Annotated in this window: 49 protein-coding genes and 1 riboswitch (2 of these 50 running past the window's edge); of the genes, 32 read left to right on the top strand and 17 right to left on the bottom strand. The window is 66.0% G+C overall.

Annotated elements, in window-relative coordinates:
• The 3 genes in view from AABF56_RS25510 to AABF56_RS25500 are tightly spaced (at most 59 nt apart) and all read left to right on the top strand, a layout consistent with a single transcriptional unit that may run on beyond the window.
• Positions 1–2,427, top strand: partial view of a 2Fe-2S iron-sulfur cluster-binding protein gene (locus AABF56_RS25510; RefSeq protein WP_272807650.1) — the 3' portion only. The gene continues 381 nt to the left of window position 1, outside the view; 2,427 of the gene's 2,808 nt are visible here — the last part of the coding sequence; its start codon lies beyond the left edge, outside the window; it ends in the stop codon at positions 2,425–2,427.
• Positions 2,420–2,950, top strand: coding sequence for a sarcosine oxidase subunit gamma family protein (locus AABF56_RS25505; RefSeq protein WP_272807651.1), 531 nt, complete (start codon positions 2,420–2,422; stop codon positions 2,948–2,950). Before AABF56_RS25510 ends, AABF56_RS25505 begins: the two co-directional genes overlap by 8 nt.
• A gap of 59 nt (positions 2,951–3,009) precedes the next feature.
• Positions 3,010–4,125 carry an ABC transporter substrate-binding protein gene (locus tag AABF56_RS25500; protein WP_244766277.1) on the top strand — a complete coding sequence of 372 codons (1,116 nt, stop codon included), beginning with the start codon at positions 3,010–3,012 and terminating at the stop codon, positions 4,123–4,125.
• Between the two features lie 206 nt (positions 4,126–4,331).
• Here the strand turns inward: AABF56_RS25500 and AABF56_RS25495 are convergent, their stop codons facing one another.
• On the bottom strand, positions 4,332–5,360 hold the full coding sequence (locus tag AABF56_RS25495; RefSeq protein WP_244766278.1) for a LacI family DNA-binding transcriptional regulator: 1,029 nt from the start codon (positions 5,358–5,360) through the stop codon (positions 4,332–4,334).
• A gap of 210 nt (positions 5,361–5,570) precedes the next feature.
• Between AABF56_RS25495 and AABF56_RS25490 the strand changes: the two genes are divergently transcribed.
• The 11 genes from AABF56_RS25490 (at position 5,571) to AABF56_RS25440 (ending at position 16,891) form a co-directional block, all read left to right on the top strand.
• Positions 5,571–6,863 (top strand): ABC transporter substrate-binding protein, encoded by a 1,293-nt coding sequence (locus AABF56_RS25490; RefSeq protein ID WP_244766279.1) that lies wholly within the window; start codon positions 5,571–5,573, stop codon positions 6,861–6,863.
• Between the two features lie 70 nt (positions 6,864–6,933).
• Positions 6,934–7,809, top strand: a complete 876-nt coding sequence (locus AABF56_RS25485; RefSeq protein ID WP_244766280.1) for a carbohydrate ABC transporter permease — start codon at positions 6,934–6,936, stop codon at positions 7,807–7,809.
• A gap of 10 nt (positions 7,810–7,819) precedes the next feature.
• Positions 7,820–8,644, top strand: coding sequence for a carbohydrate ABC transporter permease (locus AABF56_RS25480; protein ID WP_064333952.1), 825 nt, complete (start codon positions 7,820–7,822; stop codon positions 8,642–8,644).
• A gap of 5 nt (positions 8,645–8,649) precedes the next feature.
• Positions 8,650–9,648: an alcohol dehydrogenase catalytic domain-containing protein gene (locus AABF56_RS25475; protein WP_245507835.1), complete on the top strand. Its 999-nt coding sequence runs from the start codon at positions 8,650–8,652 to the stop codon at positions 9,646–9,648.
• Positions 9,649–9,652: 4 nt separating this feature from the next.
• On the top strand, positions 9,653–10,729 hold the full coding sequence (locus tag AABF56_RS25470; RefSeq protein ID WP_272807652.1) for an ABC transporter ATP-binding protein: 1,077 nt from the start codon (positions 9,653–9,655) through the stop codon (positions 10,727–10,729).
• The gene (locus AABF56_RS25465) at positions 10,726–11,637 is read left to right on the top strand and encodes a sugar kinase (protein WP_272807653.1); all 912 of its coding nucleotides are present in this window, start codon (positions 10,726–10,728) and stop codon (positions 11,635–11,637) included. The genes AABF56_RS25470 and AABF56_RS25465 overlap by 4 nt, the downstream gene beginning before the upstream one ends.
• 11 nt (positions 11,638–11,648) lie before the next feature.
• Positions 11,649–12,695, top strand: a complete 1,047-nt coding sequence (locus AABF56_RS25460) for a tagatose 1,6-diphosphate aldolase (RefSeq protein ID WP_272807654.1) — start codon at positions 11,649–11,651, stop codon at positions 12,693–12,695.
• Positions 12,696–12,722: 27 nt separating this feature from the next.
• Positions 12,723–14,201: an NAD-dependent succinate-semialdehyde dehydrogenase gene (locus AABF56_RS25455; protein ID WP_272807655.1), complete on the top strand. Its 1,479-nt coding sequence runs from the start codon at positions 12,723–12,725 to the stop codon at positions 14,199–14,201.
• A gap of 8 nt (positions 14,202–14,209) precedes the next feature.
• Positions 14,210–14,944, top strand: a complete 735-nt coding sequence (locus tag AABF56_RS25450; RefSeq protein ID WP_272808137.1) for an SDR family NAD(P)-dependent oxidoreductase — start codon at positions 14,210–14,212, stop codon at positions 14,942–14,944.
• A 7-nt stretch (positions 14,945–14,951) separates the two neighbouring features.
• Positions 14,952–16,121: a mandelate racemase/muconate lactonizing enzyme family protein gene (locus AABF56_RS25445; RefSeq protein WP_272807656.1), complete on the top strand. Its 1,170-nt coding sequence runs from the start codon at positions 14,952–14,954 to the stop codon at positions 16,119–16,121.
• Complete coding sequence (locus AABF56_RS25440; protein ID WP_272807657.1) at positions 16,118–16,891, top strand: TSUP family transporter; 774 nt, start codon at positions 16,118–16,120, stop codon at positions 16,889–16,891. The genes AABF56_RS25445 and AABF56_RS25440 overlap by 4 nt, the downstream gene beginning before the upstream one ends.
• A gap of 28 nt (positions 16,892–16,919) precedes the next feature.
• Here the strand turns inward: AABF56_RS25440 and AABF56_RS25435 are convergent, their stop codons facing one another.
• From AABF56_RS25435 to AABF56_RS25420, 4 genes are all read right to left on the bottom strand, one after another.
• Entirely contained in the window at positions 16,920–17,618 is a 699-nt protein-coding gene (locus tag AABF56_RS25435; protein ID WP_272807658.1) for a methyltransferase family protein, read from the bottom strand.
• 117 nt (positions 17,619–17,735) lie between these two features.
• Positions 17,736–18,842 (bottom strand): siderophore-interacting protein, encoded by a 1,107-nt coding sequence (locus AABF56_RS25430; protein WP_272807659.1) that lies wholly within the window; start codon positions 18,840–18,842, stop codon positions 17,736–17,738.
• A gap of 28 nt (positions 18,843–18,870) precedes the next feature.
• Positions 18,871–19,977 carry an ABC transporter substrate-binding protein gene (locus tag AABF56_RS25425; RefSeq protein WP_272807660.1) on the bottom strand — a complete coding sequence of 369 codons (1,107 nt, stop codon included), beginning with the start codon at positions 19,975–19,977 and terminating at the stop codon, positions 18,871–18,873.
• 11 nt (positions 19,978–19,988) lie between these two features.
• The gene (locus AABF56_RS25420) at positions 19,989–22,139 is read right to left on the bottom strand and encodes a TonB-dependent siderophore receptor (RefSeq protein WP_272807661.1); all 2,151 of its coding nucleotides are present in this window, start codon (positions 22,137–22,139) and stop codon (positions 19,989–19,991) included.
• Positions 22,140–22,392: 253 nt separating this feature from the next.
• Between AABF56_RS25420 and AABF56_RS25415 the strand changes: the two genes are divergently transcribed.
• Positions 22,393–23,094: a TetR/AcrR family transcriptional regulator gene (locus AABF56_RS25415; RefSeq protein WP_272807662.1), complete on the top strand. Its 702-nt coding sequence runs from the start codon at positions 22,393–22,395 to the stop codon at positions 23,092–23,094.
• A 66-nt stretch (positions 23,095–23,160) separates the two neighbouring features.
• Here the strand turns inward: AABF56_RS25415 and rtcR are convergent, their stop codons facing one another.
• Positions 23,161–24,768: an RNA repair transcriptional activator RtcR gene (gene rtcR / locus AABF56_RS25410; protein WP_272807663.1), complete on the bottom strand. Its 1,608-nt coding sequence runs from the start codon at positions 24,766–24,768 to the stop codon at positions 23,161–23,163.
• Positions 24,769–24,978: 210 nt separating this feature from the next.
• Between rtcR and AABF56_RS25405 the strand changes: the two genes are divergently transcribed.
• From AABF56_RS25405 to prfH, 4 genes are all read left to right on the top strand, one after another.
• A complete protein-coding gene (locus AABF56_RS25405) occupies positions 24,979–26,535 on the top strand; it encodes an RNA-binding protein (protein ID WP_272807664.1) in 1,557 nt (518 codons plus the stop codon).
• A gap of 659 nt (positions 26,536–27,194) precedes the next feature.
• On the top strand, positions 27,195–28,619 hold the full coding sequence (locus tag AABF56_RS25400; protein WP_272807665.1) for an RtcB family protein: 1,425 nt from the start codon (positions 27,195–27,197) through the stop codon (positions 28,617–28,619).
• 231 nt (positions 28,620–28,850) lie between these two features.
• Positions 28,851–30,068 (top strand): RNA ligase RtcB family protein, encoded by a 1,218-nt coding sequence (locus tag AABF56_RS25395; protein ID WP_272807666.1) that lies wholly within the window; start codon positions 28,851–28,853, stop codon positions 30,066–30,068.
• The gene (prfH, locus tag AABF56_RS25390; protein ID WP_272807667.1) at positions 30,055–30,675 is read left to right on the top strand and encodes a peptide chain release factor H; all 621 of its coding nucleotides are present in this window, start codon (positions 30,055–30,057) and stop codon (positions 30,673–30,675) included. Before AABF56_RS25395 ends, prfH begins: the two co-directional genes overlap by 14 nt.
• 96 nt (positions 30,676–30,771) lie before the next feature.
• On the opposite strand, the gene AABF56_RS25385 is transcribed toward prfH, so the two are convergent.
• From AABF56_RS25385 to AABF56_RS25365, 5 genes are all read right to left on the bottom strand, one after another.
• Positions 30,772–31,557 (bottom strand): SDR family oxidoreductase, encoded by a 786-nt coding sequence (locus tag AABF56_RS25385; RefSeq protein ID WP_272807668.1) that lies wholly within the window; start codon positions 31,555–31,557, stop codon positions 30,772–30,774.
• 49 nt (positions 31,558–31,606) lie between these two features.
• The gene (locus AABF56_RS25380) at positions 31,607–32,557 is read right to left on the bottom strand and encodes a sugar-binding transcriptional regulator (protein ID WP_272807669.1); all 951 of its coding nucleotides are present in this window, start codon (positions 32,555–32,557) and stop codon (positions 31,607–31,609) included.
• A gap of 22 nt (positions 32,558–32,579) precedes the next feature.
• Entirely contained in the window at positions 32,580–34,049 is a 1,470-nt protein-coding gene (locus AABF56_RS25375; RefSeq protein ID WP_272807670.1) for an FGGY family carbohydrate kinase, read from the bottom strand.
• Between the two features lie 83 nt (positions 34,050–34,132).
• On the bottom strand, positions 34,133–35,101 hold the full coding sequence (locus AABF56_RS25370; protein ID WP_272807671.1) for a transketolase family protein: 969 nt from the start codon (positions 35,099–35,101) through the stop codon (positions 34,133–34,135).
• Positions 35,101–35,910 (bottom strand): transketolase, encoded by an 810-nt coding sequence (locus AABF56_RS25365; RefSeq protein ID WP_272807672.1) that lies wholly within the window; start codon positions 35,908–35,910, stop codon positions 35,101–35,103. The genes AABF56_RS25370 and AABF56_RS25365 overlap by 1 nt, the downstream gene beginning before the upstream one ends.
• Positions 35,911–36,119: 209 nt before the next feature.
• Here AABF56_RS25365 and AABF56_RS25360 point away from each other — a divergent pair, with 209 nt between their 5' ends.
• The 5 genes from AABF56_RS25360 to ribB all read left to right on the top strand — a co-directional run bounded on the left by AABF56_RS25360 (position 36,120) and on the right by ribB (position 41,389).
• Positions 36,120–37,094, top strand: coding sequence for an ABC transporter permease (locus AABF56_RS25360; RefSeq protein ID WP_244766304.1), 975 nt, complete (start codon positions 36,120–36,122; stop codon positions 37,092–37,094).
• Between the two features lie 118 nt (positions 37,095–37,212).
• Positions 37,213–38,145 (top strand): substrate-binding domain-containing protein, encoded by a 933-nt coding sequence (locus AABF56_RS25355; protein ID WP_244766305.1) that lies wholly within the window; start codon positions 37,213–37,215, stop codon positions 38,143–38,145.
• 21 nt (positions 38,146–38,166) lie between these two features.
• Positions 38,167–39,654 (top strand): sugar ABC transporter ATP-binding protein, encoded by a 1,488-nt coding sequence (locus AABF56_RS25350; RefSeq protein WP_272807673.1) that lies wholly within the window; start codon positions 38,167–38,169, stop codon positions 39,652–39,654.
• A 14-nt stretch (positions 39,655–39,668) separates the two neighbouring features.
• Positions 39,669–40,457: an SDR family oxidoreductase gene (locus AABF56_RS25345; RefSeq protein ID WP_272807674.1), complete on the top strand. Its 789-nt coding sequence runs from the start codon at positions 39,669–39,671 to the stop codon at positions 40,455–40,457.
• A 60-nt stretch (positions 40,458–40,517) separates the two neighbouring features.
• A riboswitch (FMN riboswitch) is annotated at positions 40,518–40,664 on the top strand.
• Between the two features lie 89 nt (positions 40,665–40,753).
• Complete coding sequence (gene ribB, locus AABF56_RS25340) at positions 40,754–41,389, top strand: 3,4-dihydroxy-2-butanone-4-phosphate synthase (RefSeq protein ID WP_272807675.1); 636 nt, start codon at positions 40,754–40,756, stop codon at positions 41,387–41,389.
• An 81-nt stretch (positions 41,390–41,470) separates the two neighbouring features.
• Here the strand turns inward: ribB and AABF56_RS25335 are convergent, their stop codons facing one another.
• The 4 genes from AABF56_RS25335 to glyA all read right to left on the bottom strand — a co-directional run bounded on the left by AABF56_RS25335 (position 41,471) and on the right by glyA (position 46,139).
• The gene (locus AABF56_RS25335) at positions 41,471–42,802 is read right to left on the bottom strand and encodes a D-serine ammonia-lyase (protein ID WP_272807676.1); all 1,332 of its coding nucleotides are present in this window, start codon (positions 42,800–42,802) and stop codon (positions 41,471–41,473) included.
• A gap of 150 nt (positions 42,803–42,952) precedes the next feature.
• Positions 42,953–43,849, bottom strand: a complete 897-nt coding sequence (purU, locus tag AABF56_RS25330; RefSeq protein ID WP_244766310.1) for a formyltetrahydrofolate deformylase — start codon at positions 43,847–43,849, stop codon at positions 42,953–42,955.
• A 20-nt stretch (positions 43,850–43,869) separates the two neighbouring features.
• Positions 43,870–44,766, bottom strand: coding sequence for a bifunctional methylenetetrahydrofolate dehydrogenase/methenyltetrahydrofolate cyclohydrolase FolD (folD, locus tag AABF56_RS25325; protein WP_272807677.1), 897 nt, complete (start codon positions 44,764–44,766; stop codon positions 43,870–43,872).
• 95 nt (positions 44,767–44,861) lie between these two features.
• The gene (gene glyA / locus AABF56_RS25320) at positions 44,862–46,139 is read right to left on the bottom strand and encodes a serine hydroxymethyltransferase (RefSeq protein WP_272807678.1); all 1,278 of its coding nucleotides are present in this window, start codon (positions 46,137–46,139) and stop codon (positions 44,862–44,864) included.
• A gap of 131 nt (positions 46,140–46,270) precedes the next feature.
• Between glyA and AABF56_RS25315 the strand changes: the two genes are divergently transcribed.
• The 5 genes from AABF56_RS25315 to AABF56_RS25295 all read left to right on the top strand — a co-directional run bounded on the left by AABF56_RS25315 (position 46,271) and on the right by AABF56_RS25295 (position 51,718).
• On the top strand, positions 46,271–47,239 hold the full coding sequence (locus AABF56_RS25315) for a LysR family transcriptional regulator (protein WP_272807679.1): 969 nt from the start codon (positions 46,271–46,273) through the stop codon (positions 47,237–47,239).
• Positions 47,240–47,494: 255 nt separating this feature from the next.
• The gene (locus tag AABF56_RS25310; protein ID WP_272807680.1) at positions 47,495–48,526 is read left to right on the top strand and encodes a transporter substrate-binding domain-containing protein; all 1,032 of its coding nucleotides are present in this window, start codon (positions 47,495–47,497) and stop codon (positions 48,524–48,526) included.
• A gap of 101 nt (positions 48,527–48,627) precedes the next feature.
• A complete protein-coding gene (locus AABF56_RS25305) occupies positions 48,628–49,803 on the top strand; it encodes an ABC transporter permease subunit (protein WP_272807681.1) in 1,176 nt (391 codons plus the stop codon).
• A complete protein-coding gene (locus AABF56_RS25300; protein ID WP_272807682.1) occupies positions 49,800–50,930 on the top strand; it encodes an amino acid ABC transporter permease in 1,131 nt (376 codons plus the stop codon). Before AABF56_RS25305 ends, AABF56_RS25300 begins: the two co-directional genes overlap by 4 nt.
• A gap of 29 nt (positions 50,931–50,959) precedes the next feature.
• Positions 50,960–51,718: an amino acid ABC transporter ATP-binding protein gene (locus tag AABF56_RS25295; protein ID WP_272807683.1), complete on the top strand. Its 759-nt coding sequence runs from the start codon at positions 50,960–50,962 to the stop codon at positions 51,716–51,718.
• A 45-nt stretch (positions 51,719–51,763) separates the two neighbouring features.
• Here AABF56_RS25295 and AABF56_RS25290 read toward each other — a convergent pair whose 3' ends face one another.
• The gene (locus AABF56_RS25290) at positions 51,764–52,012 is read right to left on the bottom strand and encodes a hypothetical protein (protein WP_272807684.1); all 249 of its coding nucleotides are present in this window, start codon (positions 52,010–52,012) and stop codon (positions 51,764–51,766) included.
• Between the two features lie 174 nt (positions 52,013–52,186).
• Positions 52,187–53,065 carry a LysR family transcriptional regulator gene (locus tag AABF56_RS25285; protein WP_272807685.1) on the bottom strand — a complete coding sequence of 293 codons (879 nt, stop codon included), beginning with the start codon at positions 53,063–53,065 and terminating at the stop codon, positions 52,187–52,189.
• Between the two features lie 33 nt (positions 53,066–53,098).
• Here AABF56_RS25285 and AABF56_RS25280 point away from each other — a divergent pair, with 33 nt between their 5' ends.
• From AABF56_RS25280 to AABF56_RS25270, 3 genes are all read left to right on the top strand, one after another.
• On the top strand, positions 53,099–54,070 hold the full coding sequence (locus AABF56_RS25280) for a DMT family transporter (RefSeq protein WP_272807686.1): 972 nt from the start codon (positions 53,099–53,101) through the stop codon (positions 54,068–54,070).
• A 339-nt stretch (positions 54,071–54,409) separates the two neighbouring features.
• Entirely contained in the window at positions 54,410–56,491 is a 2,082-nt protein-coding gene (locus AABF56_RS25275; RefSeq protein ID WP_272808138.1) for a hydantoinase/oxoprolinase family protein, read from the top strand.
• Between the two features lie 15 nt (positions 56,492–56,506).
• Positions 56,507–56,786, top strand: partial view of a hydantoinase B/oxoprolinase family protein gene (locus tag AABF56_RS25270; RefSeq protein ID WP_272807687.1) — the 5' end (the start) only. 1,379 nt of this gene lie beyond the right edge of the window; the window shows 280 of its 1,659 coding nt (coding positions 1–280); its start codon is at positions 56,507–56,509; its stop codon lies beyond the right edge, outside the window.

Genomic DNA, 56,786 nt, shown 5'->3' with positions numbered 1-56,786 from the left:
TTCCCGGACTGGCATCTCTTCGAGCCGCGGATCCGGCAGATGGCCGGCCTCGGAACATTGGATGAAGCGACGAAAGGACCTGCCTTCGCGGAGCAGGTGAACCAGCATTGCGACGTGCTGGTGGTCGGCGCAGGGCCTTCCGGCCTGCTTGCCGCGCGCAAGGCGGCCCGCGCCGGCAAACGTGTCGTGCTCTGCGACGATGGCCGGCAGGTCGGCGGCAGCCTGCTTTTCCGGGCGGCGGCCATCGAGGGAAAACCCGGTGCCGAATGGGCGGCGGACGTCGCCGCGGAGCTGGAACGGGCCGGCGTGCGTGTCCTGACCGGGACCACGGCTTTCGGCATCTACGACCACCATCTCGTCGGCCTCCACCAGAAAGCCGCGGACGGCGCGCCGGACCGGTTGTGGCGCATCCGTGCCGGGTCGATCGTCCTTGCCGCCGGTGCCATCGAACGGCCACTGCCCTTCGGCAACAACGACCTGCCGGGCGTCATGTCCGCCGAGGCCGCGTTGGTCTACCTTCGCCGCTTCGGCGTTGCCGCGGGCCGCAAGGTCGTCATCGCAGCGAACAACGGGCTTGCCTATGAGACGGCGGAAGCCTTGGCGGCGGCCGGTGCGGATGTCACCGTCGTCGACTATCGCGCCGATGCCGCATCGCCCTCCGGGCTGCGCGTGCTGAAGGGCCTAGCCGTCGTGACCGCGGTCGGCCGCAGCGCCGTGACCGCCGTCAAGCTTTCCGACGGCACGGTGCTGGAAGCAGACGCGCTGCTCGCCTCCGGCGGCTTCACGCCGACGGTGCATCTCTATTGCCAGGCGCAGGGCAAGCTCGACTGGCGCGACGATATCCTCGCCTTTGTTCCCGGCCGGGCGGTCGACGGCGTGGAGGTGGTCGGCGCTGCCGCGGGCAATTTCGGCCTTCCGGCCGAGCTTGCGGGAGGGTCGGAGCGGGACTTCCGCATCGTTGCAGCCTGGCCGAAGCCCGGTGCAAGGGAGCGGGTCTGGATCGACCTCCAGAACGATGTCACGGCCAAGGACGTGGAACTGGCCGTGCGGGAGAACTTTGTCTCCGTCGAACATCTCAAGCGCTACACCACGCTCGGCATGGCGACCGATCAGGGCAAGACCTCGAACGTCAACGGACTTGCGCTGATGGCGGAGCTCACCGGGCGTCGCATTCCCGAGGTCGGTACGACGACCTATCGCCCGCCCTTCACGCCGGTGCCGCTCGCCTCTTTCGCCGGTGCCCGCTCCGGCACGCGCATGAACCCGCTCCGCCGCCTGCCGCTGGAAGCACAGCACCGGGCCGACGGCGCGGTGTTCCGCGAATATGGCGGCTGGTTGCGCCCGGCCTTCTATGGCGCCGGTGCACCGGAGGAGCGCATCCAGGCGGAAGCGCAGGCCGCGCGCGAGGGCGTTGCGCTCTTCGACGGTTCCCCGCTCGGCAAGATCGAGGTGATGGGGCCGGATGCCGCGCCGTTCCTCGATTTCATCTATTACAACACCGTGTCGACGCTGGCGCCCGGACGCTGCCGCTACGGCTTCATCCTCACGGAGGCGGGCAACATCTACGATGACGGCGTGCTGATGCGGCTCGATGAGAACCGCTTCGTCGTCTCGTGCTCGTCTTCGCATGTGGCGGGCGTGCACGGACTTCTGGAGGAATGGCGGCAGGACCGTTTCGACAAGCGGCGCGTCTTCATCCACAATGTGACGGCCGAGATGGCAACGCTGACCGTCACAGGCCCGAGGGCGCGGGCGCTTGTCGAAAGCGCTGGCCTTTCCATCGCGCTCGACGATGCGGCATTGCCGCATATGGCCGTGGTGTCCGGCCTGTTCGACGGCATTGCGGTGCGGATCGCCCGTGTCAGCTTCACCGGCGATCGCTCCTACGAAATCTCCGTATCGGCCGACCAGGCCCGGGCGCTCTGGGCACGGCTGCGGCAGGCGGGCGAGGCGTGCGGCGCAACGCTGCTCGGCCTTGAGGCCTTGATGATCCTTCGCGCGGAAAAAGGTTATATTGTCATCGGCAAGGATACGGACGGCACGAGCCGCCCGATGGATTTCGGCCTGACCGCGCCGCTGGAGCGCAAGAAGGTCGCGTTCATCGGCCGTCGCTCGCTGATCACGGAGGATGCGGCCGCGCCGGACCGCCGCCAGTTCGTCGGGCTCGAAGCGGTTGACGGCAAGGGCGTGCTGCCGACGGGGGCGCACGGCATCGAGCGCAAGGCCGGTGCCACGCGCAGCCTCGGCTATGTCACGTCCAGCTATTTCAGCCCGGTGCTGCGAAAGCCGATCGCGCTCGGGCTGATTGAACGTGGCCTTTCCCGCATGGGCGACATCATCGAGCTGCAGCACCTCAGAGACGTGAGGCAAGCGCGCATCGTCCCGTCCTGTGCTTTCGACGAGGAAGGAGCGCGTCTCCATGCTTGATGTCGCGCGCAAATGGCGGCCCGAGCCGGATTGGGCGAACGCCCGCCTGAAGGGCCGGACCATCGAGGTCGGGGCGATCATGGGGGTGACGCAGCGCCTCGTCAGCGGCGATGCCGGGCGCTTCCTCGCCCGCTACGGCCTCGGTAAGGACGTCGGCGCGCTTGGGCTTGCCCTCGGCGCGCGCTATGCGGTGCGTGTTGCCCGCGACCGGCTGCTCGTCATCGGGCTTTCATCCGCCGATCTGCCCGACGGATGGCATGAGGAGGGCTATGCGGTCTCGAGCGTCGATTCCGCCTTGCGTGTCTTCGAGGTGAAGGGAGAGGGCATCCGCGATCTCCTCGCCCGGGCGACGACGATCGATCCGGACAATCCGGGACCCTGTGCTGCGATGCCGTTCGGCGGGGTGATGGGCACGGTATACCGGCACGCCGACGCCGAAACGCTGCGCATCCATGTCGACAGGGGGCTTGCCGCCTACCTCTGGGAGTGGTTCGAATGCCAGCCACTCTTTCTGCAAGCATAAAACTTCATTTCTGGAAGGAGCGACCCGCGCTGGTGCGGGCACAAAAGGGAGTTGAGACAATGCGAAAAATCCTGATCCTCGGCACGGCGCTCGGCCTGCTCATGGGCACCGCCGCGCAGGCGGAAGACCTGACCTTCGCCGTCGCCGGTCCGCTGACCGGTCCGCTCGCCACGATCGGCGACCAGTTCAAGCAGGGCGCGCAGGCGGCGGCCGACGCCATCAACGCCAAGGGCGGTGTGATGGGACGCCAGATCAAGCTGCAGTTCGAGGACGACCAGTGCGATCCGAAGCAGGCCGTCTCCGTCGCCAACCGCATTGCCGCAAGCGGCATCCGGTTCGTCGATGGCCATGCCTGCTCCGGCTCCAGCATACCGGCCTCGGCGGTCTATGCCGAAAACGGCACGCTGATGATGAGCCCGGCCTCGTCGAACCCGGTCATGACGGACGATGCCGCCGCCAAGGGCTGGACGAACATCATGCGCCTCTACACGCGCGACGACGCACAGGGGGCCTTCATCGGTCCTTGGATCGCCAAGGAATATGCCGGCAAGAATGTCGCGGTGCTGCATGACAAGACGGCCTACGGCCAGGGCGTCGCCGACGCGGTGCGCACGACGATGAACGCAAACGGCCTCAACGAGGTGCTTTCCGAAGGCATCAATGCCGGCGAGAAGGACTATAACGCGCTCGTGACGAAGTTGAAGGATGCCAAGGTGGATGTCGTCTATTTCGGCGGCTATCACCCGGAGGCGGGCCTCATCCTGCGCCAGGCCGCCGAGCAGGACTACAAGTTCCAGCTGATCATGCCCGATTCCATCGCCTCGCCGGAATTCTGGCAGGTCGCCGGTCCCGCCGGTGAAGGCACGATGTTCGTCTTCCCGTCCGATCCGCAGGCCAAGCCCGAGGCGAAGGAGGCCGTCGAGAAGATTCAGGCCGGCGGCTTCAAGCCGGAAGGCTTCACGCTCTTTTCCTATGCCGTGATCCAGGCCTTCGCGCAGGGCATCGAGCGCGCCGGCTCGGATGATCCGGCCAAGGTTGCCGAAGCGCTGAAGAACGGCCAGCCGATCGACACGGTCGTCGGAACCGTTACCTTCGACGAGAAGGGCGACCTGAAGGACGCCAGCTACGACATCAACCGCTGGAGCAACGGCAGCTACGCGCCGATCGCGAAGTAAGAGGCGAAAACGGAAAGCCCGGCCATGTGCTGGGCTTTCCACCTCACGCCATATGGTCCTGTCGGCTCTCTCCAACCGCCCAGGCGGCGGGCTTGCGGCCGAGATCGTGCTGCCCTGAAAAGCACGGCGACGTCGGGCCGCTACGTTTCGATACATTTGCGCGCGTTCCGGAACATGCCGGATACGGGGGGCTCCCGCCAGCAACCCTATGCGGTGCTCGCCGGCGGGGCGGTCGATTCGCGCACGACGAGCGCGTAATCCACCTCGTAGTGCGTGGGAACCTTGTGGCCGTCGAGGCGGGCGAGGATATATTCGCCGGCGCCCTTCCAGGTCAGGTCCGTCGGAACGTGGAGCGTCGTCAGGGCGGGACGCAGGTGGCGGCTCCATTCGAGGTCGTCGAAGCCGACGACCGAAAGGTCGGCGGGGATCTTCAGGCCTCTACGCTCCGCTTCCAGCATGACGCCGTAAGCGAGTACGTCATTGCCGCAGGCGATGGCCGTCGGGACGCTCGAGCCCATGAGGATCTGCCGCGCGGCTTCCCGCGCATCGTCCAGCGTGTATCGCACCTCGACGTGCCACGCCTCCGGCAGGTCCAGCCCGTGTTCGGCAAGGGCACGGCGGAACCCCCTTATTCGCGCGCTGGCGCGGTCGTTGTTGCGCTGGAGCGCGCTGACCACGCCGATGCGGCGGTGGCCGATCTCGATGAGGTGCATCATGGCGCGGTGCGCGGCCGCCTCGTTGTCGACGCCGATGCTTGGATGCGGCTGGCTCGGATTGTAGATGCCGACATTAATGAAGGGCACGTCGCGGGCCGCCAGCAGGTCGCGCAGCGCCTGATGGTGACAGTCGCCGCGCAGGATGAGCCCGTCGACGCCGCGGCTGATCAGGTTGCGTGCCTGCTCCAGCTCCACATCGATGTCGTAGCCGTTCGTCGAGAGAATGAGCATGTAGCCGCGCGAGGAGAGGAACTTCTGCAGCGATTCGATCCCGCGGGCGAACATGGCATTGTCGATGGTGGGGATGATGGCGCCGATCGTGCGCGTCCTGTTGCTGGACAAAGCCCGTGCCATGCCGTGCGGCACGTAGCCTGTCTCGTCTATCACCCGCTGGATGCGGGCGCGCAGGTCTTCGCTCACGCTCTGCGGATTGTTGAGGGCGCGCGAGACCGTTGCCGTCGAGACGCCCGAAAGCTTCGCGACCGCCCGGATGCCTGTCTTTTCCTTCTCACTGGTCATGCAGCCGCCTGGATTATGTAACGTTACATTGTTGTGTGACGATCAGCTTGCGAATGTCAAATGGAAATAGCCTTGCAATGCAGCATTATTTTCATGCCAGTCGAGTGTTGACAGCCATACCCGCAACATAATATGTAACCGGTTACATAGAGATTGCGCTCGGGAGAAGCGCTCGGTCTGCCGCCGGAGAGCGGCCTTGTGGAGGAAGATATGCTGAAAAATCGTTCTATCCCTGCTGTTGTCCTGTCTGTGCTCCTGGCCGGAACGGCGACCTCCGCCTTTGCCTTCGACTGGAAGGCGCATGAAGGTGAAACGGTTTCATTCCTGGCCAACAACAATCCCTGGTCCCAGGCGGTCTTGTCCTACAAGGATGAATTCACCGCGCTGACCGGCATCAACCTGCGGGTTGACTCCTACCAGGAGCAGCAGATGCGCCAGCGCCTCGTCACGGTGCTCAACTCCGGCAGCGACGAGATCGATGTGTTCATGACCCTCGCCTCCCGCGAAGGGCAGCAGTTCGCGGCCTCCGGCTGGTATGCCGACCTTTCGGCCTATACGCAGGGCTCGGTGGCTCCGGAATACGATTTTTCAGGCGTGAGCCCCGCTCTCGTGAAGGCTGCGACATTCGATGGCAAGCTGACCAGCATCCCGCTCAACCTCGAAGGCCCGCTGCTCTACTACCGGACGGATATCTTCGAGAAATGCGGCCTTGCCAAGCCGGCTTCGCTCGACGACGTGCGGGCTGCGGCCGAGAAGATCAAGGCATGCGACGCCAGCGTCACGCCCTTCGCCTCGCGCGGCCTGAAGCCGGCGATCGCCTACACGTTCAGCAACGTCCTGCACAATATGGGCGGCACCTACATCGTCGACGGCAAGTCGGCGCTCTGCGCCCCGGCGGGCCAGAAGGCCATCGCCTGGTACGGCGACCTGATGCGCGAATACGGGCCGCCCGGCGCGGCGAACTACAGCTTCTACCAGATTTCCGCGCTCTATCGCAGCGGCCGTGCGGCGATGGCCTTCGAATCCTCCAACGAACTGCGCACCATCATGGAGGGCGGCGAGCGCCTGAACGATACGGATGTGATTCCGCTGCCGGCCGGCGAGGCGGGAACCGTCCCGACGGCGATCGGCTGGGGCCTTGCGATTTCCAGCCGCAGCGCCAGGAAGGATGCGGCCTGGTACTTCGTGCAGTGGGCCTCCAGCCCGGAAATGCAGAAACGCCTGGCGCTTCAGGGCGTCGCCTCGCCGCGCGCCTCCGTCGCCGCCGATGAGGAGTACAAGGCCTGGATCGCCGAGGCGCCCGTGCGGGCGAGCTGGCAGGCGGCGCTCGGCGTGCTGGCGTCCGACGGGTCTTCCGAAGTCGGCTACCCCATCATCGCCAATCCGGAATCGCGGGACTATATCGGCCAGGCCGTGCAGGACGTGCTTCTCGGGCAGCGGTCGGTCGAGGAGGCGTGCGCCGCCGCCGACAGCGCGCTCGACGGCCTGATCGCCCGCAAGTAGCGCATCTGCCGGGTCCTGCCTCGGCGGGACCCGGTATCCGACGCAAATCGCCCACTGGAAGGACCGGACAATGATTCCAGGCTCGACCAACAGCCAGGGACGGCAGCTTGCCGCGCTCTCCGCACCGGCGGTCCTCTTCACCGTCGCCATGATCGCCTTTCCGGTGGTCTACACGATCTGGCTCGGCTTCCACGCGTTCTCGTCGACGGGGGAGGCAAGCTTTGCAGGCGGAGCCAACTATGCGGCGCTCGTTGCCGACGGCGAGTTCTGGAACGGCCTCTACGTCACCTTCGCGCTCTATGCCCTGTCCATGGTCCTGCAGCTCGTCGCCGGCATCTATCTCGCCATGCTGCTGTTTCATTCCAAGCGCTTGTCCGGCCTCTTGCGTTCGCTCCTGATCTCGCCCTTCATGATGCCGCCCGTGGTGGCCGGCATGATGTGGCTCGTCATTCTCGATCCGTCGCTGGGCGCGGCCAACTACATCCTGGTGTCGCTCGGTCTTCCGGCCTCCGAATGGCTGGCCTCTCCGACCTGGGTGATCCCGACCATCGCCCTGATCGATACCTGGCAATGGGCGCCCTATGTCGCGCTGATCGTTCTCGGCGGGCTGCAGTCCTTGCCGCCCAGCGTCTACGAGGCCGCCCAGATCGACGGCGCCTCTCCGTTCCGCATCTTCCGGCGCATCACCCTGCCGCTGCTGCTGCCGACCATTGTCACGGCTGCCGTGCTGCGGAGCGTCGATCTGCTGCGCTTCTTCGACATCATCTACATCACCACCCAGGGCGGGCCGGGCAATGCCTCGAACACGCTCAACATCTACGGGTTCCGGGTCGGCTTCGAGTTCTTCAACATCGGCTATGCCAGCGCGCTCATGATCACGCTCTCGGCCATCGTGCTGGCCGCCGTGCTCGTGCTCAACCGCCTGCGCAACGCGGTCGCCTGGTAAGGAGACGACGATGAACGACCATTCGAGCCCCCGCTGGGTCCACTGGCTGAACACGCTGCAGCTGACCGTCGCGGGCATCCTTATCCTGGCGCCGACCGTCTGGATGGTGCTTTCGTCCTTCAAGCCGTCCTTCGAGGTGACGGCCTATCCGCCGACGCTGTTCTTCCAGCCGACCTTCGAGAACTACGTTACGCTGTGGCAGACGACGCCGTTCCTGTCCTATGCGGTCAACAGCTTCGTGGTGACCATCGGCTCGACGCTGCTTGGCCTTGCCTTCGGCATCCCGGCCGCCTTCGCCGTCTCCTGGTCGCGCATCACCTGGCCGGCCGTCCTGACGCTTGCCGCGCGGATGGCGCCGGGCACGCTGTTCCTGCTGCCCTGGTACATCATGTTCCGCGAGGTCGGGCTGATCGGCTCCTACACGGCGCTGATCCTCAGCCACGCGGTGATCACCATGCCGATCGTCATCTGGGTGCTGCTTCCCTTCTTCGACAACATTCCGCGCAGCGTCTTCGAGGCGGCGCAGATGGACGGCTGCTCGGTGACCCGCATTCTCTGGCGGATCGCCCTGCCGCTTGTCGGCTCCGGCGTCGCGGTCGCCTCGATCCTCGCCTTCGTCTTCTCGTGGAACTTCTTCCTCTTCTCGCTGATCCTGTCGAATTCCGACACGAAGACGCTGATTGCCGCTGCCTTCAACTTCGTCGGCGAAGGTTCCACCCAGTGGGGCTCGCTGATGGCGGCCGCCACGCTCATCGCGCTGCCGCCGCTCGCGCTCGCGATCCTTGTCCAGCGTTGGCTCGTCGCAGGGCTGACCCTCGGTGCCGTCAAGGGATGATCAGGATGACAGACAGAAAGAATGCCCGCATGCGTGCCTCCGTCTTCCACGGCGACCGCAGGATCACCATCGAAACCCGGGACCTGCCGCCCGTCGGGCAGGGCGAGGTGCTGGTCAAGGTGCTGCGCACCGCGCTCTGCGGCTCGGACTTCAAGCTCTGGTACAAGGGGGCGGAGTTCACCGCCGGCCACGAGATCTTCGGCGTCGTCGAACAGCCGGGCCATCCGCGCCACGGACAGCGCTGCGCAGTCTATATCCCGGTGCATTGCGGCCATTGCGATGCCTGCCGTGCGGGCGACACGCAGATGTGCCTGGAAGTATCGAGCCTGATCGGTTGGAACCGGCCGGGCGGCTATGCCGAATATGTGCCAGTTCCGGAAAACTGCCTGTTGCCCGTCCCCGACGACATCGAGGACGACCTCGCGCCGCTGCTGCTCGACACGATCGGGACGTCCGCCCACGCCGTTCGCTTCGCCATGCCGCTGGTTCCTCCCGAAGGGTCTGTGCCGGTCCTCGTGACCGGTGCAGGCCCGGTCGGGCTCGGCGTGGTGCTGGCGCTATCGAGCCTTGGCTATGAGGATATCCATGTCAGCGATCCGAACGAGGAGCGGCTGGCGATCGCCGTTTCCTTCGGTGCGAAGGCCCATCCCGTCGGCGCGCGCGACAAGCGCTTCAAGCTGATCTTCGAGTGCTCCGGCGCGCATGTGGCGCGCAATCTCGGCATAGAGCTGGTCCTGCCGCGCGGGGCCCTGATGCTGGTCGGGGAGAACGCCGCGCCCTGGACCATCGAGGAAGGCAAGATCTTCCGCCGCAAGGACTTCTACATGATCCGCACCTTCTATTTCCCGGTCGGCGACTTCGCGCCGAATGTCGAACTGCTGCGCGCCAACAAGGAGCGCTATCGCCGGCTCGTCGATGCCGCCTTCGGTCTCGACGACCTGCCGGAGAATTTCGCCCGCTTCGCCGAAGGCAAGCTCATCAAGCCCGTCCTTTCGTTTGGGTGACACCATGGCCTCGATCACGATCAGGAACATCGCCAAGAAGTTCGGCGAGCTCACCATCATCCCCGGCCTCGACCTGGAGATCGCCGACGAGGAGTTCGTCGTCTTCGTCGGGCCGTCCGGCTGCGGCAAGTCCACGCTGCTGCGCATCATCGCCGGGCTCGAACCGTGCACCTCGGGCGAGCTCTTCATCGGCGAGACGAAGGTCAACGACGTGCCGGCCTCCAAGCGCGACATCGCCATGGTCTTCCAGGACTATGCGCTCTACCCGCACATGACCGTCTACGACAACATGGCCTTCGCGCTGGAATTGCGCGGCATGAGCAAGGCGGAGATCGACCAGCGCGTGCGCCGTGCGGCCGGCCTCCTGCATATCGAACCCTTCCTGGAGCGCAAGCCGAAGGCGCTGTCCGGCGGCCAGCGCCAGCGTGTCGCCATGGGGCGGGCGATCGTCCGCGACCCGAAGGTCTTCCTGTTCGACGAGCCGCTCTCCAACCTCGACGCCAAGCTGCGCGGCCAGGTGCGCACCGAGATCAAGGCGCTGTCGCAGGAGCTGAAGACCACCATGATCTTCGTCACCCACGACCAGGTGGAGGCGATGACGATGGCGGATCGCATCGTGGTCCTGAAAGGCGGCGAGATCCAGCAGTTCGGCCGGCCGGAAGACGTCTACGAGACGCCCGCGAACCAGTTCGTCGCCGGCTTCATCGGCTCCCCGGCGATGAACTTCTTCCCGATCCGGCGTGCGGGCGATGCCTTCGTCTTCGAAGGCGCGCCGCATCTGGCCGCCCCCGTGCCGGCCGCGCTGAACACCGCGCTCGGTGGCAGGAGCGAGGCGGTGCTCGGCATCCGGCCGGAACATCTCGTTCCTGCCGACGACGTCGCCGGCGCGCTGCCCGTCACGATCGACCTCGTCGAGCCGCTTGGCTCCGACACGCTCACGCATTTCGATCTTGCGGGCGTACGGACCGTTGCCCGGGTCAACCCCGAAATGAGACCGAAGGTCGGAGACAGGCTGGCCTTCGCCGCGCAGGCCGGCAAGGCGCATCTCTTCGACAGCGCGGATGGAAAGGCCATCCGATGATCCGCCCGCCGATCATACCCGAGGGGGCTGCACCATCGATCATCTGCCTCGGGCTGTCCGCGCTCGACCGCATCTGGCGGGTAGAGACGCCGTTCACCGGCGGCAGCGAAAAGATCCGCGCGGGCGAGCACCTGACCGAAGCAGGCGGCATGGCGGCGAATGCCGCGGTGACCGTCGCAAGGCTTGGTGGCCGGGCTTCGTTCTGGGGCAGGGCGGGCGACGACGATGCAGGCCGCCTCATGGCGGAGGCCTTTGCTGCCGAGGGTGTCGATATCGGCCAGTTCCGGCTCTTCGAGGGCGGGGCATCGTCCGTCTCGGGCATCATCGTCGATGCGCGCGGCGAGCGGCAGATCGTCAATTTCCGCGGCCGCTATCCGGTCGATCCCGCCTGGCTTTCGCTTGCCGGCCTTTCTGCCGATTGCGTGCTGGCGGATCCGCGCTGGCCGGAGGGCGCGGAGGCGCTTTTCACCGAGGCGCGGCGCCGCGGTATCCCGACGGTTCTCGACGGTGACGTGGCCGACGCCGATATCTTCGAACGCCTGCTTCCGTTGACCGACCACGCCGTCTTCTCCGAGCCGGGCCTGCGCGGCTTCGGCGGAGAGGACCTGGACGCGGCGCTGGCGCTGGCGGCGGGCTTCGGCTGCCGCATGGTCGCGGTCACCCGCGGTGGCGACGGCCTCGTCTGGCAGGACGCTTCCGGCAGGCACGACATGCCGGCACCGGCCGTCCAAGCCGTCGACACCACGGCCGCCGGCGATGTCTTCCACGGCGCCTATGCCTTCGCGATCGGGGCGAACTTCGGCATTGCCGATGCACTCGCCTTCGCCAGCGCGGTCGCCGCCCTGAAATGCACACGGCCCGGCGGCCGTGCCGCCATTCCCTCCCTCGACGATCTGAAGTCATCCTGAAAGGAAACGTCATGCTCACACTCGGAAAAACCCGCGGCCTTGCCCGTCTCGCCAACAAGGACGGCCACTTCTGCATGGTGGCGCTCGACCAGCGTCCGCCGCTCTTCGAAGCGCTCGCGGCGGCGCGCGGCATCGACAAGTCGGACGTCACCTTCTCCGACATGATCACGGCAAAGCGGCTTCTGGTCGAAAATCTCGCCCCGCATTGCAGCTCCATGCTGTTCGATCCGAACTATGCCATTCCCGCCGCCATCGACGTGCTGCCGCCGGACTGCGGCCTGATCGTCACCCTGGAGGATCACCGCACCGAGGAGACCGAGGGCGGCCGCAAGTCCAAGGTCATCGCCGACTGGAGCGTCGAGAAGATCCGCCGTCTCGGCGGCGATGCGGTCAAGGTGCTCGCATGGTACCGGCCGGACGCCGCGGCCGACGTTCTGGAGCACCAGAAGGCGTTCGTGCGCAAGATCGGCGAGGATTGCCGTCGCCACGACATCGCCTATGTGCTCGAACTGCTCGTGTTCCCGTTCCTCGGCACCGCGGGCCATACGGCGGATTATGTCGAATCGCCGACCAAGCTGCCGGAACTCGTGATCGAGAGCGTGCGCGAATTCGCAAAGCCCGAATACGGCGTCGATCTCCTGAAGCTCGAAAGCCCGCTCGCCGCAAACAGCCTGCCGCCGCGCGACGGCAGCGCGGCTGCCCTTGCCGCCCAGCGGGAATTCGATGCGATCGGCAGGATCTGCGCCGATGCGGGCATTCCGTGGGTGCTGCTGTCGGGCGGCGCGGCGACGGAAAAGTTCGAACGCGTGCTCGATTACGCCTATGCCGCCGGTGCCGGCGGGTTCCTGGCGGGCCGCACCATCTGGCTCAATGCGATCCGCTCGCATTTCCCGGATACCGCTGCCGTCGCCAAGGCGCTTACGGAAGAAGGCGTGTCCGTGGTGGAGCGCCTGAGCGCACTCACCGCCGCCAAGGCCCCGCGCTGGACCCCGCCGGCGCCCGCCTTCCAGGAGATCCACAATGAAGGCGACTTCGCCAAGAGCTATGCCGCTGCCTGACACGGCCCATTGACGGAAGGAACGACCATGGACGATCGATCGACGCAGCCGGTGCCGGCCCTGAAGGACCGGTCCCTCCTGACCGACAAGGCCTATGTGGCCGGCCGCTGGCTGGGCGCGGTGGACGGCAGGACCATCACGGTCACGGATCCGTTCGACGGATCGGTCATCGCCCGTGTCCCGGATCTCGGCGTGGAGGTGGTTCGCCAGGCGATCGACGCGGCAGCCCTCGCGCAGGCCGAATGGGCACGGCGGTCCGCCAAGGAGCGGGCCGCCGTCCTGCGGCGCTGGTACGAGCTCATCGTCGAGAATGCGGACGACCTCGCCCAGATCCTCACCGCCGAGCAGGGCAAGCCCCTCGGTGAGGCGAAAGGCGAGATCCTCTCCAATGCCGCCTATCTCGAATGGTTCGGGGAAGAGGCCAAGCGCATCGACGGCGACATCATTCCTGGCCCGAACCGCAACCAGCGCATCATGGTGCTCAAGCAGCCCGTGGGCGTCTGCGCGGCCATCACGCCCTGGAACTTCCCGAACGGGATGATCACGCGCAAGGCCGGGCCCGCCCTTGCCGCCGGATGCTCCATGATCCTGAAGCCCGCCGCTCAGACGCCGCTCTCGGCCTTCGCGCTCGCCGTTCTGGCGGAGCGTGCGGGCGTGCCGGCGGGGGTCTTCTCCGTCATCACCGGCGAGGCACGGCCGATCGGCATGGAGTTCTGCCACAATCCGAAGGTCGCGAAGATCACCTTCACGGGCTCGACCGGCGTCGGGCGCTGGCTGATGAAGGAGGCGGCGGACGGCATCAAGCGCCTGTCGCTCGAACTTGGCGGCAATGCGCCCTTCATCGTGTTCGACGACGCCGACATCGACGCGGCGGTCGAGGGGGCGATGATCTCCAAGTTCCGCAATGCCGGCCAGACCTGCGTGTGCGCCAACCGCATCTATGTCCAGGAGACCGTCGCGGAGGCGTTCACTGCCAGGCTCCTGGAAAAGGTCTCGGCGATCACGCTCGGCCGCGGCACGCAGGCGGGCGTTAGCCAGGGGCCGCTGATCGACGACAGGGCCGTCACCAAGATGGAGGAGCATGTCAGCGACGCGCTCGCCAAGGGCGGCAGGATCCTCGTCGGCGGCAAGCGCAGCGCGCTCGGCGGCACCTTCTTCGAGCCGACCGTCATGAGCGGCATCACGCAGGACATGAAAGTGGCGAAGGAGGAGACCTTCGCGCCGCTCGCCCCCATCATCACCTTCCGCGACGAGGACGAGGTCATCGCCATGGCGAACGACAGCGAGTTCGGTCTCGCCTCCTATTTCTACGCGCGTGACCTCGGCCGCGTCTGGCGGGTCGCCGAAGCGCTGGAGGCGGGCATGGTCGGCGTCAACACCGGCATGCTGGCCAACGAGATGGCACCGTTCGGCGGCGTCAAGCAGTCGGGCATGGGGCGGGAAGGCTCCTCCTATGGCATCGAGGGTTTCCTCGAACTGAAATATGTCGCCGTGGCAGGCATCTGATGGGCGAGATGACGGATCCTTTTGCCTTTCCGCCCGGCTTCCAGGTCGTCGTTGTCGGCGGCGCGGGGGATATCGGCTCGGCGATTGCCGCGCTGTTCCACGCCCGCGGCGCGAAGGTCGTGGCGACCGGCCACGACCGCGCCGCGCTCGACCGCTCCGCCCTGTCGAGCCTTCAGGCTGTCGATCTCGACGTCCTGGACGTCACCTCCGACGAGGCCGTGGCGGCGTTCGCCGCCCGCTTCGAGCGGGTCGATGCGCTCGTCAATTGCGCGGGCATCCTCGCCCGCGACGAGGAGTTCCGGATAGAGACCTTCCAGCGCGTGCTCGACGTCAACCTGACCGGCACCTTCCGGACCTCCACGGCCTTTCGCCCGCATCTTGCCGCAAGCCGCGGCTCGATCGTCAACATCGCCTCCATGAACGCCTTCGCCGCCTTGCCCCGCCTTCCGGCCTATTGCGCCAGCAAGGGCGGTGTCGTGATGCTGACCAAGGCCCTCGCGCTCGCCTGGGCGGAGGAAGGGATCCGGGTCAACGCCGTCGCGCCCGGCTATATCGAGACGGCGATCAACAGCGAGGGGCGCAAGGACATCGCGCATCGCGACCGGATCGCCGCGCGCACGGCGCTGAAGCGCTGGGGCCAGCCGGAGGAGGTGGCGGGCGCCGTGGTTTTCCTCACCATGCCGGCTGCACGCTATGCCACCGGTACGGTCTATGCCGTCGACGGCGGCTTCCTTGCAGGGTGAGGATGCCATGAGCAAGGCAGGCTCCACCCGTTCCCATGTGATCAGGTCCGTCGAGGCGCATGTCTTCCGTGTGCCGCTCGAAAAGCCTGTCTCGACGTCCTTCGGCACGATGAGGGACCGGCCGGCCGTGCTGGTGCGGCTGGAGGATGATGCGGGCCTGATCGGCTGGGGAGAGATCTGGTGCAACTGGCCGGCCTGCGGCGCGGAGCATCGCGCCCGCCTGCTCGTCTCGGATATCGCGCCGCGCATCCTCGACAGGCCGTTGCCCGATTCGGCGGATCTTTGGAAGGAATTGACCGCGGCAACGCACATACTCGTGCTGCAGACCGGGGAGGCCGGCCCCTATGCACAGGTGATCGCCGGCTTCGACATGGCCTATTGGGACCTTGCCGCCCGCCGCCGCGGCGTGCCGCTTGCCGTGGCGCTGTCGCCCAATGCGGCGGGCGCGGTGCGCGCCTATGCCAGCGGCATTCATATCCGCGACGCCGAAAAGGTCGTGGCGCAATCCCGCGCGGCCGGCTACCGCGACTTCAAGGTCAAGGTCGGTTTCGACTTCGATCGCGACCTGGCGCTGATCCGCGCGCTCGCCGGGAGCCTGCAGCCCGGGGAAACGCTGCATGCGGACGCCAACCAGGCGTTTTCCCCGGAAGCGGCGCGGGGCTTCCTGTTGGCGACGGCCGATCTTGGGCTCGGCTGGGTGGAGGAGCCGGTGCGTGTGGATGCCGGCCCGGCCGTCTGGGGCGAGCTTGCGCGGCTGACCGCAACGCCGCTGGCCGGAGGGGAGAACCTTGCCGGCCTGCGGGCCTTCCGGTCGGCGATCGGCGCCGGCCATCTCTCCGTCATCCAGCCCGATGCGGCAAAATGGGGCGGACCGACAGGCTGCCGCGCGGTGGCCCGGGCCGCAATCGCCGCCGGCCGGCGCTACTGCCCGCATTTCCTCGGCGCCGGCATCGGCCTTGCCGCCTCGGCGCATGTCCTGGCGGCAGCCGGCGGGGACGGGCTGCTCGAAATCGACGTCAATCCGAATCCGCTGCGCGACGCGGTCGCGCCCGCATGGCCCGTGGTGGAGAAGGGCGTCGTCGTGCTGCCGCAAGGGCCGGGCCTCGGAACGGTGCCGGACCTCGACCGGCTCGAACCCTTCCGCACCCTCGCCCTGGCGGCCGGCCCCGCGGCATGATCGGCACGAGCGAACTTGTCCTCTTCGCCGCGCTCGCCTTCGTGGCGGCCTATGTGCAGACCCTGACGGGTTTCGCCTTCGGCCTGTTGCTGATGGGCGTCCTGGCGCTGACCGGCCTTGTCCCGCTGCCGGAGGCTGCCATCGTCGTCAGCCTGCTGACGCTCGCCAATGCCGTGATGGTGCTGGCGCGCGGCTGGCGGGATATCGCCGTGAAACCGTTCCTTCTGTCGCTTGCCGGCGCCCTGCCCATGGTCGCCGCCGGCTACGGCGTGCTGACGCTTCTGGCGGCCTCGTCGCTGTCGGCGCTGCGCCTCATCCTCGGGTTCGCCATCATCGTGTCGAGCCTCCAGCTGATCCGGCGGCCGTCGCCGCTGGCGCGGCAGTCGGGCGGGCCTGCCTTCCTGTTCTTCGGTGCGCTTGGCGGCCTGATGGGCGGGCTCTTCTCCACCGCGGGGCCGCCGCTGGTCTTCCAGTTCTACCGCCAGCCCCTGCCGCATCGGGTCGTCCGCGAGACGCTCGTGGCGATCTTCGCGCTCAACTCGGTGTTCCGTCTCGGCCTCGTCTCGGCAGCCGGCGACTGGCAGCATCACGCGCTTTTATGGGCGCTTGCCGGCCTGCCGGCCGTCCTGGTTTCGACTTATCTGGCGCGCCGCTGGCCCCCGGCGCTTTCTGCGCGCACGCTCCGTTTCGCAGCCTTCGGGCTGCTGTTGCTGTCCGGCGTCTCGCTGATCGCGCCCGTGATCCTGGGGGCCGTTCCGGCGCGCGCATGACGCGCCGTCCGCCTGCGCCGGTGCCGAGCTACCAGAGGCCCGGAACGAGCCGGAACCGGACGCGGCGCGCATAGTCGGCATAGCCCTCCAGCCCGGATTGGAGAAGGGCGTCCTCCCAATGCGTGCGCAGGACAAGCACCGTACCGGCGACCGCCGCCGGCACGAGCGCCCACCAGGAACCGAGCGCCGGCGGCAGGCCGGCGAACATCATCAGCGCGCCGACATAGCCGGGATGACGGACGAAGGCATAGGGGCCGGAGGTGATGACGCGCTGGCCGCGTTCGCGTTGAAGACGCACGCCGGGCTCGAAGAAGCGGTTGACCCCCTGCGCCCAGGTGGTGATCGCGATGCCGGCGGCGAGAAGCGCGTAGCCGAGGACGATGAAGGCCGGGGGCACGCTCGACCAGGACATCCTGCCGGCATCCAGCGTGGCGAGCGGCACTTCGGCCACCATCGCCGGCAGCATCAGCAACAGCAAGATCCGGTCCCAGCGTTCCGTTCCTGGCTGGAAGCGGCTGCGAGCCCGATAGATCGCCGGGTTGACGCGCTGCAGGATCAGGGCCGAGACCGCGAAGGCGGCGACGAGGAAGCCGATGAAGATCCAGCCGGGCATCCAGCCGAGGCGCCCGGCCGGCAGGAAGACCAAAGCCAGCAGCGCCGCAGGCAGGCCTATCGCATAGGCGCCGGCCTTCGTTCGTGACATGGGGTCGGGTTCGGTGACAGGCATCCGCCGGCCTCCTGGTTTCGCGCCCCAACCGTCGAACCGTGAGCGTCATACCTTATCCGTATCGTGCGCCAGCCGCCAGCGGCGCAGTAAGCGCGGGGGGCGCATAGTGTGCGGGCATCAACCGGCGACGACATCGCCGCCGGCCTCGATGATTTCATCATTGCTCAGGCCGCGACGCCAATGGGAGAAGGCGACCTGCCGGTGGTTCGGCAGCTTGACCGTCTCGCGCAGGAACTGACGGATTTCCCGGAAGGTCGAGTATTCGCAGCCACACCAGAAGAAGGTGTCTTCCTTGTCCGCGGGCCAGTCGAGGGATCGAACCGCCTGCGCCAAGGGATCCGGAGTGCCCGGCGGCCGGCCGTGCCGGTGAAGCCAGCGTATGTCGACGCCGCCTGGCGCGGCGATCGGTTGTTCCTCGGCCTGTTCGGCCACCTCGATGAGAGCGACGCCCTTCGCATCCCGCGGCAACGCCTCGATCATGCGGGCTATGCCTGGCAGGCCCGTCTCGTCGCCGACATAGACGTTCCATCTCGCGGGCTTGGGCCCGTGAGCGCCCGGGCCGAGCAGGCCGACGAGCGCGCCCGGTGCCGACTTGCGGGCCCATTCGACGCCGGCACCGCCGGCATCGTGCAGATAGAAATCGACCTCCAGCATTCCCGTTGCCGCATCGACGGTCCGCATCGTGTAGATGCGCGACGCGAGCTGTTGCCCGCCCTTCGGCCAGACCAGCCGTCCATTGTCGCCGAGCCTCGGCCATTCGGGATTGGGCTCGCCATGCGGCTGGAACAGCAGGCGACAATGGATCTGATCGGGCACGTCGTAGTGAGCGAGATTTTCCCCGACGAAGCGGACGCGGCGCATCCGCGGTGTCAGGTCGCGCACGGCGCGCACCGTCAGGACCCGAAAGTCCGGTGGCCATGTGTCGCCGGCCTTGTCGCCGGTCCAGACGATGTCGGGGTCCTCGGCCCGTGCGACGAAATCGACCAGGCCGGTAAGGGCGTTCTTCAGGCGGTTGAGGGATGCGCCATTCTTGGCTTCCACCGCGATGTGGAGCGTCTGGCCGGCGGGCCGCACGCGAACGGTGCCATAGGGCGACGTCGCGACATGGATGCCGTCCGCAAAACGAACCTGCATGTCGTGATCGCCGAGCAAGATGAGGATCTTGTCCAGATATCGCGTCAGATCGGAAAATGTGATCGTGGTGTGCGCCTTTAGGCTCGACATGGCCAAATTCCTGGGATTTCCGGGGCTGTCAGAGGCTGACCCAGCATGGGCCGGCGATCGGTCTTGCCAGGAAGCGCCGGTTCAATTCCGCCAATGTTTCGTGCGGATCGATATCGTGGCAGCGGTCGGGATGCAGCCATTTGGCGGCGACTTCCAGGAAGAGGAGGTTGAGCGGCTGGGCGGTGATCAGCCCTGTCCAGATGCCGTGCACCTGCTTTCGCTCCACAGCCTTCAAGAGGTGAAGGCCGGGCCGGCCTGTGAGGCGCTCCAGCCCGGCGCGCGCTTCGGCTTCGGGAAGGCCGGGGCCGATCGCGGGTCTCGTGGCATTCGCATAGCCGCCGCCCGTCGCGATGTAGACGTCGACGCCTTCCGCAAGCAGCTGCTCGAGCTGGATCTTTGCGGCCCACGGGGAGGACGCGGCATCAAGCCCGCGGCCGCCGGCCGCTTCAAGAAGCGTGCCCCAGATGTCCCGGCCAACGGCCCAGCAACAATCATCGTAGAGCGAGCCGATTTCGAAATAGGTCTTGCGCGGTGCCACGCCCGCCAGGCGTTTTTGCAGCCGCTCGATTTTCTGCTGATGGAAGGTCAGGAAGGCCGCGGCCTCCCGGCGGCGGTCCAGGATCGCGCCCCACATGTGCATCAGGCGCGGCAGTTCCTCGAGCGGCGAGGGCGCCTCACCTGCCGCGTCATTGCTGAAGCTGCTGCTGAACAGGACGGGAATGCCAAGCTCCGCAAGCCGTTCGGACAGGGCGTCGGCGCCGTTTCCGGGCGCCATGTAGGCGGTGGCGACGACGAGATCGGGTTGCAGGGATATCAGACCCTCCAGCGAGACGGTTTCCGGCGTCTGCCGGCCGACCAGGGCTATGTCGAAACCCGTGCTGTAGGCGGAATGGAGATCGTCACTGTCCATGCGCTCGACCGCGGCCCAGCCGACGACGAGCCGTGCCGGGTCGGGATGCAGCATGGACATGGTGAGGATGTCGCGCGCCTCCAGAAGCACGATGCGTTGCGGTGGCGCCGCAAGCTCCACGGTGCGTCCTGCCATGTCCGTTACCGTGATCGCCCGCGGACCGGCACCGAAAGCCGGGCCGGAGAGGGCTGCGGCGGCAAGCGTCAGGAAACGTCTTCGGTTCATCCGCATGCCCGTTACCAGCGATAGCGAAGGCCGGCCACGACTTCGCGGCCCTTTCCGACCTGGCAGTAGAAGCCGTTGCTGCAACCCGAATAGTAGTCCCTGTCGAAAAGGTTCGTGACGTTGAGGGTCGCCTCCGCTCCCTTGAAGGCCGGATTGGCCGCGCCGAGATCATAGCGCAGGGCCGCGTCCACCAGGGCGTAACCCGGCGTGCGGACGGCGTTTGCATCGTCCGCGTAGCTGCTGCCGACGATCCGCACCCCGGCCCCGACCGAAAGGCCGTCGAACACGTCGTCATCGAAGGTGTAGTTCGCCCAGAGTGAGCCGAAATACCGCGGCACGCCCTGCGGCCGGTTGCCGACGATCGACGGAACGACGTTCGATCGGGAGATCTCGGTTTCGAGCAGCGTGACGGCTGTGATCAGTTCGAGATTGTCGGTCACGTTCCCACGTGCTTCGAACTCGATGCCGCGGGAACGGACCCCGCCCTGCTGGATGCTGAAGCCAGGCACGGGGCCGGGCGTGAGGACATTCTTCTGCTTGATGTCGAAGGCGGCGAGGGTGAAGATGGCATCGAGGCTTTCGGGCGAATATTTGACGCCTATCTCGAACTGCTCGGCCTCCGTGGGAACGAAAGGCCGGCCGTCCGATCCGACGCCGACGACGGGCTCGAAGGATGTCGAATAGCTGAGATAGGGGGCGATGCCGTTGTCGAACTCGTAGAGCAGGCCCGCCCGGTAGCTGGCCGCGCGTTCCGTCTGGTTGCGCCGAACGCCCGTGAGACGGTTGAGCGAGCCTTCCCGGGACCAGTCGTAGCGGCCGCCCAGCAGAATATGCAGATTGCCGAGGGTCATCTGATCCTGGAGATATATCCCGGTCTGCCGCAAATCCTGCTTTGCATCCGTGAAGGTGGCGAACGGCCCGACGGGTAGGCCGTACTGCGGATTTGTCACGTCGAGCGACTGGGCGCCGCCGAGCAGGAACAGGAAATCGCTCGTCGAGCGCTGGACGTCGACGCCGACGAGGACCTTATGCTCCAGGGCCGCCGTCGCGAAGCTCAGTTCCACGCTGTTGTCGGCACTCACGCCGCGCACGTTTTCCGCCGAGTGCGCCGCCCAGCGCGGCAGCAGGCCGTCGGGAGTGAGCGGCCCTGAGATCTGAAGGGTCCGGAATGTCGAATCAAGGCCGCCATAGCGTAGGCGCGAACCCACTTTCACCGCGTCGTTGAAGCGGTGTTCGAAGATGTAACCGATGCCGAACTGGTCACGGTCGTAGCTGTCATACGAGGGGTCGCCGACATTGAGGCCGCCGGTCAGGTAGGGGCGGTATGCGGCCGGCGCCAGAAAACGCGGATAGATGTGGTTGAAGTAGCCGCCTTCGGGGTCCTTCTGGTAGAAGCCGAGCAGCGTCAGGCTCGTGTCCTCGTCCGGCTGCCATGTCAGCGCCGGCGCGACCGCAAGGCGCTGTTCGTCCACGTCGTCATGGCGCGTGCCGGATTGGCGGCCGATCGCGCTGAACGAATATTGCGGGACGCCGTCCTCGCTCAGCGCGCCGCGGCTCCTGACGCCTGCCTGGACCCGGCCATGGCTGCCGGTCTCAAGGCGCAGCTCGTGGGACGGATCGGCACTCGGCATGTTGCTGATCTGGTTGACGAGCCCGCCGGGGCTTCCCTGGCCGTAGAGAACCGCCGACGGACCCTTGAGCACGTCGATCCGGTCGAGCAGGAAGGGGTCGATCTGCGGTATGCCCCATGCCTGGCCGCGCGGAAGCTTCAAGCCATCAAGATAATCGACGGTCCGCATGGCGCTGAAGAAGCCGCCGAAACCGCGAATCGAGAGGCTGTCGAAGCGGCTGTTCTCATCGACGTTCGAAAGAACGCCTGCCGTATAGTTCAGCGCGCTCTGCACCGTCTGGGCGTTCTGGTCATCCATCTGCTTGCGGCTGACGGTCGTCGTCGATTGGGGCGTGCTCTCGACCGGCGTCGCGCCCTTGGTCGCGGTGGTCGTCCGATTGACGACATAACGATCGCCCTTCCGCGGGGTTTCGCTTTCACCCTCGACGACGATCGTCTCGAGCCGGGTCGCGGCGTCCTGAGCGTGCGCGCCGGCAACCTGCAAGAGCAGGAGGCTGGCAGTTGCGAGAAGGTAGGTCAGCTTGCGTCCCATTGTGTATCCCCAGCCCCTTGTCCGACCCTCGGACACCATCACGGCGGCAGGCATTTGCCCCGTCGGTCGGAGTCGTCTATTAATCAAACGGGACGGTAGTGTCCAGTTAATTATATGAGCTTGAAACTCATATTTTGGGGCGCCGCCTTGCCCGACGCCCGCGGTCGGCCAAGGGTTGGGCGGGAGCGGTGGGATCTGCTAAGGAAGGGCGCAAACGAGCATGATGGGAAATTCAGCGATGTCGGAGCGGAGCATGGCGGATGGCGTTCGGCGATCGGCCGCGGAAATCGGTGTCGAAGGTGCATCAGGCCCCGACGAACAGGCCCGTGCTTCGAAAACCGGCCGGCCGTCGCGGCAGAAATCCGAAGAGCTGACGGCCAGGATTCTCGATGTCGCGACCGGCATGTTCGCGGCGCAGGGCTATGCAGGCACCTCGATGGAGAAGATCGCGGCTGCCTGCGGTGCCGGCAAGGACACGGTCTACAGGCGCTTCCCATCGAAGGAAGCGCTGTTCCGCGGCGTTATAGAGCGCATCCGCGCAAGCGCGTTGCGCAGCCTCGAAATGACCGTTCCACCCGCGGGCGCGCCGCTGGAGCGGCTCAAGGTGGCCGGCCACTGGTTCCTGACCGCCCATCTCGAGCCGCAGCAAATCGCCATGAAACGCATCACCCTGAGCGAAGCCGCGATGTTCAGGCAGAGCCTTGCCGACGGGGCGAGCAGCGACCCGACCGTCCGCTGTCTGATCGAGCTGATCGAGGCCGCGCAGGCAAGCGGTGACCTTGCGAAAGGAGAGGCGGCCTTCATCGCCGACCAACTCATCTATTCGCTGACGGTGAAGCCGATCACCTATGCCATGCTCGGAAGCGCCGCCTTCGCCTCCACCGAAGCGCGCGATGCCTATTTCGAGCAGGCTTGGGAGCTGTTCATGCGAGGCGCCGGAAAGAGGGCAAACTGACGCGGCCCGGCATGACGCCACGCCGCAGATTCGAATCCAGCCGGTGTCTCGATGGAGATCGGCAACCTAGCGCAGCATGCTCACATCATTGAACCTCAGGCCAAATCGCGCGAGATATTTCGACAGGCGGTCGGCGTCGTTGCTGCTTTTCTTTTCCAGGCGCGAGCTTGCGAACAGCGCCCGGCCCGCCGCGCTGGCGCTGGCATGTTTGCGGCAGGTCTGCAGCACGGCGGCGAGCTGCACGGCTTCGAACCGGTCCAGCTGCGCCGCGGCATCCTCGCCCAGATGCTCGACAAGGATGTCGTCGGATACCGTCTGCCGTGAAGCACCGTGCCAGGCCGTGTTCAGCCGCCGGATCTCGTCGTCGACGACCTCGATGGTGATGCGGCCGAGCGGGGCGAGCGTGGCCATGCGGGTGACGGATGCGGAAAGGTCGCGGAAATTGGCGTTCCATGCGGCGTCAGGGCCGGTGGCGAAGGCGAGATAGCGTTCGCGCGCCTCCTTGTTGAAGGTCACGTTCTGGCCCTCGCGCTCCAGGAAGCGGCGCAGCTCGAAATCGAGATTGGGTTCGATGTCCTCCGTGCGCTCGCGAAGTGCCGGCAGCCGGAACGTCCAGAGGTTCAGGCGGGCGAAGAGATCCTCGCGGAACCTTCCGAGGCGCACGGCCTCGGCGAGGTCGCGGTTGGTGCCGGCGAGAAGCTGGAAATCGGCGGAGACCTCGGTGTCGGCGCCCACGGGGAGGAAGCGTTTTTCCTCGATGGCGCGCAGGCACATGGCCTGTTCATCGAGGCCGAGCTCGCCGATCTCGTCCAGGAAGAGCACGCCCTTATCCGCAGAGCGCAGGAGGCCCGCGCGCTCGCCGGCGGCCCCCGTGAAGGCGCCCTTGACATGGCCGAACAGCGCCGACATTGCCTGGTCTCCCCGCAATGTCGCGCAGTTGACCTCGACGAAGGGACCGCTGACCTTCCGCTGCGCTTTCTTGAGTTCGTAGATGCGCCTGGCGAGCTGGGATTTGCCGGCGCCGGTCGGTCCCGTCAGCAGGACCGGTGCCGCCGAGCGGATCACCACGCGCTCGATCTCGTCGATCATCCGGTTGAATGCGGTGTTGCGCGTGGAGATCCCCGATTTCAGGAAGGAGGCGGCCTCCTCGCGCTCGGAGGCAAAGCGCTTGGCGATCTCGTCGTAGCGGGAGAGGTCGAGGTCGATGATCCGGTGCGTGCCGGCGAAGTCCGCACCCGGATCGCGATCGCGCGGCGGCGAGAGCTGCAGCAGCCGGCCGGGGATGATGCGGGCCTCGGTCAGCAGGAACCAGCAGATCTGCGCGACATGCGTTCCGGTGGTGATGTTGACGAGATAATCCTCGGTATCGGGGTCGAACGGGTAGCCGCGCGCAAAGTCCCGGAGGTTCGTGTAAACCTCCGAAAAATCCCACGGGTCGCGGAAATTGATGACATTGCTGCGCACCTCGGTGGCCGGTGACACGGTCTCGATGTCGGCGATGATCCGCGTGGCGAGGGCGCTCGCGTGGTTGTCATGGATGAGTTCCAGCCGGTCGATGAACAGGCCGGCTTGCTGGCAGAGCCCGACATTGGGCCGCCAGCGGCTCCAGCGATTGTCCCATTTCCCCATGTCGAGGGTGGTTCCCAGGATACTGATGGCGACACGCCGCTTCATGTCTTATCCAATTTTATAAGGATGGATATTTTTGGATAGGATAATGGGAGCGTCGAATTTTGGCAATTTGGGCCGGTGTATGGGCAGGAATAATTTTTAGATATTAATTACAGCGAGATAGAAGAAAATTTCCGCTTCTGAGAGATTATTTCGTCAAACTGGCACGCCGCTTGAAATGTATCTGGCACGAACCAAACAAGAGGTGCCGTCATGGTCAACAAGGCGATCTTCAAAACCTATCTCGGAAAGCTGCTTCCCGGCACGGACACGAAAAACCACGAAGCCGCGCCGGCCTACAGGCTGACGCCGCGCGAGGCGCTGGCGCAGTATGCCGTGACCGGCACGTTCAACGGTACGTTCTACGCCGACGGTGCCGAGCAGCTGGAGGCGGTGAAGGCGCTGGCCCTCGAGGTCGAGCCGGAATTCCTTGCCAAGGTGGCCATCCACGCGGCCGGGAAGGGGCACATGAAGGACATGCCGGTCACCCTGCTGGCCATGCTGTCCAGCCTTGAGAGCGATGCTTTCGCCCGCGCCTTTCCGCGCGTCGTCAAGAGCGGCAAGATGCTGCGCGGCTTCGTCCAGGTGATGCGCTCCGGCGCGACGGGGCGCAAGTCGCTCGGCACGCGGCCGAAGAAGGCCGTGCAGGCATGGCTGGAACGGGCAAGCACCGAGCAGATCCTGCGTGCCATGGTCGGCAACGACCCGTCGCTGGCCGATGTCATCCGCATGGTGCATCCGAAGCCGGTGTCGGAGGAACGCAGGGCGCTCTATGCCTGGGCGATCGGCAAGCCGCACGACGTTGCGGCGCTGCCGGACCTCGTCAAGGCGCTGGAAGCCTTCCGGCGCGACCAGACGCGGCCGGTGCCGGACGTGCCGTTCCAGATGCTGACCTCGCTGCCGCTGACGCGCGAGCACTGGGTCGAGATCGCCCGCAAGGGCGGCTGGCAGATGGTGCGGCAGAACCTCAACACCTTCGCGCGCAACGGCGTGTTCGAGGTCGAGGGTTTTGCCGAGGCGCTGGCTGCACGGCTGGCCGATCCGGACGAGGTCCGCAAGGCCAGGGTCTTCCCCTATCAGCTGATGATGGCGTGGAAGATGGTCGACGGCCAGGTTCCGGATGTCGTGCGCGATGCCTTGCGGGACGCGATGGATATCGCGATCGCCAACGTGCCGTCGTTCGGCGGCAATGTGGTGCTGTGCCCCGACGTTTCCGGATCCATGGCGTCGCCGGTGACCGGATACCGCAAGGGGGCAACGTCGGCGGTCCGCTGCATCGATGTCGCCGGCCTGATGACGGCGGCCTTCCTGCAGCGCAACCCGAAGGCACGGGTGCTGCCGTTCGAGACCGGCGTGGTGAACGTCGCGCTCAACCGGCGGGATTCGGTGATGACCAATGCCGGCAAGCTGGCGGCCATCGGCGGCGGGGGAACGAACTGCTCCGCACCGCTGCGCAAGCTCGCGGACGAGAAGGCCAGGGTCGATCTCGTCGTGTTCATCTCGGACAACGAATCCTGGGTGGATGCGCGCAAGGCCGGTCAGCCGACGGGCGTGATGACGGAATGGGCACGGATCAAGCGCGTCAACCCGGCTGCAAAGCTGGTCTGCCTCGATCTCCAGCCCCACGCCACCACGCAGGCGCCGACCCGGAACGACGTGCTCAACATCGGCGGCTTCTCGGATGCCGTCTATGGGGTCATCACCGCTTTCGCCGCCGACAGCAAGGGCGCCGACGGCTGGGTGAGGGCAATCGAGGCGATCGAGCTCTGACATGAAGCAATACCCCCGTGCCGCCCGTGAACGGCACGGGGACCGTGACGAATGCCGGATGAAACTACAGGCTGTTAACCTCCAGGTCGCGGGTTCGAATCCCGCCGGGTCCCCCAACCATGGACCCGTAGCTCAGCGGATAGAGCGGGTCGTTTCACCACACCTCGTCGTCACGGACGAACGACATGGGCAAGAAGGCTATTGCCCATGGAAGACTTGCAGCGGCGAATGCCGGACGGAACTACAGCCACCACCGTTGGATGGTCTGGCAGGTTCGACTCCTCCTGGGCATACGCTCTCTGGCACGAGCGGGGCCATCCGGTTTCGTTCATCCTCGTCGCCGCTGCAAGGGCTTGCATAGGGAATGCCCGGCGAATGCCGGTGGGACTACAGGTAAGAGCGGCTCGCCGGATATCCGGTGTGCAGGTCGGATGTTCGATCCATCCCGCATGTTCGTCAGGATGTGCGTAGCTCAGAAACCGTCCCGCCAAGGTTCGTCGCCGGGATGGCAAGAGGCCCCGGGCGAATGCTGCGGAAGACTACATGGGCCGCATCGCGCCATGCAAATGGAATGCGTGCGGAAACGTCTTCCGCCTGAATTTGTCGCCCGGGGACAGGAAACTCGAAGGACCAGAAGGACTGCAGAAGCAGAAGAAGCGATGAAACAGGTAGTAAGCGGACAGGATCTGATCGATGCGGGCATGCCCCAGGGCAAGTGGTTCCGCGATGCGCTGGACGCCGCCAACACGGTCTTGAGCGAAGGCGGTTCGATGGAGGGCGCGCTGGAAGCGGCACGCGCCTTCCAGCCGGGCCCGACGCTTGCGCTGAGGGCGGACAACGATATCGAGATCTATTCCAACATCCGCGCGGAAAACGCCTTCGAGCAGGACAATGTGGAGAAGGTCAATGCGACGATGCGGGCGCTGGTGCGCACGCCCGTGGTGCGCTCGGCGGCGATCATGCCCGACGCCTGCCCGGCAGGCCCGATCGGGACGATCCCGGTCGGCGGCGTCGTCGCATCCGAGGCGATTCACCCCGGCATGCATTCGGCCGATATCTGCTGCTCGATGGCGATCTCCATCTTCCCCGATGTCGATCGGAAGGCCCTGCTCGACGCCGTTCATGCGGTGACGCATTTCGGTCCGGGCGGGCGCCCGCGCGGTGCGCAGTTCAAGCCCTCGCAGGCGACGCTGTCCGCCTTCCAGCAGAACCCCTACCTGCGGGACGGCGCCCTCAGCGCCGGTATCGAGCACTTCGCGACGCAGGGCGACGGCAACCACTTCGCCTATGTCGGGACGATGAAATCGACGGGTGAAACGGCGCTCGTCACCCATCACGGGTCGCGGGCACCGGGTGCGCGCCTCTACGACAAGGGCATGAAGGTCGCCAATCGCTTCCGCGAGCAGCTGTCGCCGCAGACGCATCGGGAAAACGCCTGGATTCCCGCCGATACCGAGGAGGGCGACCTCTACTGGTCGGCGCTCCAGACGATCCGCCAGTGGACGAAGGAGAATCATTACGTCCTGCACGATATGGCGGCGGAAAGGCTCTCGGCCAAGGTGGCCGACCGCTTCTGGAACGAGCACAACTTCGTCTTCCGCAAGTCCGACGGGCTCTTCTACCACGGCAAGGGAGCGACGCCCGCCTTCGACAAGTGGGCCGAGGATGCGACAGACCTGACGATCATTCCGCTCAACATGGTGGAGCCGATCCTGATCGTTCGCGGCTCCAATGCCGCCCATGGCCTCGGATTCTCGCCGCATGGCGCCGGCCGCAATTTTTCCCGCAGCGCCCATATGCGGCGCCTTGCGGAAGAATACGGCGCCGATGCCCGCGGCCTGAGCCCGAACAACCTGGCGGATATTCTGAAGAAGGAGACGGCGGGGCTGGACGTCCGCTTCTTCTCCGGCTTCGCGGATGCTTCGGAGCTGCCCAGCGCCTACAAGTCCGCCGCCAATGTCCGCGCCCAGATCGAGCACTATGGCCTGGCCGAGGTGGTCGACGAGGTCGTGCCCTTCGGGAGCATCATGGCCGGGGACTGGCAAAGGGACGCGCCGTGGCGGAAGAGGCGGGAAAGGCGTTAAGTGACGACGCGCCGGCCGTCGCCCTTGTGGCGGCGGCCGGTGCGATGACGGTTGAAACGGGACGGAATTCGCGTATAAGCGCCGTCAATGTGTTTCTGGAAAGGGAGCGGATCGATGCAGAACATCTCCTCACGCCCCATCGGGGTTCCGGTCTGACTCAGCCTGGCTGAGGAGGATCGTTCGACCTGCCGTCTTCGACGGCGGACACGAGCACCTATCCAGAGTTCTATCATGGGCACTTTTTTCGGGGACACGTCTGTCTCCACCCAGCCGGCATGCACGCCGGCGACTATCCATCACTATTTCTCGGCCGAAAGCTGGATCGAGGGCGCCGCGCTCGACCAACTCGACAGGATGGCGCGCCTTCCGGGCGTCAGAAGCATCGCGGCCTTCCCGGATCTCCATCCGGGCAAATACGGTGCGACAGGTGTCGCGCTCCTGTCGGACAGGCTGCATCCGCTGCTCGTCGGCAACGACATCGGCTGCGGCATGTCCCTGTTCGAGCTCGATCTTCCATTGCGGAAGCTGAAGCTCGACAGGGCGGCAAGCCGTCTCCGGCGGTTCGACGCGCTTGCGGTCGACGATGCTGCCGGGCGCCTCGACGGTGTCGGCCTTCCGGGCGATCTCTTCGCGGACGCGCTGGGAACGATCGGCGGCGGCAATCACTTCTGCGAGCTGCAGGCGGTGGAGAGCTTCTCCTCGCCGGTATCCGGCATCGACCGCCAGGGACTTTACCTGCTCGTCCATTCGGGTTCCCGCGGCTTCGGAGCAACTGTCCTGTCCGACAGTCTCTCGGCCGAACCGGACCTGATGTTGGGGCTCGATGCCTCGTCTCCGGCCGGCCTCCATTGGCTCGGCAGGCATGATCAGTGTGTTGCCTGGGCCTCGCTCAACCGCATCCTCATCGCCGAGAAGGCGGCCTCGGCGCTTGGCGCCGATTGTCGCCCGGTGACCGACGTGCCGCATAATCTCGTTCGCCGGAGCGGGAAGGGCTATGTCCACCACAAGGGCGCGGCGGCCGTCGATCCCGGCATGATCGCCCCGCTCGCAGGGTCGCGCGCGACGCTGAGCTACATCGTGCGGGCCACGGAAAAGGTCGCCGGTTCGCTGGGCGGCATATCGCACGGTGCGGGGCGCAAATACGACCGTGCCACCATGCACGGCCGCGTCGGCCGGACCCGCTCCGAACGGGACGACCTCCTGCGCAATGCCTGGGGTGGCATCGCCATATGCGACGACCGCGCGCTCGTCATCGAAGAGGCGCCCTCCGCCTACAAGGATGCAGGGCGGGTGGTTGCCGATCTCGTGGCGGCGGGCCTCGTCGAAAGCCTGGCCGCCATGCGGCCGCTCGTCACCTACAAGAAGGCGGTCGACGAGGAGGGGCGTGCCCGCCGCCCGGACAAACCGGATCACCGCCAGACGGGGAGGCGCAAGCATGACCGCTCTTGATCTGCTGATCACCGCCGGCAACGGTCCTGCCGAATGCCGCATCGCCGTCAGGGCGTGTCTCGATATCTTGGAAAAGGAAGCGGCGGCGCGTGGCTGCCTCTTCGAGGTCAGCACGGGGCCTATGCCGGACCGTCACGGCCCGAAATCCGCCCTCGTCAGCCTGGAGGGCGAAGCGGCACCGTGCATGGCCGCAGAGTTCTGCGGCACCGTGAAGTTCCTGTTCAAGAGCCCGGTGCGTCCGGGCCACAAGCGGCAGAACTGGTTCGTCTGCGTACAGCGCGTCGACCTTTCCGGCGGTGAGGACGTGGCGATCGATCCGCGCGACATCCGGTTCGAAACCCTGCGGGCCGGCGGACCCGGCGGCCAGCACCAGAACACCACGGACAGCGCCGTCCGGGCCATTCACATTCCAACCGGGCTGCGCGTCATCGCCCGCAACGAGCGATCCCAGCATCGCAACAAGGCGCTGGCGGTCAAGCGGCTCGCAGCCATGCTGCAGCATCTGGAGGACAGGAAGACGGACGCGGCAAAATCGGAACGCTTCATCGCCAACCGCTCGATCGAGCGGGGCAATGAAGTCAAGACGTTCAAGATTCAGCGTCCATAGACCGATGCCGGGCCTGCAAGGGCGGCGGCGACGGAGCATTTCCGCGATTTGGGAGAAAGCGGAAATGCTCCAAACAGCCGCCGGACGGCTGCGGCGTCACGACATGATCAGTCCGCCGTCGACATTGATCGTCTGGCCGGTGATGTAGGCGGCGTCCTCGGAGGCGAGGAAGGCGACGAGGGCGGCGACTTCGGCGGGGGTGCCGGCGCGGCCCATCGGGATGCCCTCGACCCATTCGGCCATCAGCTCGCCCGGGCCGTATTCGCCGAGCATCTTGCCCCAGACACGGTCGTTGTAGTCCCACATCTCGGTGTGGATGATGCCGGGGCAGATGGCATTGGCGGTGATGCCTTCGCGCGCCAGCTCCTTGGCGAGGCTCTGCGTCAGGCCGACGACGCCGAATTTCGAGGCGGCATAGTGCGGGGTGTAGATGAAGCCCTGGCGGGCTTGGCCGGAGGCGGTGTTGATCAGGCGGCCCTTCGTGCCGCTGGTGCGGAAGCGGCGGATCGCCTCCTGGCAGCACAGGAACACGCCCTTGGTGTTGACGTCGAGGTTGAGGTCCCATTCGCGCTCGGTGAGGTTCTCCACCTTGGCGATGGTGATGACGCCGGCATTCTGCACGGAAACGGAGATCGCGCCGAGCTTCCCCTCGGCCTCGCCATAGGCGTCCTGCACGGCTTTCGCGTCGGTCACGTCGAGCGCAAGGCCGATCACCTCGGCGCCGGTTTCCGCGGCCAGCGCCTCGGCGGCCGCGGCCGTGTCCTTCTCGATCGCCGCGATGGCGACCCTCGCGCCTTCCTCGGCAAAGCGCTTGGCGATGCCGCGGCCGATGCCCTTGTTGCCCCCGGTGACGAATACCGTCTGGCCTGCGAAACGTCTCATGGTCTTCTCTCCATAATGCGCAGCAGGCCGTGGACTGGTCCGGGATGGATCAGGCCGTGAGCCGTGCCGCAGTGAACTTGTCGGTGACGAGCACATCGATGACGCCCAGCTTCAGGGCGCCGGCGATGGCCTCGGTCTTCGATTCTCCGCCCGCAAGGGCCATGACGCGGTTGGTCCTGCGCAGGTCCTCCAGCGAGATGCCGATGACGCGGTCGTTGAGCGGGGTTTCCACCGGTTTTCCGTCCCGGTCGTAGAAACGGTAGGAAATCTCGCCGACGGCGCCGGCCTCGTGCAGCATCGCCATTTCCTGGCGGGAGAAGGTGTTGCCGGACCGGGCCAGCATTTCGGACGGCTCCACCGCGCCGATGCCGACGATGGCGAGGCTGAGGCGGCCGAAGAGGTCCATCGTCTCGCGCACGGCCGGATCGGCGAGCATGACGAGTTTCGCCTCGCGCGAGGAGGTGATGCCCTGGACGAGCAGGAGCCGCGGCTCGCCGCCGGTGAGCTTGGCAAGGCGCGCCGTCAGCTGCGTGGCGTGCATCTGCACCGAGGCATCGCCCATGCCGCCAAGGATCTGCACGATGTACTTTGCCTTGGCGTTCTTCAGCGGGTGGATGTTGTCCACCATGCGCAGGATGGTCTGGCTCCAGCTCGAGACGCCGATGATCTCGTCCTGCTGCAGGGTGACTTCGAGGAAATGGGCGGCAGCCTCGCCGATGCGGGCCATGATCGCGCCGTCGCGGTCCTCCGAACAGTCGATGACGATGGCTTCGGTCAGGCTGTAGCGCTCGCGCAGGGCCAATTCGAGTTCGGCGAAGGTGCCGGCGGGCGGGATGACCGTCGTTCGCACGATGTCTTCCTGCTCCGCGCGCTTCAGCATGCGCGAGACGGTCGCCTGCGACATGTGCATGATCTCGGCGATCTCCGCCTGCCGCTTGCCTTCGATATGGTACATCTGGGCAACGCGGGCGATCAGTCGCAGCTCGTTGAGCCTTCCCATAGGGTTCTCCATGAGTGAATTTTTATTCACTCATAGTGGATGGACCCGTTAGGGTCGAGCGGCAGATCGCGTCTTTCCAGACCGCAAGTCGTCGTGTGGCGTCGGAAGCACGCGGGGCGATGGCATTGGCGGCGCGCGGCAGGGCGGCGATGGCGGGGAGATCCGGCCAGACGCCGAGCGAGAGGCCGGCGAGATAGGCCGCGCCGAGCGCGGAGGCCTCGGGCGCATCGCACTGGATGACGGCGTGGCCCAGCGTATCGGCGACGCATTGCATGAGGAAGGTGTTCCTGCTCGGGCCGCCATCGGCATGGAGCCGGCCGAGCGGCACCGGCGATTGCGCGGACATCGCCTTGAAGACGTCGTGCACCTGGAAGGCGATGCTGTCGGTCACCGCGCGGGCCATCTGGGCGCGGCTGGTGTTGAAGGTGATGCCGCAGAACAGTGCCCGCGCATCGGAGCGCCAATAGGGTGCGCCGAGGCCGACGAAGGCGGGCACGAAGCCGGGTCCGCCGGGCTCGGCGGTGGCGGCAAGCTCGGTCAGGGCCTGCACGTCCGGCAGGCCGAGCATCTCGGCCATCCAGGGCAGCGAGGCGGCCGAGACCAGGATATTGCCCTCGAAAGCGTAGGTCGGCTTGCCGCCGATCGACCAGGCGATGGTCGTGGTGATGCCCTGTTCCGGCGCGATGAAGCGCGGCAGGGTGGTCATGATCGACGAGCCGGTGCCGAAGGTCACCTTGCCGTCGCCGGGATTGAAGGCGCCGTGGCCGAAGAGGGCGGCATGGCTGTCGCCGATGGCCGAGGCGATCGGGATGCCGTCGGCAAGGCCCGGCACGTTCCTCGTCACGCCGAAACGGGCCGCGCTGTCGCGCACCTCTGGCAGGGCGGCCTTTTCGACGCCGAAGAGGGCGCAGAGCTCGTCGCTCCATTCCCGTCGGTTGAGGTCGTAGAGCTGGCTGCGCGCGGCGTTGGCGGCGTCGCAGGCATGGACCGCGCCATCCGTGAAGCAGTGGATGAGCCAGGCGTCGATCGTGCCGAGCCGGACGGGACGTCCCTCGGGCACGCGGTCGAGCAGCCATTTCATCTTGGGGCCGGGGAACATCGGATCGATGGGAAGGCCGGTCAGCGCCTGGACGCGCGGCGCATGGCCCGCCGCGATCAGGTCGGCGCAGGCCGGCGCGCTGCGGCGGCACTGCCAGCTCACGACCGGGCCGAGCGGTCTTCCGGTCTCCGCATCCCAGATGGTGACGGATTCGCGCTGATTGGAGATGGCGATGCCGAGGATATTTACCGCAGGACCTGCCGCAAGGCAGGCGGCGATGGCCTCCTGTACGGATTCCCAAAGGCGTTGCGGGTTTTGCTCCACCCAGCCCGGCTGCGGATGCTCGATGCCGACGGGAGATGCGCCGCGGGCCAGGATCGCGCCGTCCGTGGAGACGAGCACGGCCTTCGAATTCGTGGTGCCCTGGTCGATGGCGAGGATGGCGGTCGTCATGGCGGCTCCGGTGAACAGGAGTTGGAGGGCGCGGCGAAAGGGAGGTCTTGCCGCGCCCCGGCACGAAATCTAGCCCCGCACAATCACGTGCGGGAAGATTTTCGCGCGATCAGGGCGATGGCCGCCTCGGCGATGGCGGCGGGCGACATGCCGAACTCGTCGAGCAGGAATTCGGCTGAGCCGGTGGGGGCGAAAATGCCGGGCACGCCGAGGATCTTCATCGGCACGGGGGCTTCCGCCACGACGACCTCCGCGATGGCGGAGCCGAGGCCGCCGAAGGTGGAGTGCTCCTCCGCGGTCAGGATGGCGCCGGTCTCGCGTGCCGCGGCCACCACGGCCTCGACGTCGATCGGCCGGACGGTCGCCATGTTGAGGACGCGCGCCTCGATGCCCTTCTCGGCGAGGATGGCGGCGGCCTTCACTATACGGTGGGTCAGCGTGCCGTTGGCGATGAGGGTGACGGCATCGCCGTCGCGCAGCAGGTTGGCTTTGCCCGGCGCGAAGGTGTGGCCGGCCGGCAGCAGGTCCGGCACGCCGACGCGCGAGAGGCGCAGGAAGACCGGGCCGTCATACCTGGCGGCCCATTCCACGGCGGCGGCCGTCTCGATGGAATCGCAGGGCGCGATGACCGGCAGGTTCGGCAGGACGCGCGTCCAGGCGAAATCCTCGATGGAATGGTGCGTCGGGCCGAGCTCGCCATAGGCCATGCCGGAGGAGATGCCGACGAGTTTCACATTGGCGTTGGAATAGGCGATGTCGGCCTTGATCTGCTCCAGCGACCGGCCGGTCAGGAAGCAGGCGGCTGCGCAGACGAAAGGCAGCAGCCCGCCATTGGCAAGGCCGGCGCCGACGCCGACGAGGTTCTGCTCGGCGATGCCGACATTGACGAGGCGTTCGGGCCATTTGGCCTTGAAGCCGCCGAGCTTGGAGGAGCCGACGGAATCGTTGCAGACGGCCACGACCTTGGGATTGTCGGCGCCGAGGCGCTCCAGCACGGCGACGAAGGCGTCGCGGCAATCGTGAAGCTTGGCGGAAGGGGTCACGGCGTTCATCAAAGGGCCTCCGAAAGCTCAGCCACGGCAATTTCGTATTGTTCGGCATTGGGCACCTTGTGGTGCCAGTCGACCTTGTCCTGCATGAAGGAAATGCCGTGGCCCTTGTTGGTGTGGGCGACGATGCAGTGCGGGCGGCGCCCACGCTTTTCCAGCGCCGGAACGATCTCGTCCATGGCATTGCCGTTGATCTCGGTGACATCCCAGCCGAAGGCTTCAAGCTTGGCGGGGAAGGGCGCGAGGTTGTTGGTGTCCTTCAGCGAGGCACCCTGCTGGAAGCGGTTGTGGTCGATGATCAGCGTCAGGTTGTCGAGGCCGAACTGTGCGGCCGAGGCGATCGCCTCCCAGTTCGAGCCTTCCTGCATCTCGCCGTCGCCCGTCAGCACGTAGACGCGGTAGGTCGCGCCGGTCAGCTTGGCGGCCTTCGCCATGCCGACCGCGACCGGCAGGCCATGGCCGAGCGGGCCGGTATTGGTCTCGACACCCGGCACCTTGTTGCAGTTCGGGTGGCCGTTGAGCCGCGAATGGGGCTTCAGGAAGGTCGCGATCTCCTCTTCCGGAATGAAGCCGCGCCTAGCGAGCGTCACGTAGAGCGCCAGTGCCACATGCCCCTTGGACAGCACGAAGCGGTCGCGATCCGGCCGTCTCGGCGCCTCGGGGGAGATGTCGAGGACGCGGAAGTAGAGCGCCGTCAGGATGTCGATGGCGGACATTTCCCCGCCGATATGGCCTGCGCCAGCTTCAAAAACCGCTTGCAGATCGCGAAGGCGGATCTGGCGAGCGATGCGGTCGAGATCGTTCGGCTGCATGAAACCCTCGTTGTGAATAAATATACAGTTATACATATATTTGCATGGGCGCCGGACAAGTCAAGCGAAAATACCATCAGTAGCCGCTAAAGAATTCGGAAGTGGCGCCTTGACACACTCCGCTTGGATGCGTTACGAATTTACACACACTAATGAATATTTATGCGTTAAGCGAAACGCGAGGCGGAGACCGGTCGGGAGGAGTGCTCATGGTGGCGGATGTGAAGGAAAGACGCGGGGTGGCCGGTATTGCGCTGCCCTCGCTGCGCGGCGCCACGGGGCCGCTGATCGGCCTCATCGTGCTGTGCCTCTTTCTCACCTTTGCGACGGACAAGTTCCTGTCGGTGCGCAACTTCCTCAACGTGCTCGACCAGATCACGGTGCTCGGCGTCATGGCTGTGGGCATGACGATGGTCATCCTGATCGGCGGCATTGACCTTGCGGTCGGCTCGGTCATGGCGCTGGCCATGATGGTGCTGGGCTATCTCAACGTCGTCGCCGGCTTGCCGATGGGGATCGCCATTCCGCTCGCCCTCTTCGTCGCCGCCCTCAACGGGCTCGTCGCGGGTCTTCTGATCACGCGCTTCAACGTGCCGGCCTTCATCGCGACGCTTGCCATGATGTCGATCACGCGCGGCCTTGCGAACATGATCACCGACGGCCAGCAGATCATCGGCTTTCCGGCCTGGTTCAACATGATGGCCATCGTGCGCTTCGGCGGCTTCCTGACGCTGACCGTCGCCGTGATGATCGTCGTCTTCATCGTCGGCCTGCTCTATCAGCGCTACCGCCATGGCGGGCGCGTGCTCTATGCCATCGGCGGCAATGCCGAGGTCGCGCGCCTTGCCGGCATCAACGTCCAGCGCGCCACCGTGCTCGTCTATGTCGTGTGCAGCTTCCTTGCCGGCCTTTCCGGCATGGTGCTCGCCGCCCGCCTCGACTCCGTCCAGCCGTCCTCGGGCGTCTCCTACGAGCTCGACGCCATCGCGGCGGTCGTCATCGGCGGCACCTCGCTTTCGGGCGGCACGGGCGGCATCGGCGGCACGATCATCGGCGTCCTCATCATCGGCGTGCTGCGCAACGGCCTCAACCTGCTCAGCGTCTCGCCCTTCATGCAGCAGGTCATCATCGGCGCGGTCATCGTGCTCGCCGTGACGGCGGAGACCTACCGCAAGCGCAAGTAACCCCGTTCACCCCCGCCGCCGGCGGGGTGGCGAAAACGGCCCGCAATGGTGCGGGCCGGCAAAAGGAAGGCGGCTTCCTGCAGGGGCGGGGGCTGCCGGGCAAACCGGAGGAGAAACCATGAAACTGTCCAGACTGCTGATCGCGGCAAGCGCCGCGTCCGTCCTCGCGCTTCCCGCATCCGCCGCCGAGGTCAAGAAGATCGGCCTCGCGGTGCCGAACCTGCAGGCCGACTTCTTCAACCAGATCAAGCTCGGCGTCGAGAAGCATGCCAAGGAAAAGGGCATCGAGGTGGTCGTGGTCGATGCCAAGAACGACACCAACACCCAGGTCAGCCAGGTTCAGGACCTGATGACGCAGGACATCGACGCCTTCATCTACATCCCGGCCGGTGCCGCCGCCGCTGCCGTGCCGACCCGCCTTGCCCGCGAGGCCGGCATTCCCGTCATCAACGTCGACCGCACGCCCGAGGGTGCCCCGGGCGACACGTTCATCGCCGGCGAGAGCGTCGAATCCGCCTATGAAGTCTGCAAGTACATCATCGGCAAGGCGGGCGGTTCGGGCAAGATGGCGATCATCCACGGCCAGAAGGGCACGACGCCGGAAGTCGACCGCTTCACCGGCTGCAAGCGCGCCATCGACGAGAACCAGGGCGTCGAGCTGGTCGACCAGCAATGGAGCAACATGTGGTCGGCCGACGAAGGTTTCACGATCGCCCAGAACATGCTGCAGGCGAATCCCGACATCACGATCATCTTCGGCCAGGCTGACGGCCTCGCGATGGGCGCGGCCAAGGCGGTCGACGTCGCCAACCTCTCCGACAAGGTGATCATCGGCGGCTATGACGGCGATGTCTCGGCGCTCGAATACCTCGCCAAGTGCACGGGCCCGTTCATCGCCACCGCCACGCAGAGCACGCAGAAGATGGGCGTTCTCGCCGTCGAATCCGCGCTCGCCGTCGCTGCCGGCGAGAAGGTCGAGGAGCGCCAGACGCCGAACGCCGTGCTGACGACCTGCGAGAACGCGCCGGAATTCGTCAAGGTCCACCCGTAACAGCACGAAGGCAGCAGCGCCATGACGAACCGCTCTCCCATCCTGTCGCTCCGCGGGATCCAGAAATCCTACGGTCCGATCAAGGTCCTCCACGGTGTCGATCTCGACATCCATCCGGGAGAGGTCGTGGCGCTGCTCGGCGAAAACGGTGCCGGGAAATCGACCCTGTCGAACATCATTTCCGGCACCGTCCAGCCCTCCGCCGGAGAAATGACCTGGCTCGGCAAGCCCTACGCCCCCGCCAATCCCCGCGCCGCCATGGACGAGGGGGTCGGCATGATCCACCAGGAACTCAAACTGCTGCCGAAGCTTTCGATTGCCGAAAACGTCTTCGTCGGCCGCTATCCCATGAAATCCGGCCGGCTCGACCGCAAGACGATGGAGGACAAGGCACGCGCCGGCCTCCAGCGCCTCGGGCTCGACGTCGCGCCCGACCGCCCCGTCGAAGGGCTTTCGACGGGAAAGCAGCAGCTCATCGAAATCGCGAAGGCGCTGACGCTCAACGCGCGCCTGCTCATCCTCGACGAGCCGACCGCCGCGCTCGGCGGCGAGGAGACGCAGGCGCTGTTCCGCCAGATCGAGCGTCTGAAATCCGAAGGCGTCGGCATCATCTACATCTCGCACCGGCTGGAAGAGATCCGCCAGATCACGGACCGCATCGTCGTCATGCGCGACGGCGCCAAGGTGCAGGAGTTCGACCGTGGCGACGTGCCGATCCGCACCATCGTCGAGGCCATGGTCGGTCGTTCGCTCGAACGCATGTTCCCCGCGCTCCCCGTCCCGACGCAGGAGGTGGCGCTGGAGGTGCGCGGCCTTTCCTCGCCGTCGAAGGCGTTTCGCGACATCACCTTCTCCGTCCGCAAGGGCGAGGTCTTCGGCATTGCCGGCCTGATGGGCGCCGGCCGCACGGAGCTTGTCCGCGCCATCACCGGCGCGGACCCGATTTCCGCCGGCGAAGTGCTTTTGCACGGAAAACCCGTCACGCCGCGTTCGCCGATCGATGCGATCCGCAACGGCATCGTCCTCGTGCCCGAGGATCGCAAGCTCCAGGGCGTGGTGCTCGACCATTCGATCGCGGAAAACATCGGCTATGCCAATCTCGGGGAAATCGCCCGCAACGGCTGGCTCTCCACCCGCCGCATCCGCGAATTCGCCGAGGACTACATCAGGAAATTCGGCGTGAAGGGCCGCGGCGGGCAGAATGCCGGCGAGCTCTCCGGCGGCAACCAGCAGAAGGTGGTGCTTGCCAAATGGCTGGCGCGCAAGCCGCAGGTCGTGGTGCTGGACGAGCCGACGCGCGGCATCGACGTCGGTGCCCGTTCGTCGATCTACGATCTCATCATGGACCTGGCGCGCCAGGGCGTCGCCGTCATCGTGGTCAGCTCCGACCTCGAGGAGGTGCTCGGCGTCTCCAGCCGCATCATGGTCATGGCCCAGGGCAAGCAGGCCGGCATCCTGAACCGCGAGGACGCCAACGACGTCTCGGTCATGGAACTGGCAACGATCTGAACAAGGAAGAAATCATGTCCGACATCACGCTCAACGCGCCGAAAATGTTCGATCTCTCGGGCAATGTCGCCTTCGTCACGGGCGCCGGCAGCGGCATCGGCCAGCGCATCGCCATCGGCCTTGCCCAGTGCGGCGCCGATGTCGCGCTGCTCGACCGGCGCACGGACGACGGGCTTGCCCGGACGGCCGATTTCATCGCGCGGGCCGGGCGCCGCAGCATCCAGGTCGCTGCCGACGTCACCAGCGGCGCGGCGCTCGCCGAGGCCGTCGCCCGCACCGAGGCGGAGCTCGGCGCCCTCTCGCTCGCCGTCAACGCGGCCGGCATCGCCAATGCCAATCCGGCGGAGACGATGGAGGAAAGCCAGTTCCAGACGATGATGGACATCAACCTGAAGGGCGTTTTCCTCTCCTGCCAGGCCGAAGCGCGCGCCATGCTGAAGACCGGCCGCGGCGCCATCGTCAACATTGCCTCCATGTCCGGCGTCATCGTCAACCGCGGCCTCAGCCAGTGCCACTACAACGCCTCCAAGGCGGGCGTCATCCACATGACCAAGTCGATGGCGATGGAGTGGGTCGGCCGCGGCATCCGCGTCAACACGATCAGCCCCGGCTATACCGCGACGCCGATGAACACCCGGCCCGAAATGGTGCACCAGACGAAGCTTTTCGAGGAGCAGACGCCGATGCAGCGCATGGCCAGCGTCGACGAGATGGTCGGCCCCGCCGTCTTCCTGCTCTCGGATGCGGCGAGTTTCGTCACCGGCGTCGACCTTCTCGTTGATGGCGGCTTCTGCTGCTGGTGATTTTCCCGGGGCCGGCCGCACGAGGCCTCTTGCATCCCCCGGCGAAAATTCCTTATTTACGCCTGTTCTCAGGGCGGGGTGAAATTCCCCACCGGCGGTATCCGGAGCGATCCGGGAGCCCGCGAGCGCTTCCGTTGACGCGGAAGGTCAGCAGATCCGGTGCGATGCCGGAGCCGACGGTCACAGTCCGGATGGAAGAGGACATGTCTGCAAAACCGCCCTTTCCCGGGCGGTCGCGGGCCTGTTCGCCCAAGGGATTGAAACGCCGGCATCGGCAACCCTTGAAAGGCAATGAAATGGCACTCTCGAAAATTGAAGACGCAATCGCTGCCCTTGTGCGCGGCGGCATGATCGTCGTCGTCGATGACGAAAACCGGGAAAACGAGGGCGATATCATCGTGGCCTCGGATGCGGTGACGCCGGAGGCGATCGCCTTCATGATGAAACACGCCCGCGGCCTCATCTGCGTGGCGATGGAAGGCGAGCGGCTCGATGCGCTCGACGTCCCGCTGATGGTTCCGCAGAACACGGAATATCTCCATACGGCCTTCACCGTCTCCGTCGATTACCTTCCCGGCACGACAACCGGCATTTCCGCAGCCGACCGCGCCGCAACCGTCAAGGCGCTCATGGACCCCGCGAGCCGGCCGGAAGACTTCGCCCGCCCGGGCCATATCTTCCCCCTGCGCGCCCATCCGCGTGGCGTGCGCGGTCGCCCGGGCCATACGGAAGCCGCCGTCGATCTTGCGCGCCTTGCAGGCAGGACCGCATCGGGCGTGATCTGCGAGGTCGCCAACGATGACGGCACGATGGCCCGGTTGCCCGAATTGATCGACTTTGCGGTAACCCATCGGCTGCCGCTGATCAGCATCGAGGACCTCATCGCCTACATCGCCGCCGGCCGCGACGATACGCCTGCGGTGGCCGCGTAGTTGTCCGGCCAGGGGCCATATCCCGGCGCATAGGCGCCGGGATATGGCCGCGTGGATCCAGGCAAGACGTGTCGCCAACCGTCAGTTCGTCCCGCCGATCTCGCTCGCCGTGCGCAGGAATGCCTGGAACTGGTCCTCCGGCACGAAGGCGCCACCGGTGGTCCAGATGACGTGGGTTGCCTGGGCGAGCCGGTCGCCGATCTGCCGATGCGCGCAGAATTCCTTGCCCGCCGGGTGCTTCACGAGGAAGTCCGGGCCGGCGAAGCCGGCGGCGGCGGAGGGTTCGAGGCGCAGGTTCTGGCTCTGGTGGGCGCTCAGGAGCCAGCGGAAGAGGGACGGGTCGTCGACGGTGAAGACGCCGGCCAGCATGCGGCGCATGACGGTGGCGACGAAGGCCGACATGCGGGCGACGGCCATGCCGTCCGCCTCCGTGCGGTTGGTCAGGCCGACATCGTAAACGGAGACGAGATCCGCCGAACCGCTCATGAGATGGACCAGCGCGCAGGGCGACTGAAGCGGCTCCACGAAGAAGCAATGCACATTGTCCCCGAAGACCGTCTTCGCGCCATAGGCGACGCCGCCCGGCGCGCCGCCGATGCCGCAGGGCAGGTAGAGGAACAGCGGATGTCCGGCATCGACGACGATGCCGCGGGCCTGGAGCTGCCCAGCAAGCTCCAGCGCTGCGACGCTGTAGCCGAGGAAAAGCTGCCGGGATTGCTCGTCGTCGACGAAGTAGATCGCCGGATCGCTCTCGGCGGCGATGCGGGCATTTTCCACCGCCGTCGTATAGTCGGCGTCGTGCCTGACGACCGCGACGCCGAGCCGCGTCAGCCGCTCCACCTTCCACGCCTTGGCGTCGGCGGACATGTGGACCGTCGCCCGGAAGCCGAGCGCGCGGGCCGCGACGCCCACGCTGAGCCCCAGATTGCCGGTGCTGCCGACGGCGATGGTGTAGCGGGAGAAGAAGTCTTTCGCGTCCGGTCCGGCGAGGCGCCGGATGTCCTCGCCCGCTTTCAGCAGGCCCTCGCGCCGGGCCAGCCGTTCGGCGAACAGGAAGACCTCGTAGACGCCGCCGCGCGCCTTGATCGACCCGGCGACGGGGAGGGCGTTGTCCGCCTTGACGAGAAGGGTGCCGAATTCGGCGCCGTCATAGCCCAGCGCCTTGCGCATGGCCTCCAGCGGCACGAGGTCGGAGCGGATTTCGCCGTTCGTGGCTTGCAGTTCGGGGAAACAGGCTTCCAGCAAGGGCGCGAGATGCCGCCAGTTCTCCTGCGCCTCGCCCACATCCGACGGCCGCACGGGAAGCGTCGCGTCCGCGATGGCGTTTTCCGTGTAGTGCGGGTTCGTCCAGAGCGTCGGGCGCGCCGCCAGCACATCGGAGCGGGCGGGATTGTCGGGGAGATGGATGGCCATGTCGTGATCCTGCTTCGGGTGGGAGGCGCACGCCGCGCCATTGGCGGCGGCGTGCCGGTCTTCAGGGGGTAGCGATAGCCGCGGCGATCTCGACCTGGCAAGGCGCGTGCCGGGAATGACGCCTTTCACGGGTCTCGCGGCGGGCGGGGCCTATCCCATGCGTTCGGAGGCATAGGAGCCGGGCGAGGGCGGGAAGACGATGGTCCGGTTGCCGTTGAGGAAGACGCGGCCGTGGATATGGGCGTGGATGGCGCGGGCGAGCACCTGGCTCTCCACGTCGCGGCCGAGGCTGACATAGTCTTCGGCGCTCTGGGCGTGCGTCACGCGCACCGTGTCCTGCTCGATGATCGGGCCCTCGTCGAGGTCGGCGGTCACGTAGTGCGAGGTCGCGCCGATCAGTTTCACGCCGCGCTCGAAGGCCTGCTTGTAGGGATTGGCGCCCTTGAAGGACGGCAGGAAGGAATGGTGGATGTTGATGATCCGGCCCGACATCGTCCGGCACATCTCGTCGGAGAGCACCTGCATGTAGCGGGCGAGCACGATGAGCTCGGCGCCCGTCTCCTCGACGATGCGCATCTGCTCGGCCTCCGCCTCCGGCTTGTTCTCCTTCGTCACCTTGATGTGGTGGAAGGGGATGTCGTGGTTCACGACCACCTTCTGGTAATCGAAATGGTTGGAGATGACGCCGACGATGTCGATCGGCAGGGCGCCGATGCGCCAGCGATAGAGCAGGTCGTTGAGGCAATGGCCGAAGCGCGAGACCATGAGGATGACCTTGCGCTTGGTCGTCTCGTCGAAGAATTCGGCATCCGCCTGATAGGTCGCGGCGATCTCGGCAAAGCCCTCGCGCAGCGCTTCCAGCGTGCGGCCCTCCTCGGACTGGAAGCTGACGCGCATGAAGTAGCGGCCGGTGCTCTTGTCGTCGAACTGGGCGCTGTCGGAGATGTTGCAGCCGTTGGCGGAGAGGTAGGTGGCGATCGCGGCCGTGACGCCCCGGATCGAGGGGCAGGCGACGCGCAGGGCATAGCGGTTGGAAAGGGCGGACATTGGCGATCCTTTCGGGTCGATCAGTCGATAGGGATGGAATGCTGGCGGCCGAAGGCCGTGAGCGTGTTGGAGAGCAGGCAGGCGATCGTCATGGGGCCGACGCCGCCCGGAACGGGCGTGATCGCGCCGGCCACATGGCGGGCTTCCTCGAAGGCGACGTCGCCGACGATGCGCGGCTTGCCGTCGATCTCCACCCGGTTGATGCCGACGTCGATGACGGTGGCGCCCGGCTTGATCCAGTCGCCACGCACGAGGCCCGGTCGCCCGACCGCGACGACGAGAATATCGGCGGCGCGGCAGAGTTCCGGCGTGTTGCGCGTGCGCGAATGGGCGATGGTCACCGTGCAGTTTTCCGAAAGCAGCAGCTGCGCCATCGGCTTGCCGACGATGTTCGACTTGCCGACCACCACGGCGTGCAGGCCGGAAAGATCGCCGCCGAGCCGGTGCTTCAGCAGCATCAGGCAGCCGAGCGGCGTGCAGGGCACCAGCGCCGGCTGGCCGGTGGAGAGGCGCCCGGCATTGGAAACGTGGAAGCCGTCGACATCCTTGTCGGGATCGATGCCCTGGATGACGGCACTGGCGTCGAGATGAGGCGGCAGGGGCAGCTGGACGAGGATGCCGTGCACCGCGGGATCGCCGTTGAGCCGGCCGATCAGCGCCATCAGGTCGTCCTGCGTCGTGTCGGCCGCAAGCTCGTGCTTGAAGGAATTCATGCCGGCGGCGGCCGTCTGGCGATGCTTCGAGCCGACATAGACGGCGCTGGCGGGATCGCTGCCGACGAGGACCACGGCGAGGCCCGGCACGGCGCCGGTCGCGGTCTTCAGCCTTGCGACCTTCACCGCGACATCGTCCAGCAGGCCGGCCGCGAACATCCTGCCGTCGATGATCGCACCGCCGGCAACCCTGTCCATTCCCATGACGTTCCCTTTCGCATCATCCAAGGCCCGGCCACGGGCCGGAACGAGAGCCGCGTGCGGCACGGCTCTCTTCTGTCGGTCCGGATCTCTCGCGCTCAGTGCGCGTAGACCGGGAAAGCCGCCGTCAGCCTGGCCACCTTGGCCTTCGCGCCGTCGACGACGTCGTCCGCCGTGCCGCCGGCTTCCGCCTCGATGAGGTCGGCGATGATGGTGCCGAGCGTGCGGAACTCCTCTTCCTTCATGCCGCGCGTGGTGGCGGCGGAGACACCGAGGCGCATGCCGACCCATTCCGGCGGGCGCGGGCTGTCGCCCGGGATCGGGTTCTTGTTGGCGGTGATGTTGGCGCGCGCCAGAAGGTCTTCCGCCTGCTTGCCGATCAGGCCCTTGCTCGACAGGTCGACCAGCACGATGTGGGTGTCCGTGCCGCCGGAGACGATGCGCACGCCGCGGTCGATCAGGGTCTCGGCAAGGGCGCGGGCATTGGCCTTGACCTGCGCGGCGTAGACCTTGAAGTCATCCTGCAGCGCTTCGCCGAGGCAGACGGCCTTGGCGGCGAGCACGTTGCTGTGCAGCGAGCCCTGGACGCCCGGGAAGACGGCGGCCTGCAGCTTCTTGAACCAGGCCTCGTTGTTGGTGAGGATCAGGCCGCCGCGCGGGCCGCGCAGCGTCTTGGTCGTGGTGCAGGTGACGATGTCGGCATGCGGGAAGGGCGAGGGGTGGGCGCCGCCCGCGACGAGGCCGGCGATATGCGCCATGTCGACGAGGAACCAGGCGCCGACCTTCTTCGCGATCCTGCCCATGCGCTCGAAGTCGAGTTCGCGCGGATAGGCCGAGCCGCCGGTGATCAGCAGCGTCGGGCGAACCTCCTCGGCGATGCGCTCCAGCGCGTCATAGTCGATGACCTCGGTTTGCGGGTCCACATTGTAGTTGTGCGATTCGAACCAGCGGCCCGACAGGTTGCCCTTCATGCCGTGCGATAGGTGGCCGCCGGCGGCCAGATCGAGCGAGAGGACCTTGTCGCCCGGCTTCAGCAGCAGGAAGAAGACGGCGAGGTTAGCCTGCGTGCCGGAATGGGGCTGGACGTTGGCATAGGCACAGCCGAAGAGCTGCTTGGCGCGGTCGATCGCCGCCTGCTCGACGATGTCGACAAACTGGCCGCCGCCGTGGAAACGGTTGCCCGGATAGCCCTCCAGCGTCTTGTTGGTCATCTCGTGGCCGAGCGCGTCGAGCACGGCGCGGCTGACGATGTTCTCGGATGCGATGAGCTCGATCTGGTCCTGCTGGCGCTTGCGCTCGTTGTCGATGGCGCCGGCGACGAGCGGGTCGCGCTCGTGAACGGGGGCGTTGAAATAGGCTTTCGTCTGTTCGGTCATGACCAGTCTCCGCAAGGGGTATGAGGGCGTGGAGAAAGGCTAGTCACGGCTTCGATCCAGAAAAAGTTAATAATATTTGCACATGCGTTCTGATTTGCTAATCATTCTTCGTGCTGCTCCAGGAGGAAAGAATGGACCTTGCCCGCTTGCGCGCGCTGCGCGAACTGTCGATCCGCAAGACCATGGCCGCGGTGGCCGAGGCGCTATACGTTTCCCCATCCGCCGTCTCGCAGCAGATCGCGCTGCTGGAACAGGAGGTCGGCATCGACCTCATCGAGCGTCGCGGCCGCGGCGTGGAGCTGACGCCGGCCGGAAAGCAGCTCGTCGAGCGGGCGGAGCGGATCCTCATCGAGCTGGAATCGGCCCGCGCGGACATCGCCGAATTGAAAAAGGTCATTGCCGGCGAGCTGCGGGTGGCGGCCTTTCCCTCCGTTGCCGCGGCGGTGGTGGCGGGAGCGATCCAGAGCCTTTATCGCCTCCATCCGCACCTCACGGTGCAGTTCGACGAGATGGAGCCCGCCGAAAGCCTTGCCGCCCTGCGCAGCTGGCAGACGGACATCGCGATCATCGACGACCTCAACGTGCCTGCCGGTGCCGTCGATCCGAACATCGAGACGATCCCGCTGATGGAGGACGTCTTCAATGTGATGGTGTCCCAGACCCATCCGTTGGCCGAGCAGCCGACCGTCATGCTGCATCAGCTGCGCGACGAGCGCTGGGCGCTCGATACCGCCTCCTCGACCTACAACCGCATGATCACCGATGCGTGCCAGGAGGCCGGCTTCACCCCCAACATCGTCGCCCGCTGCAAGGGCTTCGAGGTGACGATCGCGCTGATCCGGGAGGGATATGGCATCTCGATCCTGCCGGGCCTTCGGGCGAGCTACGACCTCGAGGACGTCTGGGTCTGCAAGGTCGAGCCGGAGATCCGCCGCAAGATCTCGCTGGCCTTTCGGAAGGGGGAGAAACGCAGCCCCGCCGTCCAGGCCTTCATCGCGCAGATCAACGCGCGGATCGGCTCCCGCCGCCGCTTGCCCACGGGCAAGGGCGAGGCGCGGCTCCCGCCCGATGCGGCTTCCGCAGGCAATGCCGACGGTTAAAATAAAACAGTTTTGCTAAATAGTACGTAAAGCAGAATTAAGTAGACCTGAACAAATCGTGTTCCTATCGTCCCCCTGTCGATTGATATGGGTTCGCGGCTTGGCTACCAAACGGCGGACTTAGGCCAATGGCGGGAACAATCGCTACAGAACGGCAAGAGCCGCTGTTGCCCTATCGCCCAAATCAGCTCTCGGCATGAGAACCGGGCTCTGCACCAGCGTGCAGGGCGCTCGCGATATTCACAGGGGACTGCAATGAAACTGATCAAGCTTCTCACGGCCGGCGTGTTTGCCGGCCTCGCCGTTACCGCAGGTCACGCGTCGGCCTCCGTCCTCGACACGGTCAAGCAGCGCGGCACGCTGAACTGCGGCACGGACAACACCGCGCCCGGTTTCGGCTACCTCAATACGACGACGGGCCAGATGGAAGGCCTCGATGTCGACTTCTGCCGCGCGGTCGCTGCCGCGGTGCTCGGCGATGCGTCGAAGGTCAAGTTCGTAACGGTCACCGACAAGAGCCGCTTCGATGCGGTCCTCACCAACCAGGTCGACGTCGTCTTCGCGCACACCACCATCAAGCCGGCGCGCGAATCCTCCATCGCCATCGATTTCCTGCCGGTCAATTTCTACGACGGCACGGGCGTCATGGTGAAGACGGAGACGGGCGTGAAGGAATTCGCCGACCTCGACGGCGCGACCTTCTGCACGACGCAGGGTTCGGTGACCGAGACGGTCCTCACCAGCGCCTTCAAGGCGCGCGGCTGGGAAGGCTCCAAGGTCCTGACCTACGAAAACCTCGAAAAGCTCTTCGCCGCCCTCAATTCCGGCCGCTGCAACGCGATGAGCACGGACAAGTCCGCGCTGGCCGCCTGGGCCGGCAACTCGCCGAAGCCGGCCGACTATCTGATCCTGCCCGACACGCTCGACAAGTCGCCCTTCGGCGGCTTCGTCGCGGCCAATGATTCCAAGTGGCGCAACGCGCTGCGCTGGGTCACCTACGGGCTGTTCCAGGCGGAGGAATCCGGCATCACGCAGGCCAATCTCGAAGAGAAGCAGAAGAGCGAGGATCCGTTCGTCCAGAAGTTCCTCGGCGTCGGCGGCGGCTACGGCAAGGATTTCGGCCTGCCGGACGATTTCGTCGCGCAGGTGATCAAGGCCACCGGCAATTACGGCGAGATCTATGCGCGCAATCTCGGCCCGGACACCCGGATGTTCCTTGACCGCAAGGGCACGCCGAATGCCCTGTGGACCGAGGGCGGCGCCATCTATTCGCCCCTCTGGAACTGATCCCCTCCTGACCGGACCGGGGCGGCATCGCGCCCCGGTCCCCCCATCGGTTCTGGTATTCCGACATGACTGTGCAAACCCAAGCGAACGTGGCCGGTAACATGGCCGACGACGACCTTCCGGCTCGCCGCCGCCGCAACCGGATTCGGCACAACGCCACCCAGTCCGCCATCGTCGCGGCTGCCATCGTCCTCGTGGTCCTCTTCGCCTTCGCCGTGAAGGAGGGGCTGGCCCGGCACGGGATCAGGTTCAGCTTCTCCTTCCTGCGGGATGCCGCGGGCTTCGACATCAGCGAAGGCAAGACGGTCACCCTTAAGGACGGCGTCTGGCCGGCCTTGCTGAACTTCACGTCGGATCACCTGATCGCCCAGGCCTTCGTCACCGGCATCTTCAACACGATCAAGGTGGCCGTCCTCGCCATCCTTCTCAGCACCGTGCTGGGAACGCTGCTCGGCGTCGGCCGGCTCTCGACCAACTGGGTGGTGCGCAACCTCTCCTTCTGGTGCGTGGAGTTCGTGCGCAACACGCCGCTCCTGATCCAGCTCGTCTTCTGGTATTTCGCCGTCGTCCTGCATTTTCCGCCGATCGCCGCGGCCGCGAAATTCTATGGCGTCGTGATCAGCCAGCAGGGCCTCTATTTTCCTGTTCCCACCTGGCAGGGCGGTGACTCGCTCCTCGCTGTCGGAGCCGCAACGGCATTCTGGGTCGCCATCCTCGGCGTGCTCTTCGATCGTCACGGCACGGTCCGGTGGATCTGCGCCGGCGCCGTCCTCCTGCTTGGCGGCATGATGTTCGCAACCGGCATCGTCGGCCTCGACGTTCCCGTCGCCTCGAAATTCCAGGCGCGCGGCGGAACCAGCATGAGCCCGGAAATGGCCGCGCTGCTGCTTGCCATCGTCGTCAACAGCGCGTCCTACATCGCGGAAATCGTGCGCGGCGCCATCGACGCGCTGCCGAAGGGGCAATGGGAGGCGGCCGCTTCCCTCGGCCTCACCCGCCGCGACACCGTCAACGACATCATCCTGCCGCAGGTCTTCCGCGTCGTCCTCCCGTCCTTCGGCAACCAGTATATCAGCCTGACGAAGAACACCGCCCTCGGCATCGCCATCGGATATCCCGAACTGTTCAACATCTACGGCACCATCGCGAACCAGACCGGCCACAGCCTCGAAGGCATCGTCATCGTGATGGCCTCCTACCTCATCCTCAGCTGGGCCATCAGCGCCGCCGTCGGCTGGGCCGACCGCCGCATGACAAGACACGGAGCGTCGCGATGATCGCTAGATCGCTGAAATGGTCGCGGCACAACCTGTTCGCCAAGCCGTTCGACATCCTCCTGTCCCTCACGGTCATTCCCGGCGTGCTCTGGCTCATCTGGCAGATCGCCGGCTGGGCGCTGACGGTGGCGCAATGGGACATCATTCCGCAAAGCCTGCGCGTCCTGATGATCGGCATCTTCCCGGTCGACCAGGTGTGGCGGACCTGGGTCGCGGCGATGATTATCGCCGCCCTGCTCGGCGCGGCGCTGGGCTGCGTCTTCGCGTTCCGCGGGCGTCATGCCGGCGCTCTCCTCCTCGTGGTGGCGGTTGTGCTGGTCCTGACGGGCACGAACGACCTTGCGAACATCCTGCTTGTTGCGGCCCTGGTCGTTCTCTTCGGGCTGTCCTGGGCGCTGATTTCCCGCGTTCCGGCGGTGCGCAAAGGGCTCGTGCCGGCAAGTTTCGTCGGGCTGATCGCGATCTTCGCCGTGATGGCGCCGCCCGGCGCCGGTCTTTGGGGCGGCCTGCTGCTCAGCATCCTCCTGACGCTCGTCACCGCGGTCGTCACCCTGCCGATCGGCATCCTGCTCGCCTTCGGCCGCCGCAGCCGCTTTTCCAGCGTGCGCTGGATCTGCACCGCCTATATCGAGGTGATGCGCTCGGTGCCGCTGATCATGGTCGTCTACTGGATCTGGATCCTGATGCCCGTGCTGACGCCGCAGCTCAATCTGGCGGATGTGGTGCGCGGCATGATCGGCTTCACGCTGTTCTATTCCGCCTATGTCGCCGAATATGTCCGCAGCGGCCTGCAGGCCGTGCCGCGCGGGCAGACGGAAGCCGCCCGGTCGCTCGGCATGAGCGAGTTCGACATCAACCGCTCGATCGTCCTGCCGCAGGCCCTTCGCGTGGTGGTGCCGCCGCTCGTCGGCAACGTGCTCGACATCTTCAACACGGCCTCGCTGGTCTTCATCATCGGCCTCACCGATTTCCTGCGCGCCGGCCAGATGATCCTCGCCAATCCGCAATATGGCGACCGCACCTATGAAGTCTACTCGTTTCTGTTCCTGACCTATTTCCTCGTCGGATCCCTGATCACCTTCGTCGCCCGCAAGCTCGAAAAGCATCTTGCGCGGGGCAGCCGATGAGCGACGCGAACACCATCGGAGGCCGCTCCATGAGCACCATCGTCGAAATGAAGACCCTCAACAAGTTCTACGGAAGCCATCACGTCCTGAAGAACATCGACCTTTCCGTGGCGCGCGGCGAGGTGGTGGTGGTGATCGGCGCGAGCGGCTCGGGCAAGTCGACGCTCATCCGCTGCGTCAACGGGCTGGAAATGTACCAGAACGGCAGCCTCCTGGTGGACGGCTACCCGATGCCCGTGGAGGAGGATCGCCTTCTCGGCGGCGAAAGCGAGCTTGCCGCCATCCGCAAGGGCGTCGGCATGGTGTTCCAGCAGTTCAACCTCTTCCCGCACAAGACGGTGGTGGAGAATATCACCATCGCGCCGATGCGCGTGCACCGCAAGTCGAAGGCCGAGGCCGAGGCGACCGCGCTCAGGCTGCTCGACCGCGTCGGCCTGAAGGCGCATGCGCACAAATATCCCGGCCAGCTCTCCGGCGGCCAGCAGCAGCGCGTGGCGATCGCCCGTTCGCTGGCGATGGAGCCGCACCTGATGCTGTTCGACGAGCCGACCTCGGCGCTCGATCCGGAAATGATCGGCGAGGTGCTCGACGTGATGCGCGAACTGGCCGCCGACGGCATGACGATGATGATCGTGACGCACGAAATGGGCTTTGCCCGCGAAGTGGCCGACCGGATCGTCTATATCGACCAGGGCGCGATCCTGGAGGTCGGCAAGCCGGACGCATTCTTCGACAACCCGCGGAATGAACGCGCCCGCGCCTTCCTCGCACGCGTGTTGAAGCACTAGGTGTTTTCATCCCACGTCTTAGCTCGGCGTCCCCTTGCGAAGGGGTCAGTTAACCAGCGTCGGCCGCGGCAAGGTCCGTTCCGTCACGGGGCAGCCTTCCTGGATCTTGGTCCAGGACGAGACATTGAGCTTCATCTCGCAGCGCGCGAGATAGGAACCGCCATCGACCCTCAGACAGGATGTCTCGCCGAGTTCGAACATGACGCCGCGATTGCGGCATTTGCAGTTGTGGGCATCCGCCAATGTGGGAATCAGGGCCACGGCGAGGCCGGGTACGAGCACTCCAAGACGCATGGCTGAGGCTCCAGATGATAGGCCGCCAGATTACACCCGTCCGCTGGCATCGTAAAGCAGCCGCCCGTCCGCCGAGGTGGAGCATGCGCCGCGTGCGAGTCTCGCGGGGAGGCCTTCCGGCCAGTCGGATTTGTCGCTTTCGTGGCACCGTTCGGCCGCTGAAATCGCCATCCGCTACTCAAGGCCCCGCATTTCGGCGTTCATCCAGTTGCAGAATTGCCGGACCACTCTCGATTCCGAGCGGCGCTGGTAACGATATGCCCCGATCTCGACCGGCTCATATCCGGGCAGGGCCACCAATGCGCCGGATCGTGTTTCCCTGGCTGTAAGGATGGGGGGCGCGAGCACCATGCCAAGGCCGGCAACACAGGCGTGAAGAGCTGCGTCGTCCGTGTCGAATTCATGGGCGAAGGTCAGGGCCGTTATGGGAATATCGAAGGTCTTGCACCAGAGCTTCCAATCCCAGTTGCCGGCTGCGCATCGAAGCGCGGGCACATCCGAAACGGTGATCTCCCGGCCCGTGGCGCCCCTCGCCAGCAGGCCCGGCGAGACGACGGGGCGGCTGAAGTCGCGGCACAGGTGCTCCCAGCCGTCAACCGCGTCACCGGCCCGGACATAGCGGATGCTCACGTCGGACGCCGGCGCGGCCGGGAAGGTGAGATAGGCACTTGTTTCCACCCGCACGCGCGCTTCGGGGCATAGAGAGCGGAAACGGTCCAGCGACGGAATGAGCCACCGCACGGCAAACGACATCGACGCCAGAACGCTGATCTCGTTTTCGTCCCTGTACAGCGCATCGGCCGACCGCTCGATGAGCGCGACTGCCGGCGCGACCTCCTGATAGAACCGTTCGCCGGCATCGGTCAGCGAAACGGAATTGTGTCCGCGACGGAAGAAGCTCACGCCGAGCTCGTCCTCGAGCTTCTTGATCTGGTGGCTCACCGCGCCGGAGGTGACGCCGAGCTCTGTGCCTGCGGCCGTCAGGCTCGCGGTGCGTGCGGCGGTGACGAACACCCGGATGGCATTGAGAGAGACGCGGCGGCCGATCTGCATGAATTTTCCTCAGGCTCCCCTCAAAATCCTCGTTTGAGCAGAAAACGGAAATCCGGCACAAGGCAAGGGCAAAAACCTCATGGATGTGCAATGCGCCCACGCCAGTTCTATACCAACACCAGAGCCATTGCATGGGTCACGGTCGGGACAGCATTATTTTCCTTGATCTTCGCATCGGGCAAATTCGCCGATGGAAGCGCAACCCCGCTGCAGATCCTGTTCCTCCGCTACATAGGCGGCTTGGCAACGCTGCTGCTGGTCGTGGTGGCGCGGCGGGAAAGGCTGTCCGCCTATCGAAGCCCGAAACCGCTCTCCCATTTCATGCGGGCCGTCTTCGGTGCTTCGGGCGGGGGCGCGCTGATCTACGCATCGGCAAACATGCCGATCGTGGATGCCACGGCCATCGGCCTTCTCTATGTCGTGTTCGTCGTTCCTCTCGGGGTGCTGGTTCTGAAGGAACGGCTTGGCCGGCAGCAGCTTGGCGCGATCACGATATGCTGCGCCGGCGCGGCGATCATCATGGCCTCGCGCGGCGCCTTCACCGAATTCCAGCCGGCTTATGTCCTGCCGGCCTGTATCGCGGTTCTCGGTGCGGCGCTGCTGGCCGTGGAAGGGCTGATGATCAAGGTGCTTTCGCACGCCGACCGCACGATGACGGTGCTGTTCTATGTCAATACGTTCGGCCTCCTGCTGATGGCCGTTCCCGCTGCCATGCAGTGGGTGCCGCTCACGCTCGAAGGTGCTCTGCCATTCGTGCTGCTCGGGCCGCTTGCGGTGACGGCGCAATATTGCATCGTCCAGGGCTACCGCCTTGCGTCTCTGTCGGTCGTCGGTCCCGTCGACTATACATGGTTGATCTTCGCGGGCCTGATCGGCTTTCTGTTTTTTGGCGAACAGCCGACACTGGGTGTCGTCGCAGGGTCGGCAATCGTCGCCGCAGGCGGCATCATGCTCGCGGTCGTCAAGTCACCGCCCAGCGAGCGCGAAAGCACATCGGCAGCGTGAGGCGTGCACGAAATCCCGCGCTCTGCATCGGGAAGCGGGGATTTCGCCGTCCCGCATGAGTTTTTCGCGGGGCGTCGCACCACGCCGCGCCGGGTGCCGGCCGGGCTTGCCGCCGGCGACGCTCGTGTTCGATACGAAAGTGGCTGTCGCTCCGGTCCTGCACCTGTATCGCCGCTGGTTGCGCGCAGAGGAGGCGGGATGGCGAGGTCTCTACAAGTTGACACATGTATGATAAGTGATATATCCATTTTTGCCTGGGAATGATCCCGTACGCGGCCGGGGAGGCCGGCGGGCGGCGAGGGCGGCGTTGCGAGGATATCGTCGGTGGAGAATGCGATGATGAAGGACAGGTCGCGGAACTGCCGGGTCGGCGTCGATATCGGCGGCACGTTCACCGACATCGCGCTCGATGTCGACGGCGTCCTCCATTCGACGAAGGTGCTGACCGATTATGCTGCGCCCGAGCGGGCGATCCTGAAGGGGGTCGCCGCCGTCGCGGATCTTGCCGGCATCGCCCTTTCCGAGATCGACCTGCTGATCCACGGCACGACGCTCGCCACCAATGCGCTGATCGAGCGGCGCGGCGCGAAGACCGCCTTCGTCACGACGGAAGGCTTTCGCGACGTGCTGGAAATGCGCACGGAAAACCGCTTCGAGCAGTACGACCTCAACATCACCCTGCCGCCGGCCCTTATACCCCGCGCCGATCGTTTCGTGGTGCGCGAGCGCATGAACGCAGCCGGCAAGGTTCTGTTGCCGCTCGACGAGGCCTCGGTTTCCGCCGTCGTCCAGGCGCTTGCTGCGGGCGGCTATGAGAGCGTTGCCATCGGCTTCATCCACGCCTATGCCAACGGCGCGCATGAGGCGGCCGTGCGCGCGGCGATCCTCGCGCGCCTGCCGCATCTTTCCGTGTCGATCTCCTCGGAGGTCTCGCCGCAGATGCGCGAATTCGAGCGCTTCAACACGGTCTGCGCCAATGCCTATGTGAAGCCGGCGATCAAATCCTATCTCGACCGTCTCGTCGTCTCGCTGAAGGAGATCGGCGTTTCCTGCCCGGTCTTCATGATCCATTCCGGCGGCGGCATCGTTTCGGTCGAAAGCGCCGCGGAATTCCCCGTCCGCCTCGTCGAATCCGGCCCCGCCGGCGGGGCGATCTTCGCCGCCGACATTGCCCGCCGCCATGGCCTCGACACGGTGCTCTCCTTCGACATGGGCGGCACGACGGCAAAAATCTGCCTGATCGAGAACCAGGTGCCGAAGACCGCGAAGACCTTCGAGGTCGCCCGCACCTACCGGTTCCGCAAGGGTTCCGGCATGCCGATCTCCATTCCGGTCGTCGAGATGGTGGAGATCGGCGCCGGCGGCGGCTCCATAGCCTCGGTCGACGGCATGCGCCAGATCCGCGTCGGGCCGCATTCCGCCGCCTCCGAGCCCGGCCCCGCCTGTTACCAGCGCGGCGGCAGGAACCCGACCGTGACGGATGCCGACCTCATCCTCGGCAAGCTCGATCCCGACAATTTCGCCGGCGGCGCCATCCCGCTTTCGCTGGAGGCGAGCCGGAAGGCCATGGCCGACGATATCGGTGCCGTCATCGGCCTCGATCCGGAGGCTGCCGCCTTCGGCACCTGCGAGATGGTGGACGAGAACATGGCCAATGCCGGCCGCGTTCACACCGTCGAGAACGGCAAGAACATCGCCGATTTCACCATGATCACCTTCGGCGGCGCCGGCCCGCTGCATGCCGCGCGGCTCTGCGAGAAGATGGGCATCTCCACCTTCCTCGTTCCGCCGGGCGCCGGCGTCGGATCCGCCATCGGTTTCTTGCGCGCGCCTTTCGGCTACGAATCCGTGCGCAGCGCGGTCTTCAGCCTCGCGGGCTTCGACGTAGCGGAGGCGAACCGGCTGGTGGAATCCATGGAGGTGGAAGCGCTCGGCTTCGTCGAGGGCGGGTTGGACACCGGCGAACCCGTCATCGAACGCACGCTCTTCATGCGCTATGCCGGGCAGGGCTGGGACATTCCCGTGCCGCTCGCCGCCAGCCGCTTCGATGCGGGAAGCGCGCAGAAGATCGCCGCGCTGTTCGAAATGGAATATGAGCGCTTTTTCGGCCGCGCCATCGAGGGGCTGGACATCGAGATCGTCAGCTGGTCGGTCAAGGCAAGCTCTCCGCTGCCGCCGGTCACGCGCGTCGCCGCCATCGCGGAAGGCGCGGCGGTGACGCCCGCAAAAACCCGCCGCCTGTTCGAGGCCGCCCAAGGCGCTTTCCTCGACGCCGGCATCCATGAGCGCGATGGTCTCAAGCCGGGTGATGTCGTCAAGGGCCCTGCCGTCATCGTCGAGCGCGAGACCTCCACCATGCTCACCGCCGCATTCAGGGCCGTCGTGCAAAACGACGGCTGCCTGCTCGTCACCCGGACCTGATCGAGGATCGAAGGCATGAACCAGTCGATGATCGATATTCACATGCAGGTCATGTGGAACCGCCTGATCTCCGTCGTCGAGGAGCAGGCACAGACGCTGATCCGCACGGCCTTCTCCACCTCGGTGCGCGAGGCGGGTGATCTTTCCGCTGGCGTCTTCGACCTCGAAGGCCGCATGCTGGCGCAGGCCGTCACCGGCACGCCGGGTCATGTCAATGCCATGGCCGAATCCGTCGCCCATTTCATCCGCGACATCGGCCCGGAGAACATCTTCGAAGGCGACGTCTACATCACCA

Origin of the sequence: Shinella sp. WSC3-e (genome assembly GCF_945994535.1) — a bacterium.
GTDB lineage: Bacteria > Pseudomonadota > Alphaproteobacteria > Rhizobiales > Rhizobiaceae > Shinella > Shinella yambaruensis.
Note: the sequence above shows the minus strand (reverse complement) of the source record. Positions and strands in the feature narration are given on the sequence as shown.

Coding starts and splice junctions, on each gene's coding strand:
- AABF56_RS25505 (WP_272807651.1), top strand. CDS start 2,420: ATGCTTGATGTCGCGCGCAAATGGCGGCCCGAGCCGGATTGGGCGAAC.
- AABF56_RS25500 (WP_244766277.1), top strand. CDS start 3,010: ATGCGAAAAATCCTGATCCTCGGCACGGCGCTCGGCCTGCTCATGGGC.
- AABF56_RS25495 (WP_244766278.1), bottom strand. CDS start 5,360: ATGACCAGTGAGAAGGAAAAGACAGGCATCCGGGCGGTCGCGAAGCTT.
- AABF56_RS25490 (WP_244766279.1), top strand. CDS start 5,571: ATGCTGAAAAATCGTTCTATCCCTGCTGTTGTCCTGTCTGTGCTCCTG.
- AABF56_RS25485 (WP_244766280.1), top strand. CDS start 6,934: ATGATTCCAGGCTCGACCAACAGCCAGGGACGGCAGCTTGCCGCGCTC.
- AABF56_RS25480 (WP_064333952.1), top strand. CDS start 7,820: ATGAACGACCATTCGAGCCCCCGCTGGGTCCACTGGCTGAACACGCTG.
- AABF56_RS25475 (WP_245507835.1), top strand. CDS start 8,650: ATGACAGACAGAAAGAATGCCCGCATGCGTGCCTCCGTCTTCCACGGC.
- AABF56_RS25470 (WP_272807652.1), top strand. CDS start 9,653: ATGGCCTCGATCACGATCAGGAACATCGCCAAGAAGTTCGGCGAGCTC.
- AABF56_RS25465 (WP_272807653.1), top strand. CDS start 10,726: ATGATCCGCCCGCCGATCATACCCGAGGGGGCTGCACCATCGATCATC.
- AABF56_RS25460 (WP_272807654.1), top strand. CDS start 11,649: ATGCTCACACTCGGAAAAACCCGCGGCCTTGCCCGTCTCGCCAACAAG.
- AABF56_RS25455 (WP_272807655.1), top strand. CDS start 12,723: ATGGACGATCGATCGACGCAGCCGGTGCCGGCCCTGAAGGACCGGTCC.
- AABF56_RS25450 (WP_272808137.1), top strand. CDS start 14,210: ATGACGGATCCTTTTGCCTTTCCGCCCGGCTTCCAGGTCGTCGTTGTC.
- AABF56_RS25445 (WP_272807656.1), top strand. CDS start 14,952: ATGAGCAAGGCAGGCTCCACCCGTTCCCATGTGATCAGGTCCGTCGAG.
- AABF56_RS25440 (WP_272807657.1), top strand. CDS start 16,118: ATGATCGGCACGAGCGAACTTGTCCTCTTCGCCGCGCTCGCCTTCGTG.
- AABF56_RS25435 (WP_272807658.1), bottom strand. CDS start 17,618: ATGCCTGTCACCGAACCCGACCCCATGTCACGAACGAAGGCCGGCGCC.
- AABF56_RS25430 (WP_272807659.1), bottom strand. CDS start 18,842: ATGTCGAGCCTAAAGGCGCACACCACGATCACATTTTCCGATCTGACG.
- AABF56_RS25425 (WP_272807660.1), bottom strand. CDS start 19,977: ATGAACCGAAGACGTTTCCTGACGCTTGCCGCCGCAGCCCTCTCCGGC.
- AABF56_RS25420 (WP_272807661.1), bottom strand. CDS start 22,139: ATGGGACGCAAGCTGACCTACCTTCTCGCAACTGCCAGCCTCCTGCTC.
- AABF56_RS25415 (WP_272807662.1), top strand. CDS start 22,393: ATGGCGGATGGCGTTCGGCGATCGGCCGCGGAAATCGGTGTCGAAGGT.
- rtcR (WP_272807663.1), bottom strand. CDS start 24,768: ATGAAGCGGCGTGTCGCCATCAGTATCCTGGGAACCACCCTCGACATG.
- AABF56_RS25405 (WP_272807664.1), top strand. CDS start 24,979: ATGGTCAACAAGGCGATCTTCAAAACCTATCTCGGAAAGCTGCTTCCC.
- AABF56_RS25400 (WP_272807665.1), top strand. CDS start 27,195: ATGAAACAGGTAGTAAGCGGACAGGATCTGATCGATGCGGGCATGCCC.
- AABF56_RS25395 (WP_272807666.1), top strand. CDS start 28,851: ATGGGCACTTTTTTCGGGGACACGTCTGTCTCCACCCAGCCGGCATGC.
- prfH (WP_272807667.1), top strand. CDS start 30,055: ATGACCGCTCTTGATCTGCTGATCACCGCCGGCAACGGTCCTGCCGAA.
- AABF56_RS25385 (WP_272807668.1), bottom strand. CDS start 31,557: ATGAGACGTTTCGCAGGCCAGACGGTATTCGTCACCGGGGGCAACAAG.
- AABF56_RS25380 (WP_272807669.1), bottom strand. CDS start 32,557: ATGGGAAGGCTCAACGAGCTGCGACTGATCGCCCGCGTTGCCCAGATG.
- AABF56_RS25375 (WP_272807670.1), bottom strand. CDS start 34,049: ATGACGACCGCCATCCTCGCCATCGACCAGGGCACCACGAATTCGAAG.
- AABF56_RS25370 (WP_272807671.1), bottom strand. CDS start 35,101: ATGAACGCCGTGACCCCTTCCGCCAAGCTTCACGATTGCCGCGACGCC.
- AABF56_RS25365 (WP_272807672.1), bottom strand. CDS start 35,910: ATGCAGCCGAACGATCTCGACCGCATCGCTCGCCAGATCCGCCTTCGC.
- AABF56_RS25360 (WP_244766304.1), top strand. CDS start 36,120: ATGGTGGCGGATGTGAAGGAAAGACGCGGGGTGGCCGGTATTGCGCTG.
- AABF56_RS25355 (WP_244766305.1), top strand. CDS start 37,213: ATGAAACTGTCCAGACTGCTGATCGCGGCAAGCGCCGCGTCCGTCCTC.
- AABF56_RS25350 (WP_272807673.1), top strand. CDS start 38,167: ATGACGAACCGCTCTCCCATCCTGTCGCTCCGCGGGATCCAGAAATCC.
- AABF56_RS25345 (WP_272807674.1), top strand. CDS start 39,669: ATGTCCGACATCACGCTCAACGCGCCGAAAATGTTCGATCTCTCGGGC.
- ribB (WP_272807675.1), top strand. CDS start 40,754: ATGGCACTCTCGAAAATTGAAGACGCAATCGCTGCCCTTGTGCGCGGC.
- AABF56_RS25335 (WP_272807676.1), bottom strand. CDS start 42,802: ATGGCCATCCATCTCCCCGACAATCCCGCCCGCTCCGATGTGCTGGCG.
- purU (WP_244766310.1), bottom strand. CDS start 43,849: ATGTCCGCCCTTTCCAACCGCTATGCCCTGCGCGTCGCCTGCCCCTCG.
- folD (WP_272807677.1), bottom strand. CDS start 44,766: ATGGGAATGGACAGGGTTGCCGGCGGTGCGATCATCGACGGCAGGATG.
- glyA (WP_272807678.1), bottom strand. CDS start 46,139: ATGACCGAACAGACGAAAGCCTATTTCAACGCCCCCGTTCACGAGCGC.
- AABF56_RS25315 (WP_272807679.1), top strand. CDS start 46,271: ATGGACCTTGCCCGCTTGCGCGCGCTGCGCGAACTGTCGATCCGCAAG.
- AABF56_RS25310 (WP_272807680.1), top strand. CDS start 47,495: ATGAAACTGATCAAGCTTCTCACGGCCGGCGTGTTTGCCGGCCTCGCC.
- AABF56_RS25305 (WP_272807681.1), top strand. CDS start 48,628: ATGGCCGACGACGACCTTCCGGCTCGCCGCCGCCGCAACCGGATTCGG.
- AABF56_RS25300 (WP_272807682.1), top strand. CDS start 49,800: ATGATCGCTAGATCGCTGAAATGGTCGCGGCACAACCTGTTCGCCAAG.
- AABF56_RS25295 (WP_272807683.1), top strand. CDS start 50,960: ATGAGCACCATCGTCGAAATGAAGACCCTCAACAAGTTCTACGGAAGC.
- AABF56_RS25290 (WP_272807684.1), bottom strand. CDS start 52,012: ATGCGTCTTGGAGTGCTCGTACCCGGCCTCGCCGTGGCCCTGATTCCC.
- AABF56_RS25285 (WP_272807685.1), bottom strand. CDS start 53,065: ATGCAGATCGGCCGCCGCGTCTCTCTCAATGCCATCCGGGTGTTCGTC.
- AABF56_RS25275 (WP_272808138.1), top strand. CDS start 54,410: ATGAAGGACAGGTCGCGGAACTGCCGGGTCGGCGTCGATATCGGCGGC.